At 42.5% G+C, this 57,671-nt stretch carries 50 protein-coding genes, 11 tRNA genes, 1 rRNA gene and 1 pseudogene (1 of these 63 running past the window's edge); 45 read left to right on the forward strand and 18 right to left on the reverse strand.

The genetic code is table 11. The annotated features are described in order from the left end of the window. Window positions 1–287 precede the first annotated feature (287 nt). The 19 genes from rrf (at window position 288) to glmS (ending at window position 12,635) form a co-directional block, all read left to right on the forward strand. Window positions 288–404: ribosomal RNA gene (gene rrf, locus ACFSVM_RS19340) — 5S ribosomal RNA — on the forward strand. 53 nt (window positions 405–457) lie between these two features. Continuing rightward, window positions 458–533: transfer RNA gene (locus ACFSVM_RS19345), tRNA-Asn, on the forward strand. 3 nt (window positions 534–536) lie between these two features. Beyond that, window positions 537–609 (forward strand) — tRNA-Thr (locus ACFSVM_RS19350). Between the two features lie 12 nt (window positions 610–621). Beyond that, a tRNA-Glu gene (locus ACFSVM_RS19355) sits at window positions 622–693 on the forward strand. An 8-nt stretch (window positions 694–701) separates the two neighbouring features. After that, window positions 702–777: transfer RNA gene (locus tag ACFSVM_RS19360), tRNA-Val, on the forward strand. A gap of 63 nt (window positions 778–840) precedes the next feature. Next, a tRNA-Gln gene (locus ACFSVM_RS19365) sits at window positions 841–915 on the forward strand. A 7-nt stretch (window positions 916–922) separates the two neighbouring features. Beyond that, window positions 923–998, forward strand: a tRNA-Lys gene (locus ACFSVM_RS19370). A gap of 11 nt (window positions 999–1,009) precedes the next feature. Then, window positions 1,010–1,090: transfer RNA gene (locus ACFSVM_RS19375), tRNA-Leu, on the forward strand. A 10-nt stretch (window positions 1,091–1,100) separates the two neighbouring features. Next, window positions 1,101–1,175, forward strand: a tRNA-Gly gene (locus ACFSVM_RS19380). A gap of 6 nt (window positions 1,176–1,181) precedes the next feature. Further along, window positions 1,182–1,258 (forward strand) — tRNA-Arg (locus tag ACFSVM_RS19385). Window positions 1,259–1,266: 8 nt separating this feature from the next. Then, window positions 1,267–1,340, forward strand: a tRNA-Pro gene (locus ACFSVM_RS19390). Between the two features lie 8 nt (window positions 1,341–1,348). Further along, a tRNA-Gly gene (locus ACFSVM_RS19395) sits at window positions 1,349–1,419 on the forward strand. Between the two features lie 340 nt (window positions 1,420–1,759). Next, window positions 1,760–4,549, forward strand: a complete 2,790-nt coding sequence (gene ppc, locus ACFSVM_RS19400; protein WP_076315783.1) for a phosphoenolpyruvate carboxylase — start codon at window positions 1,760–1,762, stop codon at window positions 4,547–4,549. 199 nt (window positions 4,550–4,748) lie between these two features. Continuing rightward, window positions 4,749–5,315: an RNA polymerase sigma factor SigW gene (gene sigW / locus ACFSVM_RS19405; RefSeq protein ID WP_170862593.1), complete on the forward strand. Its 567-nt coding sequence runs from the start codon at window positions 4,749–4,751 to the stop codon at window positions 5,313–5,315. Window positions 5,316–5,477: 162 nt separating this feature from the next. After that, window positions 5,478–6,092 carry a zf-HC2 domain-containing protein gene (locus tag ACFSVM_RS19410; protein ID WP_090727497.1) on the forward strand — a complete coding sequence of 205 codons (615 nt, stop codon included), beginning with the start codon at window positions 5,478–5,480 and terminating at the stop codon, window positions 6,090–6,092. A 311-nt stretch (window positions 6,093–6,403) separates the two neighbouring features. Next, window positions 6,404–7,234 carry a diadenylate cyclase CdaA gene (cdaA, locus tag ACFSVM_RS19415; protein WP_076315786.1) on the forward strand — a complete coding sequence of 277 codons (831 nt, stop codon included), beginning with the start codon at window positions 6,404–6,406 and terminating at the stop codon, window positions 7,232–7,234. After that, a complete protein-coding gene (locus ACFSVM_RS19420) occupies window positions 7,227–8,657 on the forward strand; it encodes a CdaR family protein (RefSeq protein WP_090727496.1) in 1,431 nt (476 codons plus the stop codon). Before cdaA ends, ACFSVM_RS19420 begins: the two co-directional genes overlap by 8 nt. A 148-nt stretch (window positions 8,658–8,805) precedes the next feature. After that, window positions 8,806–10,149, forward strand: a complete 1,344-nt coding sequence (glmM, locus tag ACFSVM_RS19425) for a phosphoglucosamine mutase (RefSeq protein ID WP_379263970.1) — start codon at window positions 8,806–8,808, stop codon at window positions 10,147–10,149. Window positions 10,150–10,802: 653 nt separating this feature from the next. Then, entirely contained in the window at window positions 10,803–12,635 is a 1,833-nt protein-coding gene (gene glmS, locus ACFSVM_RS19430) for a glutamine--fructose-6-phosphate transaminase (isomerizing) (RefSeq protein WP_379263972.1), read from the forward strand. Window positions 12,636–13,261: 626 nt separating this feature from the next. Here the strand turns inward: glmS and ACFSVM_RS19435 are convergent. Beyond that, window positions 13,262–15,457 carry a tetratricopeptide repeat protein gene (locus ACFSVM_RS19435; RefSeq protein ID WP_379263974.1) on the reverse strand — a complete coding sequence of 732 codons (2,196 nt, stop codon included), beginning with the start codon at window positions 15,455–15,457 and terminating at the stop codon, window positions 13,262–13,264. Between the two features lie 614 nt (window positions 15,458–16,071). Here ACFSVM_RS19435 and ACFSVM_RS19440 point away from each other — a divergent pair. The 3 genes from ACFSVM_RS19440 to ACFSVM_RS19450 all read left to right on the forward strand — a co-directional run bounded on the left by ACFSVM_RS19440 (window position 16,072) and on the right by ACFSVM_RS19450 (window position 18,089). Continuing rightward, the gene (locus ACFSVM_RS19440) at window positions 16,072–17,052 is read left to right on the forward strand and encodes a hypothetical protein (RefSeq protein WP_379263976.1); all 981 of its coding nucleotides are present in this window, start codon (window positions 16,072–16,074) and stop codon (window positions 17,050–17,052) included. A gap of 504 nt (window positions 17,053–17,556) precedes the next feature. After that, on the forward strand, window positions 17,557–17,841 hold the full coding sequence (locus ACFSVM_RS19445; protein ID WP_379263978.1) for a hypothetical protein: 285 nt from the start codon (window positions 17,557–17,559) through the stop codon (window positions 17,839–17,841). Window positions 17,842–17,888: 47 nt separating this feature from the next. Beyond that, on the forward strand, window positions 17,889–18,089 hold the full coding sequence (locus ACFSVM_RS19450) for a hypothetical protein (RefSeq protein WP_379263980.1): 201 nt from the start codon (window positions 17,889–17,891) through the stop codon (window positions 18,087–18,089). Window positions 18,090–19,111: 1,022 nt separating this feature from the next. Here ACFSVM_RS19450 and ACFSVM_RS19455 read toward each other — a convergent pair. After that, on the reverse strand, window positions 19,112–19,801 hold the full coding sequence (locus tag ACFSVM_RS19455) for a hypothetical protein (RefSeq protein ID WP_379263982.1): 690 nt from the start codon (window positions 19,799–19,801) through the stop codon (window positions 19,112–19,114). Between the two features lie 126 nt (window positions 19,802–19,927). Beyond that, window positions 19,928–20,524, reverse strand: coding sequence for a hypothetical protein (locus ACFSVM_RS19460; protein ID WP_379263984.1), 597 nt, complete (start codon window positions 20,522–20,524; stop codon window positions 19,928–19,930). Between the two features lie 956 nt (window positions 20,525–21,480). On the opposite strand from ACFSVM_RS19460, the gene ACFSVM_RS19465 reads away from it, so the two are divergent. Further along, window positions 21,481–21,654: a GrpB family protein gene (locus ACFSVM_RS19465; RefSeq protein WP_379263986.1), complete on the forward strand. Its 174-nt coding sequence runs from the start codon at window positions 21,481–21,483 to the stop codon at window positions 21,652–21,654. A 1,100-nt stretch (window positions 21,655–22,754) separates the two neighbouring features. Then, a complete protein-coding gene (locus tag ACFSVM_RS19470) occupies window positions 22,755–23,105 on the forward strand; it encodes a hypothetical protein (RefSeq protein WP_083656215.1) in 351 nt (116 codons plus the stop codon). 93 nt (window positions 23,106–23,198) lie between these two features. Here the strand turns inward: ACFSVM_RS19470 and ACFSVM_RS19475 are convergent, their stop codons facing one another. The 3 genes from ACFSVM_RS19475 to ACFSVM_RS19485 form a co-directional block, all read right to left on the reverse strand. Next, window positions 23,199–23,423 carry a non-oxidative hydroxyarylic acid decarboxylases subunit D gene (locus ACFSVM_RS19475; RefSeq protein ID WP_076315306.1) on the reverse strand — a complete coding sequence of 75 codons (225 nt, stop codon included), beginning with the start codon at window positions 23,421–23,423 and terminating at the stop codon, window positions 23,199–23,201. A gap of 53 nt (window positions 23,424–23,476) precedes the next feature. Further along, the gene (locus tag ACFSVM_RS19480) at window positions 23,477–24,901 is read right to left on the reverse strand and encodes a non-oxidative hydroxyarylic acid decarboxylases subunit C (protein ID WP_076315307.1); all 1,425 of its coding nucleotides are present in this window, start codon (window positions 24,899–24,901) and stop codon (window positions 23,477–23,479) included. Between the two features lie 201 nt (window positions 24,902–25,102). Beyond that, the gene (locus tag ACFSVM_RS19485; protein WP_090727490.1) at window positions 25,103–25,672 is read right to left on the reverse strand and encodes a non-oxidative hydroxyarylic acid decarboxylases subunit B; all 570 of its coding nucleotides are present in this window, start codon (window positions 25,670–25,672) and stop codon (window positions 25,103–25,105) included. 131 nt (window positions 25,673–25,803) lie between these two features. Between ACFSVM_RS19485 and ACFSVM_RS19490 the strand changes: the two genes are divergently transcribed. The 3 genes and pseudogenes from ACFSVM_RS19490 to ACFSVM_RS19500 form a co-directional block, all read left to right on the forward strand. Next, entirely contained in the window at window positions 25,804–26,691 is an 888-nt protein-coding gene (locus tag ACFSVM_RS19490) for a LysR family transcriptional regulator (RefSeq protein ID WP_076315308.1), read from the forward strand. Between the two features lie 218 nt (window positions 26,692–26,909). Next, window positions 26,910–27,356: an aminoacyl-tRNA deacylase gene (locus tag ACFSVM_RS19495; RefSeq protein ID WP_076315309.1), complete on the forward strand. Its 447-nt coding sequence runs from the start codon at window positions 26,910–26,912 to the stop codon at window positions 27,354–27,356. A gap of 200 nt (window positions 27,357–27,556) precedes the next feature. Continuing rightward, window positions 27,557–27,673: pseudogene (locus tag ACFSVM_RS19500) on the forward strand (IS30 family transposase); the annotation flags it as partial. A gap of 336 nt (window positions 27,674–28,009) precedes the next feature. Here the strand turns inward: ACFSVM_RS19500 and ACFSVM_RS19505 are convergent. From ACFSVM_RS19505 to ACFSVM_RS19515, 3 genes are read right to left on the reverse strand one after another with little or no spacing between them, the layout of a single operon-like run. After that, window positions 28,010–28,474, reverse strand: a complete 465-nt coding sequence (locus ACFSVM_RS19505) for a VOC family protein (RefSeq protein ID WP_379263990.1) — start codon at window positions 28,472–28,474, stop codon at window positions 28,010–28,012. A 23-nt stretch (window positions 28,475–28,497) separates the two neighbouring features. Continuing rightward, window positions 28,498–29,130 carry a nitroreductase family protein gene (locus ACFSVM_RS19510; protein ID WP_379263992.1) on the reverse strand — a complete coding sequence of 211 codons (633 nt, stop codon included), beginning with the start codon at window positions 29,128–29,130 and terminating at the stop codon, window positions 28,498–28,500. Window positions 29,131–29,190: 60 nt separating this feature from the next. Beyond that, window positions 29,191–29,772: an NAD(P)H oxidoreductase gene (locus tag ACFSVM_RS19515; protein WP_379263994.1), complete on the reverse strand. Its 582-nt coding sequence runs from the start codon at window positions 29,770–29,772 to the stop codon at window positions 29,191–29,193. A gap of 217 nt (window positions 29,773–29,989) precedes the next feature. Between ACFSVM_RS19515 and ACFSVM_RS19520 the strand changes: the two genes are divergently transcribed. The 4 genes from ACFSVM_RS19520 (at window position 29,990) to ACFSVM_RS19535 (ending at window position 32,964) form a co-directional block, all read left to right on the forward strand. Then, complete coding sequence (locus ACFSVM_RS19520) at window positions 29,990–30,583, forward strand: TetR/AcrR family transcriptional regulator (protein ID WP_379263996.1); 594 nt, start codon at window positions 29,990–29,992, stop codon at window positions 30,581–30,583. Window positions 30,584–30,920: 337 nt separating this feature from the next. Further along, complete coding sequence (locus ACFSVM_RS19525) at window positions 30,921–31,595, forward strand: hypothetical protein (protein ID WP_379263998.1); 675 nt, start codon at window positions 30,921–30,923, stop codon at window positions 31,593–31,595. Window positions 31,596–31,751: 156 nt separating this feature from the next. Next, window positions 31,752–32,081 carry a PadR family transcriptional regulator gene (locus tag ACFSVM_RS19530; protein WP_047913666.1) on the forward strand — a complete coding sequence of 110 codons (330 nt, stop codon included), beginning with the start codon at window positions 31,752–31,754 and terminating at the stop codon, window positions 32,079–32,081. Window positions 32,082–32,097: 16 nt separating this feature from the next. Beyond that, window positions 32,098–32,964: a pentapeptide repeat-containing protein gene (locus ACFSVM_RS19535; protein ID WP_379264001.1), complete on the forward strand. Its 867-nt coding sequence runs from the start codon at window positions 32,098–32,100 to the stop codon at window positions 32,962–32,964. 160 nt (window positions 32,965–33,124) lie between these two features. Here the strand turns inward: ACFSVM_RS19535 and ACFSVM_RS19540 are convergent, their stop codons facing one another. Next, entirely contained in the window at window positions 33,125–34,165 is a 1,041-nt protein-coding gene (locus ACFSVM_RS19540) for an NAD(P)-dependent alcohol dehydrogenase (protein WP_379264003.1), read from the reverse strand. Window positions 34,166–34,466: 301 nt separating this feature from the next. Between ACFSVM_RS19540 and ACFSVM_RS19545 the strand changes: the two genes are divergently transcribed. The 5 genes from ACFSVM_RS19545 to ACFSVM_RS19565 all read left to right on the forward strand — a co-directional run bounded on the left by ACFSVM_RS19545 (window position 34,467) and on the right by ACFSVM_RS19565 (window position 38,501). After that, window positions 34,467–34,877, forward strand: coding sequence for a MerR family transcriptional regulator (locus ACFSVM_RS19545; RefSeq protein ID WP_379264005.1), 411 nt, complete (start codon window positions 34,467–34,469; stop codon window positions 34,875–34,877). 190 nt (window positions 34,878–35,067) lie between these two features. After that, window positions 35,068–35,763 carry a response regulator transcription factor gene (locus ACFSVM_RS19550; protein ID WP_076315318.1) on the forward strand — a complete coding sequence of 232 codons (696 nt, stop codon included), beginning with the start codon at window positions 35,068–35,070 and terminating at the stop codon, window positions 35,761–35,763. Window positions 35,764–35,765: 2 nt separating this feature from the next. Next, entirely contained in the window at window positions 35,766–36,701 is a 936-nt protein-coding gene (locus tag ACFSVM_RS19555; protein WP_379264008.1) for a sensor histidine kinase, read from the forward strand. 200 nt (window positions 36,702–36,901) lie between these two features. Continuing rightward, window positions 36,902–37,825 (forward strand): ATP-binding cassette domain-containing protein, encoded by a 924-nt coding sequence (locus tag ACFSVM_RS19560; RefSeq protein ID WP_379264010.1) that lies wholly within the window; start codon window positions 36,902–36,904, stop codon window positions 37,823–37,825. Continuing rightward, window positions 37,809–38,501 (forward strand): ABC transporter permease, encoded by a 693-nt coding sequence (locus ACFSVM_RS19565; protein WP_379264121.1) that lies wholly within the window; start codon window positions 37,809–37,811, stop codon window positions 38,499–38,501. Before ACFSVM_RS19560 ends, ACFSVM_RS19565 begins: the two co-directional genes overlap by 17 nt. A 58-nt stretch (window positions 38,502–38,559) precedes the next feature. Here ACFSVM_RS19565 and ACFSVM_RS19570 read toward each other — a convergent pair whose 3' ends face one another. Then, window positions 38,560–39,447, reverse strand: a complete 888-nt coding sequence (locus tag ACFSVM_RS19570; protein ID WP_379264012.1) for a spermine/spermidine synthase domain-containing protein — start codon at window positions 39,445–39,447, stop codon at window positions 38,560–38,562. 82 nt (window positions 39,448–39,529) lie between these two features. Beyond that, on the reverse strand, window positions 39,530–40,339 hold the full coding sequence (locus tag ACFSVM_RS19575; protein ID WP_076315323.1) for a helix-turn-helix domain-containing protein: 810 nt from the start codon (window positions 40,337–40,339) through the stop codon (window positions 39,530–39,532). Window positions 40,340–40,590: 251 nt separating this feature from the next. Between ACFSVM_RS19575 and ACFSVM_RS19580 the strand changes: the two genes are divergently transcribed. Then, a complete protein-coding gene (locus ACFSVM_RS19580; RefSeq protein WP_379264015.1) occupies window positions 40,591–41,370 on the forward strand; it encodes a sugar phosphate isomerase/epimerase family protein in 780 nt (259 codons plus the stop codon). Between the two features lie 63 nt (window positions 41,371–41,433). Beyond that, window positions 41,434–42,453 (forward strand): Gfo/Idh/MocA family protein, encoded by a 1,020-nt coding sequence (locus ACFSVM_RS19585; protein WP_076315325.1) that lies wholly within the window; start codon window positions 41,434–41,436, stop codon window positions 42,451–42,453. Between the two features lie 65 nt (window positions 42,454–42,518). Here ACFSVM_RS19585 and ACFSVM_RS19590 read toward each other — a convergent pair whose 3' ends face one another. The 3 genes from ACFSVM_RS19590 to ACFSVM_RS19600 form a co-directional block, all read right to left on the reverse strand. Then, a complete protein-coding gene (locus ACFSVM_RS19590) occupies window positions 42,519–43,961 on the reverse strand; it encodes an SLC13 family permease (protein WP_379264018.1) in 1,443 nt (480 codons plus the stop codon). Then, on the reverse strand, window positions 43,961–45,139 hold the full coding sequence (locus ACFSVM_RS19595; RefSeq protein WP_379264020.1) for a glycerate kinase family protein: 1,179 nt from the start codon (window positions 45,137–45,139) through the stop codon (window positions 43,961–43,963). The genes ACFSVM_RS19590 and ACFSVM_RS19595 overlap by 1 nt, the downstream gene beginning before the upstream one ends. A gap of 267 nt (window positions 45,140–45,406) precedes the next feature. Next, the gene (locus ACFSVM_RS19600; protein ID WP_076315328.1) at window positions 45,407–46,177 is read right to left on the reverse strand and encodes an SDR family NAD(P)-dependent oxidoreductase; all 771 of its coding nucleotides are present in this window, start codon (window positions 46,175–46,177) and stop codon (window positions 45,407–45,409) included. A 171-nt stretch (window positions 46,178–46,348) separates the two neighbouring features. On the opposite strand from ACFSVM_RS19600, the gene ACFSVM_RS19605 reads away from it, so the two are divergent. Further along, window positions 46,349–46,936: a TetR/AcrR family transcriptional regulator gene (locus ACFSVM_RS19605; RefSeq protein WP_379264022.1), complete on the forward strand. Its 588-nt coding sequence runs from the start codon at window positions 46,349–46,351 to the stop codon at window positions 46,934–46,936. Window positions 46,937–47,057: 121 nt separating this feature from the next. Here the strand turns inward: ACFSVM_RS19605 and ACFSVM_RS19610 are convergent, their stop codons facing one another. Further along, entirely contained in the window at window positions 47,058–47,981 is a 924-nt protein-coding gene (locus tag ACFSVM_RS19610) for an ArsR/SmtB family transcription factor (RefSeq protein ID WP_076315330.1), read from the reverse strand. A 404-nt stretch (window positions 47,982–48,385) separates the two neighbouring features. Here ACFSVM_RS19610 and ACFSVM_RS19615 point away from each other — a divergent pair, with 404 nt between their 5' ends. From ACFSVM_RS19615 to ACFSVM_RS19630, 4 genes are all read left to right on the forward strand, one after another. Beyond that, window positions 48,386–49,360, forward strand: coding sequence for a glycoside hydrolase family 43 protein (locus tag ACFSVM_RS19615; RefSeq protein ID WP_076315331.1), 975 nt, complete (start codon window positions 48,386–48,388; stop codon window positions 49,358–49,360). A gap of 268 nt (window positions 49,361–49,628) precedes the next feature. Further along, window positions 49,629–50,870 (forward strand): extracellular solute-binding protein, encoded by a 1,242-nt coding sequence (locus ACFSVM_RS19620; RefSeq protein ID WP_379264025.1) that lies wholly within the window; start codon window positions 49,629–49,631, stop codon window positions 50,868–50,870. Between the two features lie 138 nt (window positions 50,871–51,008). Beyond that, complete coding sequence (locus ACFSVM_RS19625) at window positions 51,009–51,884, forward strand: carbohydrate ABC transporter permease (RefSeq protein WP_076315333.1); 876 nt, start codon at window positions 51,009–51,011, stop codon at window positions 51,882–51,884. A 32-nt stretch (window positions 51,885–51,916) separates the two neighbouring features. Further along, window positions 51,917–52,762 carry a carbohydrate ABC transporter permease gene (locus ACFSVM_RS19630; RefSeq protein ID WP_076315334.1) on the forward strand — a complete coding sequence of 282 codons (846 nt, stop codon included), beginning with the start codon at window positions 51,917–51,919 and terminating at the stop codon, window positions 52,760–52,762. Between the two features lie 104 nt (window positions 52,763–52,866). On the opposite strand, the gene ACFSVM_RS19635 is transcribed toward ACFSVM_RS19630, so the two are convergent. Together ACFSVM_RS19635 and ACFSVM_RS19640 are read right to left on the reverse strand one after the other, a co-directional pair. Beyond that, the gene (locus ACFSVM_RS19635) at window positions 52,867–53,226 is read right to left on the reverse strand and encodes a hypothetical protein (protein ID WP_076315335.1); all 360 of its coding nucleotides are present in this window, start codon (window positions 53,224–53,226) and stop codon (window positions 52,867–52,869) included. Window positions 53,227–53,437: 211 nt separating this feature from the next. Next, window positions 53,438–55,147 carry a glycoside hydrolase family 13 protein gene (locus ACFSVM_RS19640; RefSeq protein WP_379264029.1) on the reverse strand — a complete coding sequence of 570 codons (1,710 nt, stop codon included), beginning with the start codon at window positions 55,145–55,147 and terminating at the stop codon, window positions 53,438–53,440. A gap of 213 nt (window positions 55,148–55,360) precedes the next feature. Here ACFSVM_RS19640 and ACFSVM_RS19645 point away from each other — a divergent pair, with 213 nt between their 5' ends. Both ACFSVM_RS19645 and ACFSVM_RS19650 read left to right on the forward strand, forming a co-directional pair. Next, window positions 55,361–57,076 (forward strand): spore germination protein, encoded by a 1,716-nt coding sequence (locus ACFSVM_RS19645; RefSeq protein ID WP_379264031.1) that lies wholly within the window; start codon window positions 55,361–55,363, stop codon window positions 57,074–57,076. A gap of 33 nt (window positions 57,077–57,109) precedes the next feature. Next, on the forward strand, window positions 57,110–57,671 hold the start of the coding sequence (locus tag ACFSVM_RS19650) for a GerAB/ArcD/ProY family transporter (protein WP_379264033.1). The gene runs 563 nt beyond the window's last position; only the first 562 of its 1,125 coding nucleotides appear in the window; it begins with the start codon at window positions 57,110–57,112; its stop codon lies off the right edge, out of view.

Genomic DNA, 57,671 nt, shown 5'->3' on the forward strand with positions numbered 1-57,671 from the left:
GATAGGCTGGGGGTGGAAGTGCAGCAATGCATGGAGCTGACCAGTACTAATCGGTCGAGGGCTTATCCAAAAGATACCCCACAAAGTGAAGCAAATGCTTCCGGAGTGAATTCCGAATACTTTGCGGGGACCCCGAGAACACCGGGGAAGCAGTAAATCGCACATTGTTTCGTATCTAGTTTTCAGGGAGTAAATTCCTTGTAAAGATTTGAAGCTGCATGTCCTTTTTATGGATTGATATTTTGCTGGTGATGATTCGCCGAAGATATCACAGCGCAAAAATCATGTTTGGTGGCGATAGCGGAGGGGTTCCACACGTACCCATCCCGAACACGACCGTTAAGCCCTCCAGCGCCGATGGTACTTGGACCGCAGGGTCCTGGGAGAGTAGGACGCCGCCAAGCAAACATCCTTACTCAGTATTATACTGAGAGATGTGTTGACTACTAGTTAATATTCCCTGATAGCTCAGTTGGTAGAGCACTCGACTGTTAATCGAGTTGTCACAGGTTCGAGTCCTGTTCGGGGAGCCATATGCTCTCATAGCTCAGTAGGTAGAGTGCATCCATGGTAAGGATGAGGTCACCGGTTCGATCCCGGTTGAGAGCTTAGATATTGCAAGGCCCGTTGGTCAAGGGGTTAAGACACCTCCCTTTCACGGAGGTAACAGGGGTTCGAATCCCCTACGGGTCACTTTATATGGAGACTTAGCTCAGCTGGGAGAGCATCTGCCTTACAAGCAGAGGGTCGGGGGTTCGATCCCCTCAGTCTCCACCATTATTTATTTTGTAAATATTGGATACACTATATATGAAGATAATACTCATCATATAAAAATGTTGGGGATTAGCCAAGCGGTAAGGCAACGGACTTTGACTCCGTCACGCATAGGTTCGAATCCTATATCCCCAGCCATTTATATGAGCCATTAGCTCAGTTGGTAGAGCACCTGACTTTTAATCAGGGTGTCGAAGGTTCGAGTCCTTCATGGCTCACCAGTTAATCATATGCGCGTGTGGCGGAATTGGCAGACGCACTAGACTTAGGATCTAGCGTCCTTGACGTGGGGGTTCGAGTCCCTTCACGCGCATTGATTTTTTGCGGACGTGGCTCAGCGGTAGAGCATCGCCTTGCCAAGGCGAGGGTCGCGGGTTCGATTCCCGTCGTCCGCTCCATATTTTGCGCCCTTAGCTCAGCTGGATAGAGCGTTTGACTACGAATCAAAAGGTCGGGAGTTCGAATCTCTCAGGGCGCGCCATTTACTGTCGGGATGTAGCTCAGCTTGGTAGAGCACCTGGTTTGGGACCAGGGGGTCGCATGTTCAAATCGTGTCATCCCGATCGTATTTGCGGGTGTAGTTCAATGGTAGAACTCCAGCCTTCCAAGCTGGTAGCGTGGGTTCGATTCCCATCACCCGCTTCATTATACTTATTGTAAAGCCTGATCTTATGGATGGGCTTTTTTTTGTATATTTACTCCCCGTCGGGTCACGCACGAGGTCTATTTTTCATATGCACTTGTTGTAAAAATTATCTATAATTAGAATCGGAATGGATCTCTTCTCAAGGCGCGTTGATGTGATGACAAAGGTGTAGAAATACGAAGTATAACTGAATATTTTATTCGAAAATTGTCAAAAAACCTGTATTTTCTATCACAAAACTAAAGATTTTACCTGATTTTTATTGTATCATGTTATGAAGGTGTCAATTATGACGGACGATTAACTTTGTATTCAGCTGGAGATAGGAGGATATGCATGACAGAACTTATGGCAACCGCAAACAAAAACAATTCAAATAATTTGTTGCGTCGGGATGTGAGGTTTCTAGGTAATATACTTGGTGAGGTTCTGGTACATCAAGGAGGGAACGAACTCCTGAACGTTGTTGAGAAGATTCGCGAGACGAGCAAGGCTTTACGTGCTGAGAATACACCTGAATTGTTCCAGGAGTTTATGAGCATGATTCAGGGGCTTGATTCGGATCGACGTCATCAAGTTATTCGTGCTTTTGCGATTTACTTTCAATTGGTGAACATCGCAGAGCAGAATCATCGGATCCGCCGTAAGAGAGATTACGAGCGTTCTGCGGGTGAGGCTGTACAACCGGGTTCTATTGAAAAGGCTGTACAAACATTGAAGGATAAAGGCTTTGGCTACACCGAGGTACAGAGCATCTTGGAAACTATGTCCCTGGAGCTAGTCATGACCGCGCATCCAACCGAAGCATCTCGTCGAGTTATTCTTGATATACATAAACGTATATCTGAGGATGTTATGCTCTTGGATAATCCAACGCTTACGCATCGTGAACGTGAACAGCTGCGTGAGAAGCTGCTGAACGAGGTCATAACGCTCTGGCAAACAGACGAACTGCGTGATCGCAAGCCTACCGTGCTTGATGAGGTAAGAAATGGAATGTACTATTTCCATGAAACGCTGTTCCATGTATTGCCGGATGTTTATGAAGAGCTGGAGCGCTGCTTAGAAAAGTATTATCCAGAACATCGCTGGCATGTGCCTACTTATTTACGTTTTGGCTCCTGGATTGGTGGAGACCGGGATGGGAATCCATCAGTAACGGCTGACGTGACCTGGGAGACCCTTAAAATGCAGCGTAAGCTTGCTCTGCGTGAATATCAGCGTATCTTGATTGAATTAATGGGTAAACTGAGTTTCAGCACAAATATCGTTACAGTTTCTGAAGAGCTCATGTCTTCTATTGAAGAGGATCGTCAGAAGGTTGTTCTGAAGAAAGCGGATATTTGGCGGAATGAGAAGGAACCTTATCGCATTAAAATCGCCTACATGCTTTCCAAGCTGAATAATGTGCTTGATGACAACAAAGTCGGCCAGTCAGACCGTTACGCTTCACCGGAGGAATTGATTAACGACCTGAAGCTAATTGACCGCAGCTTGAGATATCATTATGCGGATTATGTCGCAGACACTTATGTTAAAAAGATTATTCGCCAAGTGGAGCTGTTCGGCTTCCATACCGCGACTTTAGATGTTCGTCAGCACAGCCAAGAGCATGAGAATGCTATGAAGGAAATCTTGGCTCATATGAACATTGTAGATGATTATTCTGCTCTGTCTGAGGAAGAGAAGATCGATTTGCTAGCCGGCTTGTTGAGCGATCCACGACCATTAACTTCTTCGCATTTCAGCTACAGCGAGAGCACACAGGAATGTCTTGAAGTATATCGTACGATCTACAGAGCTCAGAAGGAATACGGCAGAAACTGCATTAACAGCTATCTGATCAGTATGACCCGAGGTGCTAGTGATCTGCTCGAAGTAATGGTCTTTGCCAAAGAAGTAGGTCTCTACCGCAGAGAACCAGATGGTAATGTGATTTGTACCATTCAATCTGTGCCACTATTCGAGACCATTGAAGATTTGCATGCAGCACCAGCGATCATGAAACGCTTATTCGAATTACCGGTATATCGCAATTGTGTATCTGCGATGGAGGATCTGCAGGAGATCATGCTGGGTTACTCGGATAGCAACAAAGACGGTGGAGTTGTTACAGCAAACTGGGAGCTGCTCGTAGCCATGAATGAAATTACGGCAGTAAGCCAGAAGTACAATATAAAACTCAAGTTCTTCCACGGACGTGGAGGAGCGCTTGGTCGCGGCGGTATGCCGCTAAACCGCAGTATTATGGCACAGCCGCCTCATACGATTGGTGGAGGCATCAAGATTACGGAACAAGGAGAAGTACTCTCCTCCCGTTATTCCCTGCAAGGGATCGCTTATCGAAGTCTTGAACAGGCAACATCGGCTCTTCTGACGAGTGCTATGGTTGCGAGTGTGGAGACACCGGTTGAAGAAGAGGCTTGGAAGAAAATTATCGTATCCATCTCAGAGGCTTCTCTGAAGAAGTACCAAGATCTAGTATTTAATGATCCTGACTTCTTCAATTTCTTCAAAGAATCTACGCCGCTGCCTGAGGTTGGTGAGCTGAATATTGGATCCCGACCTTCTAAGCGGAAGAACAGCAATCGTTTTGAGGACTTACGTGCCATTCCTTGGGTGTTTGCTTGGACACAGAGCCGTTATCTCTTCCCTGCATGGTACGCGGCTGGTACAGGCCTACAGAGCTTCTATCAGGGCAAAGAGGAGAATCTGAAGGTGCTTCAGGATATGTATAAGAACTACCCGTTCTTCCGTACATTGATTGATACTGTACAGATGGCGGTAGGCAAGGCAGACATGAACATCTCGAAGCAGTACACTTCTATGGTACAGGACGATGAGATTCGTGCTCGTGTCAAAGGAAAAATTTTAGAAGAATATGAACTAACAAAGGATCTGCTTCTAAAAATTACAGGGCAGCAGGATATTCTGGATAATGTTCCTGTAATTCAAGAATCCATTCGATTACGTAATCCGTATGTTGATCCGCTAAGTTACTTGCAAGTGCAGTTGCTGACTGAGCTTCGTGCATTGCGTGAACAAAACGGAGACGACTCTGAATTGCTTCGGGAAGTGCTGCTTACGATTAACGGCATTGCTTCAGGGATGCGGAACACAGGTTGATTATAACCATTTAAATATTGAACTGGGTTCGATCTTCGGGAGCTCTCTTATCTTAAGTAGGAGAGTTCCCGATTTTTTTTTGACAATTGATAGTGTAAATGATTGATTTTTAACTGCACATGAATTACGATTTGAATGATGTATTTTTTGGGATACGAGCGGTACGAAAGACCCATCAGCCAGTCTGGGGGAATATATGGTGGATAATTTGGAGAATAGGTTGGTCAATCTAATACTTAAGGGTGATCAACGGGCTTTCGCTGAGCTTGTGGAATTGTATAAAGATAAATTGTTTCATTTGGCTTATCGGATGCTGAACAATAGACATGAGGCAGAAGATATTGTGCAGGAAACTTTTTTGAGAGTATACCGGAATATGGAGAAATATGATCCAGAGCAGAAATTTTCAACTTGGATCTATCGAATTGCAACGAATTTATGTATCGATAGACTCCGGAGAAAGAAGCCTTCCTACTCGCTCGATGCCGAGCTTGGAGATCAGGAGGGGACTGATGGGTATGCCATGATTCCAAGCGATAACCGGACCCCTGAGAGTGAAGCGCTGTTGTCTGAGACGCAGCGAATTATTCGTGATGCAATTGAAACGCTGCCTGCAAAGTACAAGTCGATCATGGTGCTTCGTTATTTACAGGATCTATCTCTACAGGAGATCAGTGATGTATTAGGGATGCCTGTCACAACCATTAAGACAAGAGTACATAGAGGCCGTGAATTTTTGCGTAAAAAGCTAGAATTTAAATTGTAGCGGTTCAAGCGTGAAATTGATCCGGCTCCTTTTTTAAAAATGCTGCATAAATTATTGAAACGTTCTTAGATGTGCTTCGTATTTAATGGAAGCAAGTCTTATGTCTGTATAAATCATACGGCAAATAAGACTTCAAAGATCTAGAGGAAAGGATATGCTCATATGGACTGCAAGGAAAGCACCTCTTTAATGCATGAATATTTAGATGATGAACTATCGTTGTCCCAAAAGAGCGGGCTCGAGAGTCACCTGTCGATATGTCCCGACTGCCGCATGCGGTTTAAAGAGTTGGAACAGACGGATATGCTGCTATACGCAATGAGACATTATTCACCGTCTGCTTCAGATGAGCTGACTGATCGGATCATGAGTGCTGTACCAGAACCAAAGAAACAGCAGCCATGGCTGAAGTGGGTCAAAAGACACCCGGCCCTAACTGCTGCAGCCATTTTTGTAATCGTGATGTTTTCCAGTACGATCAGCTTTTGGGACCAGAGTAACCAGTTGATTGTCAGTGGAGATGATCTAGATCAGATAGTGATCGAAGGGAACGATGTCATTGTACCTGAGGGCAAGTCGATTACAGGGAATTTGACGGTCGAGAATGGGACTGCAAAAGTATACGGTAATGTGGAGGGTAACCTCACGATTATTGATGGTCATTATATGACGGCCTCTACAGCTCATATCTCAGGACAAATCAAGAGTATAGATCAAGCGCTGGACTGGATTTGGTATAAGATAACAGATGTGATGAATGTCGTAGCTTACCGCTAATAAATGCTAACAATAGTAGAACATTCCTTTATAAGACCAGAGAGCCTCTGTTATGAGGGCTCTTTTTTTAATATTTTCAGGGTATAATGATAATAATTGGGAAAGGAATAACGAGCTCGCTTGCAACTTGCACTTTATCGTTATAACCTAGATATGATGAAGAACATACTATAACTAACTCTTAAGAATGAACGATGATCATGCCAGAGCCCTTATAAACCATAAAGGATCATGAAGAGCTTAGTTCGATCTATCTTACAGATATATGAATGTGGACATTTACTCAACTAGGGAATATCGGGGGCAATCGCATGAACTATTTTGCGGATTTGACATGGCAAGAAGCCATTAAGGATATTATAGATATTTTAATTGTAGGTTATATCATATACCACATTATGCTGCTTGTTCGCGGGACCCGCGCTGTACAGCTGTTGAAGGGCATACTTCTGCTCGTTGTCGTGTGGGTAGTCAGTACCTGGTTTAATCTCTACACACTGAAGTGGCTCATGAATCAGTTATTTACATTCGGGGTGCTGGCACTCTTTATCATCTTCCAACCGGAGCTTCGTCGTGCGCTCGAGCAATTGGGCCGTGGCAAATGGTTTAACCGGATTACGGCGGATGATGAGGAGTTCAGTCGTTTTACGAATGAAATTATTAAGGCTGTGAATTATTGCTCTCGTCGCAAGATTGGCGCACTCATTGTGTTCGAACGGGAAACAGGACTGAATGAATATACGGAATCAGGGATCAAGATGAATTCAGTTCTGAGCTCTGAGCTGCTGATTAACATCTTTATTCCGAACACACCGCTTCATGATGGGGCTGTTATTTTACAAGGAAAACAGATTGCAGCTGCTGCTTGCTATTTGCCTTTGTCAGAGAACCCTTTTATCAGCAAGGAGCTGGGAACGAGGCACCGTGCAGCGATAGGAGTAAGTGAAGTAGCAGATGCAGTAGCGATTGTTGTGTCTGAGGAAACAGGACAGGTATCCTTAGCGATTAACGGACAAGTGGTGAGGGATATTAAGGAGGAATCCTTGATCTCTAAACTGCATGAAGAGCTTCGTCCTTCTTCAACACTGAAAGAAAAGAGGCACTCGATCTGGAAACGGAAGGGGGGCCAGGGTAATGGATAAATGGTTCAACAATAACAATTTTACCAAAATATTGGCGCTGGCTATCAGTTTGCTGCTATGGGCTATGGTTCATTCGAACGATGTTACACCTACACCGACGACAACTGCATCTGTTGAGCCTCGGGTAATTGATAATATCACCATTGAGCCTTATGGCATCGATTCATCGAAGTATGTCCTTACGTCTGTCGATGCAACAGAAGTCGAGATGCAGGTCAGAGGACAACGCTCGGTACTGACTTCTGTTTTTACAGATGAATATAAAGTTCGGCTGGATCTCAGCAATGTGGGTCCAGGAACGAGCACCTTACCGCTAAGTCATGTGGTGCCAAACGGGGTCGAGTTCGTTAAGATGGAGCCTTCTACGGTGACGGTAACTGTTGAAGAGCTGGGGACAAATACATTTGATGTTAGTATCGTACCTACGGGTGAGCCAGCCGCAGGATATTTGGCAGGAGATCCGGTAGTTACACCTGCGGAGCCGGTTAAGGTCACTCTTCCTGAGAGCCAGCTGGCAGCCGTAGGCAAAGTCGAAGGAACGATCGATATTGAAGGAGCAACGGATACAGTAAGTGAGAAGAGAGTGCGTCTCAAAGCCTTCGATCTCGATGGGAATGAAATTGAAGGAGCTGTCATAGAGCCTGAGTCGGTGGCTGTAGAAGTGCCGATTACGGAGCAGTTTACCAAAGTCCCATTTAAGGTGCATTACACCGGACGTCTTCCGGATGGTCTGACCTTATCTCAAGTGGAACCGAATGTAAATGAAGTAACTTTATATGGAAGTCAGGAGCTGCTGGCAGGCGTCGAGAACTATAATGGAGTGACTTTGGACCTTAGCCAGATTTCGGAGGCGGGGACACATACAGTTAACGTGGACTTGACGCCGCCCTCCGGTTTTGAGAAAATCGAGCCGAGCTCCGTGCAATTAGAAGTGACGGTTGCATTATCCGATGAAGTGCAGGATACGGAAAAGGTGATACGGGATGTCCCCATCGTAGTTAAGGAGCCGGGCGGCAGTCTGGAAGCAAGTGTTACGAGGCCAAGGGACGGCTTGAAGGATATCACCATTTCCGGACCCAGTAATATGCTGGATAACATAGATGCGACGGATCTAGAGCTAATTGCAGATGCGAGTGATTTGGCAGAAGGCTCACATGAAGTGACCTTGCAAGTCAATGCACCGGATTACGTAACGGTCAAGAATTCATCGGCTGACCTCACTATCGAGGTTCAGGTGAAAGACACCTCTACCGAAACGACTGCTCCGCCAACTGAACCCGATGCAGGATCGGGAGAGGAAGAGGAGAACAGTGGTACAACGAATGGGGAGGACAAGGAAGAAGAGTCAGATCCGAGCCAGGAAGGGAACGGTGACCCGGGTGATTCCGGTGAAGATACTGATGCAGCCAATCCAGCACCTTAACATGAGCTTACTGCCATTTTTACAGTAACAATGTATCAGCCATTATTAATTAATATTATGAAATGCACGAAATTGAATTAGATCGATATCATTCTAAAGCAAGCTTGCTAATTGACTATTCACATATGACAAAAAGGAGTTCAGGAGAATGGGGAAATATTTTGGTACTGATGGAGTTAGAGGGGTTGCTAATAAAGAATTAACGGCTGAGATGGCCTATAGCATTGGACGTTGCGGAGGATATGTACTCGCTGGAGGAGTAGACCGTCCGAAAGTGGTTATCGGGATGGATACACGTATTTCAGGGCTTATGCTGGAATCAGCGCTCGTTGCAGGTCTCTTGTCCATTGGTGCGGATGTTATTCGTCTTGGTGTCGTTTCGACTCCAGGCGTAGCGTATCTGACACGCACGCTTAAAGCAGACGCAGGAGTCATGATCTCTGCATCTCATAATCCGGTGGAGGACAATGGAATCAAATTCTTTGGCGGTGACGGCTTCAAGCTGTCTGATGAGACAGAGAATAAGATTGAGGAATTGATGGATGCATATGAAGACACCCTTCCTCGTCCGATTGGCAGCGGTCTGGGCACGGTTACGGTCGACGAAGAAGCGAAGTTTACTTATCTGGAGTATCTAAAAACAACGGTATCTTCCCGTTTTGACGGATTAAAAATTGTACTGGATTGCGCTAACGGTGCTGCGTATGAGCTGGCTCCAAAACTTTTCGCTGATCTCGGAGCAGAAGTCATTACGATTGGTGCTGAGCCTGACGGACTTAACATCAACGAGCAGTGTGGCTCGACACACCCTGAGAAGCTCAAGGAAGAAGTGATTCTCCATGGTGCGGATGCAGGTCTTGCATTTGACGGCGACGCAGACCGGTTGATTGCAATTGATGAGACCGGAGCCGAAGTGGATGGCGACTTTATTCTGTGCATTTGCGGCGATGCGATGAACCGTGCAGGCAAGCTTCATGATGGAACGATTGTGTCCACCGTAATGAGTAATATCGGTTTCTACAAAGCGACTGAAAAATTAGGACTCAAAACAGCGAAGACTGCGGTTGGTGACCGTTATGTGATGGAAGAAATGCGCCGCGGGGGCTATAATCTTGGCGGTGAACAGTCGGGCCATGTTATTTTCCTGGACTACAATACGACGGGAGACGGGATGCTGACTGCGATTCAATTGATTAATACGCTTAAAGAATCGGGCAAGAAGCTGAGTGAGCTGAAAGGTCTAATGAAGCAATATCCGCAAGTGCTGGTCAATGTTCGTGTCGAAGACAAGAGCAAGTATGAAGGCAATTCGGTTATTGAGGAAGCAATCGCTATGATCGAGAGCAAGCTGGGTGACAATGGACGTGTACTGGTGAGACCATCCGGGACAGAATCTCTAATTCGTGTTATGGCAGAAGGACCGGACCGTATAGAGCTTGAGCAGTTCGTTGAGCATATCGCGGGTGTAGTTAAGAAGGAACTGGCAGGGTAACCTGGTTGTCCTGCTCTTAAAATAAGCCCGTGTGACTAGAGTCTAGTTTCACGGGGTTGTTTTTTGGGTATTTATGATGAAATTTGCTTGGAGGTATATTGCTCCATTGCAAAACTGACATCAGATGCATATAATGAGTTGTGTGATTCAGACATAGAAAGTGAGGGTTGAGGTTACAACAGCATTACAAGCGCCAGAACTTGTTCCAGTGTACGGAACCATTGTTATGTAAAACAATGGACAATGGTCAAGTTGACGAGGTGGGGGTGTTCGGATTGTTCGGCGGGGACCTCCCGGTAATCCACCATACCGTAAATCGAGAACGGAAAAGAAACAGGTGACTGTTTTTACAACGAATCGATAGGTGATACAAAATTAGAATGTGCACGAGGAGAGCATACTTCAGCATTACATGAGTGATGATATGCGTCATCGTGACATCGACATAGGATAAGACGGAAGTCATTCATACGATATCAAGGCCACCTATTGGCTGGCCAGTTGTATAATAACACACTGGTTCGTGCTATGTAGCTTGCCGTAAAGGGTTTGTCACCCGCATATCAGACTATTGTTTACTCATGTCTATTTACATGCTGATGGTGCATTTCTCCCGGTCATGTTCAAACATTCGAATCGGAGGAATTTTACCTATGTGTGGAATCGTTGGATATATTGGAACAAAGAATACGCAAAATGTGTTGATCGAAGGACTGAAGAAACTGGAATACCGTGGTTATGACTCTGCGGGTATCGCCGTTTTCACTCCAGAAGGTCTGCAAATTACGAAATCTATCGGTCGTCTTGCGAACCTTGAAGCTAAGCTGGAAACGGCTCCGCTGCAAGGAAGCGCAGGAATTGGACATACACGTTGGGCAACTCACGGTAAACCATCAGATGAGAACTCTCACCCGCATACAGACAACAGCCTCAAATTCTCTGTAGTTCATAACGGGATTGTAGAGAACTATCTGGAGCTGAAGGATGAGCTGATCAGCCAAGGCTGTGTATTTACTTCGGAGACAGATACTGAAGTGATCTCTCACCTGGTTGCTCGTGAGTACGATGGTGATATCGTGAAAGCTGTTCAAAAAGCGATCACATACATGCGTGGTGCGTTTGCACTCGGCGTTTTGACAGAATATGAGCCAGATAAATTGGTTGCTGTTCGTCAAGCAAGTCCGCTGATTATCGGTCTTGGTGAAGGAGAGAACTTTATTGGCTCCGATATTCCGGCTATTCTCGAATACACTCGTAACGTGTACATCCTGAATGACGGTGAAATGGCAGTCCTGACACAGGATTCTGTCGAACTGATGACAATTGAGGGGAATTTTATTTCTCGGGAAATGATTCGTGTCGATTGGGATGCGGTTACAGCTGAAAAAGGCGGATTCGATCATTTCATGCTGAAAGAAATCTACGAACAGCCTAAAGCTTATCGTGAAACGATGCTGGGCCGGATTTCTGCAGATCACAAACAAGTATTGCTTCCTGATCTGAACATGACGGAAGAGCAAATTAAAAATATTAAGAACATCCAAATTATTGCTTGTGGTACGGCTTACCATGCAGGTCTCGTTGGCCGCAGCATGATTGAGCATCTGGCTCGCATTCCAGTAGAGACGGACGTTGCTTCCGAGTATCGTTACCGTTCACCAATCGTGAACTCTGATACACTCGTTATCGTAGTCAGCCAGTCAGGTGAAACAGCAGATACCCTTGCAGCGCTTCGTGAAGCACAAGCTAATGGTGCGCATGTACTTGCGATCACTAACGTGGTGGGCAGCTCCATCGCTCGTGATGCAAACGACGTGCTTGCAACACTGGCAGGTCCTGAGATTGCTGTTGCTTCTACGAAAGCTTATACTTCTCAGCTGATTGCATTTGCACTGTTCAGCTTGTACCTCGCTCAAGTGCGTGGCACACAAACAGAAGAGACGGTAGCAGGCATTATCGCTGCTATGCAATCTCTGCCTGAGCAAGTGGAGAAAATGCTGGATCAAGCGGAGACCATTAAGGATTATGCTGAGCAAATCTCTAGCCATAAGAACCTGTTCTTCATCGGCCGCGGCGTAGATTATGCTGTTGCTCAAGAAGGCTCCCTTAAGCTGAAAGAGATCTCTTACATCCACTCTGAGGCGTATGCAGCAGGTGAACTGAAGCATGGTACGCTTGCATTGATCGAAGACGGTATTCCGGTGATTGCCCTGGCAACACAGGAGGATGTACTTGAGAAAACAGTAAGTAACATCAAGGAAGTAAAAGCACGCGGTGCAGACGTTATGGTGATTACGCATGAAGAGCATGTTGCGAACCTGCTTAAATCCGTAGACCAAGCATATGCAATTCCGAAAACATTGCCGATCCTGACACCAGCACTTTCCGTAGTGCCGCTCCAGCTTCTGGCATACTACGCATCTCTTGCCCTCGGTCTTGATGTGGATAAACCACGTAACCTGGCGAAGAGTGTAACAGTAGAATAATTTATTTTAAGAAAAATTAAAACTATGATATTTCGTATTAAAGTTGTGTCCTATATAGTATTATAGTTGTGACTTAAAGAATAAGTTGTGTCCAATAGGTACTATATGAATTAAAGTTGTGTTCTATTGTTAATTATAGTTGTTAATGATTAATGTACTGGACAAAAAATTATGGAACGATTCATGATTGTTTCATTATACAATTTGAGGGTAGCCTGATAGACTTATATTCAGGCTACCCTGTTTTTCTTTTATAGGAAGGAATATTTAGTTCCTGAATAGGTTTGAAAGGAGTGGATTAGGTTGGTTTTGAATCATTTAAAAGTTCTTTACGGAGCCTCATGATTTGCAAATATTCTATAAAATATCAAGTGAGAGTATATAAAAAGCAAGGCACCACACGATGTGAGTGCTTGCCTTTTTTATACTCTTTATAACGGATGAGACAGGGAAATAAAGTAGCGCTCTACCTCCTATATAAGGAGGTAATTCTTCGAAAACATTACTACTTGCTTAGCTAGGCGTTTTTTCAGCCATCTCAGAAGAAAGAACCTACATGTCAAACCAACTCTACTTGTAATCAGTCCCAGCTAATCCCCTTATTTATTGGGGAATGAGCCTTTGATCTATTGAGTTTTCTGTATAGGGCGTTCAGGTAATAGTTCAAATAATTTTAGGTATGTCATTCCTGCTTCGTCCAACATTTTGTTTAATGTAGAAGTGTAAGTAGCACTTTCACTTCCTTTATAGGCATCAAACAATAAAGAAGAAATTCGATGAGCTAGTGCTGAAATCTCTGATGGTGTCCAAATGTGCATTTGTTCTCCAGGACTAGCTGTTGGATGGGCCGGTATAATAGGACCGACGATCATTAATTTGAATTTTCGGCCAGAGTTCGGGAATTCTTCTTTATACCATTCACTGTGATTTAAAGCTTGTCCTACATCTCTTTTGGAGTAAAAGGAAGTATCTTTTTTCTCTTCTTTACTCTCAATTAATATATCAATTTCTGGAGAGGTCCAAAATATATCCGGGCCGCGTCCTCCTGTTTCTGAATCAGGTCTGTTTGATGCAAAACCCAAGTATTTCCCAAGCCATGATAAAGCTTCTTCATATTGATTGGTTGTGTTTTTTTCAGTGAAAAGAGGAGAGAGACGATCCTGCATTTCACTAAATGATCCATAATTGAAGTCGCCGCGCGCACTGAGAACACTTGCGATTCTTTCTCCTTGTGAATCGCCAAATATTACAGGAGGGGCGTAGATAGTGACTGATTCAGGATTAATTCGGCCTAGGACTCGGTAAGCATTAGAAGATCTACTGAAGTATCTCTCGGCTGCAGAGGTATTGCCACCTAATAAGTAAGCATAACCTATCCAGTGTGCATGCCATGCAGCAAGTGCTTTGTCTTGATTAAAAATAGAATCTAAATGTTGTTCCAAGGCTCGTGCTGCTTGTTGATATTCCCGATCCCATAGATGTCCTATAAACTTTCGTTCGGCAAATGCAACTTGTACACTATGCTCTTCAAATTCACCCACAGTATCTTCGAAAGGCTTTTCGTTTGCAACAGAATGAGGTTGTATTCTTGCTGTGTGTACAGAAGTCCATCCAGGATCTCGTGGTACAGATACTACGGACATAACTAACTTGTGCAAATTTTGATAGTCAGAGATACTCTTTGTGAGTTGCTCTCCAAGTTCTAATTGAGCACGAGTATATGGAGGAATCACTTTGCGATTGCTTCCTCTTGTGATCCAATCGCCAACGTCATCTCCAAGTAGAAAAACGACACCAAAATCATCATTTCCTCTTGAAATCCTACCCATTGCTTGAATCAACCTAGAAGCAACAGTTCCTTGAAGAAATTTGTTTTCCCCTAAATTGTTCCAAAGGAATTTTTCCATATTACCAGTACCAGAAGGAAGACCATCAATAACGAGAAATCTACATGTGTCTCCAGGGAAATCCATCCCTTCGAATCTAGCAGGGGCTACTAATATACCAGTCTGTGCTTTTTTAAATTCTTCTACTTTCAACGTAAAATCATCTGAAGAAAAAGTTGTTTCATGCTCACGCCAACGTTTAGCTCTGGGCTCGCTTTTAGGAATAATAAGTATCTTGAAGTATTGTGATAAAAAAATGATGTATTCAAACATTTTATTTTTTAGTTCAGGATTAACATATGGGGTTACTATAAGCCGCTCTGATTCTCCTGCGCTTGTTTTAGGTTCGATATATGCATCGGGCAAGAAGCCAAAAGTACGAACAAATTCCGGTTTGTTTTGCATGGTTGCGGATAAGAACACTTTCGTCACTGATGAAGACATAAAAGGTAAAGTATTAACTGGTGGTAAGAAAGGCGATATCTCAATTCCATCTGAACTTAGAAATGCTACACATAGATCTAAATTATTTCGTAAGTGTTCCCAAGCGAACATTGATACTCTTTTAGTTGTAACACTCTCACTAGTTAGAGACTCAATAACGCGGTTTACGACTTGCCTCCAAACAAAAAGAGGGATAAAGAGTACACTTGGATCATCTTTAAAGGTAACTACCTGATCGAATTCAGGTCCTCTATGAATTGATTCAAAATACTGTCTGACCTGCCCGACTAACGTTGCGTAAGTTGTAGGAAATTCAGATTCAGGAATTTGAAGAGTGAAGTTTTCCCTTACAATGTGAGAGGCGACATGCGCGTCATTAAAAATTATCCCTTCAATATCTCTTCTAAATCGTGTGTTCTTCCCATTGAATAAGGTTTGGTAGTTAGTTAAACATTGAATCTCGCCAGTATTAAATTCAAGCTCATTAACCATGTTCCTATTAAAATATGTGGCAACGGAAAGTCCAAGTCTATCTGCAGCCTGAGCCGTTTGATCAATAAGTTGATTTGATCCACACAAGTAAAAAACTCTGTCTAAAGAACGATTCGTAATTGATTGCCCCTCTAAAAGTCCAATTACCGTTTTTCCGCCTCCAGTATTAAGAAGCACAACAACATTAGCAGAGGTTGTTGCAGAAGAAGGTGTTAAATCTGCTACTTCTAATGCAGTTTGGAGTGAACTGACTCCAACGCAACGAGGTGAGTTTATCGAACAATACCTTGCTGAAACAGATTATGATGATTGGTTCCAAATAGGAAGTTTGAATGGAGGCTACTTTCCAGTTATTGATTTTCAAAAAGGGAAACAGGTCGTGAGCATTAAAACTATAGATCCTCGACTATATTCAGCTTCAGCACTTCAGAATAATCTTATTTCTTATGTGAAAGAACTGCAAAATACTAGAATATACGTAGATAAAAAGCTGGTGTCGAATTCGAACAAATTTTTAGATATTATAGTTCCTAAAGGTTATGTTAGTAGTATTAACCTCCGTGATTTATTGATAGGTACAAATATAATAATAAGAATAAAGGAGTATTAATTGAATGGATAACAACAAGATTTTCTTCAAAATCATTATTGACTCTCAAGAAATGACAGAGGACAATGTGCTTCACTGGTTAGAAGAATTCCTATTTTTCCAGCCTTCAGAAATGTGCGGCTCTGTAATTACAAGAAAGAAGTATGTTAGATATCAATATGATCTTATTGAAGAACACATTTCGAAAGAGCTTATGAAGTCACAATCTTTTATTAGGCTTTGTGATGAAGAAATGAATGATTTAGTTGTTGAAAAATCTTTATTTTACTCATCAATATCTGGTCAATTAAAACAGGGAATCTATGAGGAAGTGAAGGAGAGACTAGAACATCACATAAATCGTTTATTTTCGGTTTATTCTGGTGCTGTAGCGTATGTATGTGCAATAGATGATTATTTTTGGCAAAACAACACAGATCCTAATCAATATGCGATTCTAAACAAATCCCTCGAAGGGATCAGTATAATACCACATCCTACAATTAAAAATACAATGGTAGTGGATACGGAAAAGCTTCCGGGGCATTCCCATTTTTACAATGATTTATGGTTTGGGGCTCACTGGATGATGTGGTTTGGTAAGTCATACTATAAATACATTCCACGGTCAGCCATATTAAGTTTTAAAAATGCCTTTAGATTGTTAGAACTTTCAAATGAAACTATATTTGTTCAGTTAACGCCATCAATTTGGGAATATGACAATTCTGAATATCGAAAACTTCAATGGGACTTTCGGGAACAAACAGGAATCGAAGTTGTGGCACATGAGCTATTACATGATGATGAGAACAGGATAGTTGATGCAGATCCTTCAATAGAAATTTTAACAGAGGCTAATTGTATTCATGGAGGAGTAAGATTATTGCGCTATTACTATAATGAAGGGAGGCAGGTTGTTCCTAGATCTGAAGCAACCACTGTATTAAATTACGAAGTTGATCGTGATGGTAGAGTTGTGTGGGAAGAAGTGTATAAGTTATAGGTTTACCGAACTATCGTCCCTTTCCACAAGTAAAACCGGTCCTGAGGTAATAAACCTCAGGTCTTTGTTTTCCCCATCCATGGGATGATATCTCGATTGCAGATCAATCAGGTACCATTTCAGTGAATCAGCAGCAGCAAACCTATAAATATATTCTTAGCTCCATAGATGGCAGTCTTATGATAAGAAAAATGAACTAATTCGAAAGAGAATATTTAGTGTTTATATAACTTTTATAAGTACAACGAATTTTGAAGATGAAAATGATCCCAAAAATAAGAGTTTACATGCTCAACTGTTGAAGGAATTGAATGAGCTAGAATCAATAATCAGTAAGTAGTAACAATAAAAGACGAATTATCAGCCCCTTCTAGTAGAAAAGATTAAAGACATCTTTAAGGATGAATTTCTCTTAATGAACGAGGGGGATTGATATTTTGGGTGAATATTTGTTCTGATTTAGTAGTACATATGCTATAAAAATCATTTTAGGGGCATATAATAATGAGTGGATTTACTAATAGTTTTCATCTACAAACTTTTTATCGAGAAAAGGCATTGAATCTTCTTCGTGAAACTGAATTACCAGGATACGTATACGGCGAAAATAATGGTTGGGTTACATTTGTAGTTGATTATAGAGTGAAACATTTGGACGATAAGATAAGTGAGTTTAATCCCGGTATATTATTACATAACGTCTTTCTAGAAGATCATATGTGGGAGTTTAAAATATACAATAAAGATGAACTTGTATTTGATTATGCTGCAGACTTGGAGATGCCCTAGTTATTGAAAAGAGACTGTTTGATCTCGAATTATTAAAGGAATTAATTATGCAGCAAAGTAATTCTATTGATGACATTGAAGGAATCTTTGATTTTAAAGATAATAAAATAAACCTTGCGAACCCACCAGCATATCTAATTGCTCAAAAAATTGGTTTAACCAACTACGAATTAGTATCATCGGATTACTTAAGTAATTTTGATGATAATCAGTTAAAAGAGATGGATATCATACAAGTGGAAAATTAACCAAGGTTGGTGCCTTGTATTGAAACAAATAATGATGAACATATGGTTCAAAAGGTAAAGTAGTAATTGACATCTAGGCTATAAACTAGATTCTATTAAGAACTCCTAAAAAATATAAAAGCTCCTCGATCGATGGGAATATAACAATATTATCGAGGAATAACCATGGACTCACCATAGGGCAGAATTGTCATTTGGATCCTCCTTCTTGCGGCAAAAATCCGTAATCGTGACAGGAGTTGAGTTATTGACTACTTGAAGTAATATGTGAAGCCTATGCTATCAATATATTTGAAATATGTATTATTATGGTGAGAGCACGTCGTAGTAATACAGTAACTACGAAGAACCTTAAATAATGGACAAAGTGGAAGATTTTTTTGTCGCTGATTATTATCCTGATGGGATACTGCCTTTAGCTAAAAAGAAAAAAGGAGTCTTAGAATAGGAACACGTTATAGTGGAGGCGTTTCATGAATATTACTAAGTGTATCGGAGAAATTTTAGTTAATAGAGTTTCTAAACTTGGGTTTGAATATGAGAACTGGGATGCTAATTGGGGTAAAGGAATACATTGAAATTGAGATTATTGGGGAGCTAAGGCTTCCATTTTAGATTCAACTCCACTTGTTATGCGATATCTATTCGTCAAAATCAGCTTAAATTTCGAGTGATTGGGTATGTAATTGCTTTTGTAGCAACTGCTACAACACACGTGCCAAGGTACGCGAACTGAATTTCACTTCAGAGGCCATAGTACGGGGGGGCGCCGAAAACCGATGCGTTTGAGTGAGGAGTAGCGACAGCAGAATCTCTCAACAGAGAACTTCCGGTAAAGGAATGTGGTGAAGCCAGACGTTAGTGTTTACCTGATATCTATAATATTGGTTCAGCTAGCGAAGACCTTTAATTAGACAGCAGGTTCATTTCCTTATTAAAAAAGAGAATAATTGAAATATTAACGAACTCGCATTGGTACTTATAAGGAAGTGGAGTAACAGCAGTGGTATTTAGGATTTATCTCAACGTACAGCTACAGTGATTATTCTATTTGTAGCTGTATCTATATTAACCCATATTTTGTTGCAAACGCTAGCAAGATTCTTTATAGTTAAGCGATCCTTCAAGTTTTCACCACCATCCCAGTTATTAGGAGTAAACATAAAGTAAGGTTCTTCTGCCAGATACGTAGAAGAAATATACCTCCAGATATGAAGAAACTCTTCATCGGGAGATTTCTCTACTTGGCCTAAATCAATCTCATATTTTTTTGTAGTAATTGGATGATAGTTAGTGAACTTTTTCTCTTCATAATCTTCTCCATAAATATCAGTTATAAATTTAGGGACCTCATTATTTAACATAGATTTTATAAATAATTCTCTTGAAGAAACTCTCAATTTTTTGATATTTATATTAATAATTTTAGAATCAGTCTTTGTCAATTTATTTACTATATTAAAATGCCCTGATATTTCATTGACCATACTTTCATAATCAATTTGTGTTCTAATAGGGATACTTATAACTGAATTACTATAGGAAAGAACGAACGGAGCAATAAAAAAAAGGCCCAACAAAGACAGAGTTTTGGAAGGTTCATTTTCTAAATTTACAATTTCAGAACGAGTTCTACTTTCTTTTTTAATCTTATTTTTATTCCATGCTTCTAAGTAATCTCTATCAGAAAATTCTTTATATAAACTCAACATAATCCCCTCATTTACTAATTTGTGTGAAAAGACAAATCCCTTCATTTTCGTACTTATTTTAGATGGCAAGCTTAAAGTAATAACGGCAACAACTCTCTTAAGAGCTAGGTTGCCGTTACAAATTTGTTAGATACTAAATTTGAAGTATACGGTTCTGTTTGGAGAAACGACCATAGAAGGGCCTTCACTTGTAGCAACTGTACCCGTAAGTGTAGCAGAAAATGAGCCTGCTTGAGTATAAATATTACCCAAACCTTGACCCTCATATGTTCGCCTTAATATAGGAATAGGTCCTGAAAGATCTTCCCAATAATCTCCTCCATTAAACTCATTTCCACTGTAATAAACCTCAAAATCATAACCTAAAAGAAAAGCATCGTCAGGTTCATCTAATCCTATTTCGAAAAAAGGAACAACTAATCTTCCACTATATGTCTGGACCCAGAAATCAACGTATCCAGAAATTTCATCAACAGCTTTAGTATCAGCGTTTTTAGTTGCATCGTTCAAATGAGTTGTTGCAGTAAAAGGAATTCTAACTTTCTCGGAAGTTGAAAGCAATTCTCTTCCTTCAAGTGAAGCTTTTTCTTTAGATATGGATACATCATTATTAGGTGATGTAATACCTTGAGATGAATTTGCTGATACGAAATTTGGAAAGAATAACAATAATGTGAACGAAAGAGTTAATATCATAGCTGTTGTCTTTTTAAAACAATGCAATATAGTAACCCTCCATCTTATGTAATACTGAATAGTTTTAACTAAATCTCCCTTCTATAAATTTTCTTACGCAACTAAAAATACAAAAAATGGAAGGTTTTGTATATGGATCTTAAGTGGCAACTTAAATACTCCAAGTATTTCTTTAGTACCATGAATGATTATTTTTATTTCTACAAATATCGACTCCCCATTCTAATTGGTAAATCGACCTCGACAATATTTTATGTTTCTATTTGGAGCCCGGCTTCGTGTTCGCATGATAATCTTAAAAAAATATAGTTGAACTCATACGGTCAATTATTATCTCCAAGAAAGTCTATTGCATAGATGAAAGAATCAATCTACCTCACCTATATAAATGCACCAACCTCAATTTTAGCACACAGTAACTCGTATATGTTTCCTAATGAAGAGAAATTCTTCACTGATCTCCTCACTGACTACTAGAAGAAAAGCTAGTGAAATGCGGCATGTAAAATATGGGTAATCGGTCATTCTTATCTTTTACCAATTTCGAGCAGTACGATGTCAAGCGTACGGCGGTTGAAATAAGATGAAATCCTATTGTTGGTGTAAATAATATATATTGAATATGCAAATTACTGTGTATACGATTCTTCAGAGGTAACTGTAGAGGAAATAAACGGCTGCATATAAAGTTTTCCCTTAGTCTTAGTTTGAAGTGTTCTAAAAAATCTAAAACACAACTTTCTTACTGTTTTGACGGATTTTATTATAAATTCAGAAAGTTCAATGCAAATAGAACACAACTTTAATATAAGAGAACAAAACTACTACTGTAACTGATAAAAGAAGTATGTAACTGGGGAATATTGTTTGCAGCTTCTTAACCAACATACAAATGAGCTCAGATTAGTCTGAGCTCATTTGTTGTTTAATCAAGAAAATCAAGGATCTTAATAAGATCAGAAACAATTTCCGTGTTGGAGAGGATGTTGAAGTCTTTATTGAACCCCTTGCTAAGAACTCATCCAGAAATACTTAAGCAGTACAATCAATTGAGAAAAGAACTTGCAAAAAAGTATCATCATGACAGAGTTACTTATACCAATGCCAAGCATCCATTTATTTTTGATGTAATTCAAAAGGCAAAATTGAGTGAGTAACCAAACCATTGATTACGTTAACGGGAAACGTTAGATCAAATTGCATGGGGCAATTTGCCGATTGGCAGCTGCTCCTTGCTCATTAAGCTAAGCTAGCTACGGGCAGGCTAATAAAATAAAAAAACCTCTTATGAGGTCTTTATTCCTTAATGTTGCTGTTATAATGTTGGTATCGACTAATTCCTAAAAATACTGAAGCAATAATAAACATCCAAGATTGAAACATATCTTGCCTTCTGATTATGTCTTGAATTAATGAAGAAGCGGCAAGAAGTATTAGAGTTAATATAACTACATCGGCAAACAAAGGTGTTCTTTTGAAGTACCATCTTAGAACTAGCCAACTTAAAGTTCCTAGGCCTAACAACCAATAAAGAAACATTGTTGCACCTCACAAAAATAAGGATGTATTTTAAGGAAAACAAATAGCACCTTGTTGTTAGAAGGTCTGGCTTTGTAGATTGATTTAACAATGATTTTCTTTATTTCATTATAACGACGGAATACAAGTATAAGTGAAGTGATAATAGTCATGAGAGCAACAAAAGGGTCTGATTGGTATTTAAATAAAACCTCAAAGAGATATCCAACTCCAAGTAAAAATAGGGTTAGGATCATGGTATCCGTAAATGTTGGTTTTATATTCAAAAATTTTTTGAATGACCAATTTAGAATTAAGGAACTGATAACCCCTAAGCCAATAACCCAATATATGAACATGTCACACCTCCAGATTAAACTTAACACAATATACAGTATATGATATGTAAATTAAAACGAAAGACGACTTTTGTCGAGGGACAATAACTTGTACCGTTTACTGGAATGGACATGAACATAGTCCGATTTCCGATTAGATAGATATCTAATTAAACTTTACAGATTTTTCATTAACTTAACGGGCAGGTTAGTTTAATTATGTTGGTGTATAATTATGTTTAGAATTTTGAAGGACGGAGGTGGAAATTATTAAAATCCATATCATTGGAGGAGCAGGAAGTGGTAAGTCCTACATAGCAGAGTTGTTGAGTCAAAGACTCAATATCCCACATTATGATTTAGATGATAAATTTTAGGACAATGAAGCGGGAGTTTATGGGGTGAAAGCTTCGGAGAAACAACGAGATCAGAAACTTGAAGAATATGTAAGCCAAGAGGCATGGATTATAGAAGGTGTATACAGAGCATGGATAGAACCAAGTCTTTCTGCTGCTGATAAGATTGTTGTCTTGAAGCCTCCTTTGTCTCTCCAAGAAACGAGAATATGGAAACGTTATGAAGACCGTGCTTCAGGAACTGACAAGAGTGGAAAGCGAGAGACTTTAGAGGATATCAGAAACCTATTAGAGTGGAATACGAAATATAATCTTGAAAAACTCCCTCACTTCATAAAGAACTGTGAGTATAAGGATAAGTTTATTACTGTAACTAATAATCTGGATATTATTTAGCTATTTCGTGACTAAGCTATGGAAGCACATTTAATATAAACGAGAAATGGGTAATTCATAGGATGCTGCCACCCTATGAATTATTGTTGTATATTATTTTTTAAGTTCTGGAATCGGTGGAATTTGATCCAACTTCACAATGTTAGCTGGATCAATCTTAAATCTTTTATCATATTTTGCAGGATCAGTTATATTGTCAGGCTCCGTATTTCTCCATGAAAGTGTACATGTACCACAAATGTATATCTCCCAGGCATTATCTAGAGGAGCCTTTTTTAATAGACTAACTGTTTCAGATTCGCATCTTGGGCATTTCATGTCATTTCCTCCTAAGTAAGTATAAATCTAAAGTATGCTATGATTTGTAATATTTAGCTGCGCTGCTGTTTCGCAATTTCTCGAAGTAGTTCTGTCCATTCATCAGTTTTCACTGGAGTGGCTAACAGTTCCGTATCTCGTGCGAAATCTGGGGCAACAGGAGTGGTCGCATCGATAACTAGCTTCGTATGCATTCCAGCTGGTTCAGAGGAAGGGTCTAAAGGCATTCCTGGAGCAAATGGAATTTTAAATACGTCTTTATCGGGACGAACACGAGTTGTCAATGCCCACATCACTTGTTCTAGGTTAAACGGATCAACGAATTCATCTACGACAATTACAATTTTCGAGTACGGCATACCATGTGGTGTAGATAACAATCTCATTGCTACGGCTTTACCATATCCACCGAAACGTGATTTTGTAGAGACAATAACGCCAATTCCGTGAGTATACATGGCATTTACGGCTTGAACTTCCGGGAAATCACGTTTTAATTGCTTGTATATCGGTAAGCTTGTATTTAAAGCTACTAGATAATCCACTTCCGTCCAAGGCATACCCAAATACAAGTTCTCAAAAATAGGATTTTGACGGTGGGTTATTTTAGTGATTTTGACAACGGGTTGTTGACGAGAGCCTGAATAACTACCTGGGAATTCACCAAATGGTCCTTCAATTTCTCTCTCACGTGGAAGCACATACCCTTCTAACACGATTTCACTGCGTGCAGGAATGTCTAATCCACCTAACTCGCTTTTCGTAAGTTCTATCGGTTCGCCTTTTAAAGCACCGGCAAAATCATATTCTGATTGAGCATATTCAATTGGTGTACTTGCCATTAGATTTAAAACAGGGTCATTTCCAAGGCAAATAGCAATAGGCAGCGGCTCATTATTTTCCTCAGCATGTCTTAGGTGAACGGCCATGTCATGGAATGGAAGAGGCTGTATGCCAAGTTTGTCCTTACCTTTTACTTGAACGCGGTATGTGCCTGCGTTCTGTTCTTCATAACTATCCGGTTTATTAGGGTCCTTACTAACGATGAGTGCTTTTGACAGGTAAAAGCCAGCATCGAATTCGTTAATGCGGTATAAAGGCAACACTTCAAATAGATCAATATCATCTTCAATAATCACTTCTTTGACCGGAGCGTCTTTTCGATCAACCCAGACTGGCTTGATTGGGTATCGATCCCATGTTTTTTCCAGTTCAAAAAACTGTTCTTTAACAGGAGTATCTTTTGGCAGATTAAGCATTAAAGCGTGGTTTTGCCAAGAACCGTGCACATTAAGTACTACTGGAGTTTTATAACCTTTAACGTTCTCAACAATAACTGCCGGTGCACTTTCCAAACTAGTTGCAGAGCGGCCAATTGCGCTCAAGTCAGGTTCAGGCATCACCGGTTCTTTAATTCGGATAAGCTGATTTTCCGATTCTAGCAAACTAAGAAATTCCCTTAAATCTTTGTACGCCATAGAGCGTTCCTCCTAATACTGAATTTTCTTGATGCAAGAACAACTATACAACTGATTTTTATATATTGAAAATATCTATTAAATATTTATTACATACTTTTAAAATATTAAATTTTGATTTTGTAAATAGCAGATCAATATAAAAGCCGCTACTTCTATTGGAAAGCGGCCTAAAAATAACCATTTTCTAATTATTTCAAACTATTGTTTTTTGGTTAATCCATTCCAACGTTTGGCTGCTGGTAGATGAATACCGAATTGATCCAAGGTACGATATACAATGTGATCAACAATATCTTCAAGGGTTTCTGGATGATTATAGAAGGCAGGCATAGGAGGAAAAATGATGACGCCCATTTGAGATAAATAAAGCATGTTTTCCAGATGAATGTTATTTAAAGGAGTTTCTCGAGTCATAAGAAGCAGTTTTTTACGTTCTTTAAGAATGACATCGGCAGATCGAGTCACAAGATTATCTGCTAACCCCATGCGAATGGAGGCGAGTGATTTCATGCTGCATGGGGCTATAATCATGCCGTCGACTTGAAATGAACCACTTGAAATTTTTGCGCCCAAATCCTTGTTTGAATATACATAATCGGCTAAAGCTTCTACATCCTTCAACGTATAAGATGTTTCTGTCTGAAGGGTAGCCCCAGCCCAAGTGGAGATGACGAGGTGAGTTTCTATTCCAGCTTGCTTCAACACTTGCAGTAAGCGTATTCCATAAATGGATCCAGTTGCACCGGTCATGCCTACGATAATTTTCAAAATGATCTACTCCTTAAAGGGTCATATTTCTAATACTTCTTCTAGTAAGGGATTATACGCCCACATTTTTAATATTGAAAATATCTATAAAATATTTATATAATACTTTTATCGTATAAGGGAGGGGACATATGGATATCCGACAACTTCGCTATCTAATTGCAATTGCAGAAGAAGGAAGTATAACAAAAGCTGCTCAGGCCCTGCACATGGCACAACCTCCATTAAGCAAGCAACTACAGTTGATGGAGGAAGAGCTAGGCGTCACTTTATTTGAGCGCAACAAGAAGAGAAAAGTAACATTAACGCCCCAAGGTGAGTTGTTTCTCAAGAAAGCTAAAAATGTCGTACAAACAATGGAAGAAGCAGTTGTTGAAGTTAAAGAGTATGGGGAAGAAGTTAGCGGAACACTATCAATAGGTTTAACTATCTATGATGCAGCATTGATGATGTCTATATTGAAGCAATTCCGTAATGAATACCCTCAAGTCAGATTCAGTATCTGGGAAGGAAATGCTACATTTTTGATCGATTGTTTGGATAATCGCCAAATTGATATAGCGATAGCGTATGGTCATTTTGCAAAGGAACAATATCAAACAAGATACATTGATAGAAACGAATGTGTTTTTATTGTTCCAAAAGATTTTAAATTTAAAGCTGATACTGTAGATGTTGCGCTTATTTCCACCATACCATTGATTCTTTTTGGTCCAGTAGAAGGGAACAGCTTATATCAACAAATCATTCAAGAATTTAAGCAATTAAAGTTGCAACCCAATATACTATGCGAATGCCATGATTCCTCAATGCTACTAAGTTTAGTTAAGTCCGGATTTGGGGCTACGATCTTGCCACTATCCATGGTCCAAACTCAGTTGACAGGGGATTTTGACATTATTAAGATTGAAAACAATCCTTGGGCTACTGAACCTAGCTTAATTTGGAGGACAAACGGCTATTTGTCTGCTGCAGCTAGAAGATTTATAGACTACTTTGAAGAAACAATTCTACAATGACAATTCAAGGACAAGAACTTAGTTCGATGTCGAGGGACAAGAACATAGTCCGATTACCTATTAAATAAATATCTAACTGAATTTACAGCTATTTCATTAAGCTAACGGGCAGGTTAACGGAATAAATAGTAATTGCAGAAAAAAGGCAAAAAAGTCTTTCTGACGAATTTATACGTAGACCAGCTAGATTAAATATAGAGAAGGAGACGGAAAGAAGTATGGATAAATTAATATCGCTATTAAAGAATCAGCACGTTGATTATGAAGTCGTTGAACATAATATTCCGATTAACACAGCACAGCAAGGTGCTAATTATTTTGGTATTGATATTGGCCAAACTGCCCCGACACTAATATTCAAAACAGATAAAGGCTACTATGCTCTGATCATTTCTGGTGATTACGGACGAATCGATCTTATTGCTTTGCAGGAGAAATTTCAACTTCAAGAGATCAAATTTGCGAAGCCTAATGAAGTAGAACAAGTAACTGGAAGTAAGATTGGAAGTGTATCGTTAATAAACCCGGATATCCCAACATTCATGGATAGAGAGTTATTTCGATTTAATTATGTTTATGGAGGTACAGGGGTTCCACAAACGACATTGAAGATCAATCCGAAGGATATTGAGAAATTAAATCATATCGCTGGATACATAAGATAGGGCAAACTTCTTAACTCTTTCGTTGCGCTAAAACCAGCTAATAGCTTGTCAAGATTACCAGTAAAGTGAACTTAAGTCATGTGATATAGTAAAAATAAGCATGACAATTAACCCTCCAATTCCTTTTTGGAAGGTTATACCTATATGAAATAGTTAGACAGTGCGGAAAGATTTTTTACTTTTCAGGATGACATAAAGCCATATCTGAAAAAGAACTAGAACATGCTCTCCATCTCATTAACAACTGACCAAGAAAATGTTTAGGATGGAAGACGGCTGACGAATCTTTTGAGAATGAAGTGTCGCACTTGGATTGACAACATCTATAAAAAGCATTTATTAATGGCAATGAGTGATATTAAAGGAAGATATGGAGGCGTGCTTGAGATGGAGGCGGTGAAATCCAGTTGCAATTTTTATTTTCCTGCTGAAAAATAATGGTTACAAACTTTACTTCCGCGTTGATTATAAAAAAATGTATTCTCTCCCGAATATCAAGCTTGTGGTCTAACTGACATGCCTAAGCCATTGACGGTCGACATATCTCCACTTATGAATATTAGAAACCATTGTTTTTGTGGGACCGATTTAAGGAATAAAAAGAAACCTTAGCGATATAACCGTCGGCTAAGGTTTTGGCAGCTAATTACCTCTTACTCTTTCTGATGTTCGAGAAGTTCAATGAGCAGCTTCAGCTTGGAGGACGTATCCATATAAGCATAGATGTATTGTCCAGCGGCATCTTCCCCTTTTTGCAGAACAGGCATGTGCTCACGCTCCATCAGGAGGATCTTCTCTTGCATTCCTTCAACGAAAAAGGCGATATGATGAAAGCCTTCGCCATGACGGTCCAAGGATTCACGCCAAGTGGACGGATGATCGTCCGGCTCGATGAGCTCCAACTGAATCGATCCCATATCCAAGAACGCAAGCTTGGCACGTCCCTCGGTCGGCTTCCCTCTGAACTCCGTAAGTGTAATTCCAAACTCATCTGACCAGAACCAACCGCGATTATCGATGCCGAAGAAATCGGCATACGCTTGACTCGCTGATTCAATATCATTGACGAGCAACGCTATTTGCGCAACGGCAGTTGTGCCTAACATGCTTTTAGTCATGCTAAATGTCTCCTTCGTTACCGTCAGAACCTTTCGTTAATCACGATTTGATCCGCTGAAAAACGGTTCGTAGCGTACGCAGGTTGTTCCGCATATCCCATTGCCACCATAACGACAGGAATATAGCGTTCTGGGATATTTAGTTCTTCTCTAAGTGCATCCGCGCTGAAGCCACCCATAGGGCATGTGTCAATCCCGTGAGCTTTTGCTGCCAGCATGAGCTGCATCGCTGCAAAAGAAGCATTTCGTATGGCATCGTGTACGCCGGCGGTTGCGGCATTCTCGTAATAATTGTTGATATCATTCACCATATTGTTCACGACGTCTTCCGTCATAGCCCCCGACCGAACCATTTCGTCATATACAGCTTCCGCATTTTTATTCGCCTCCGTGTCACCCAAGACAATAATGACGGCTGAAGAGTCTGCCACTTGCTGTTGATTGTAGGCTGCGGGCAAGATGCGGTTCTTGTTTTCCTGATTCTGAATCACGACAAATTTCCAGTGCTGAAGATTCCATGCCGATGGTGCTGAACCCGCGGCTTCTATGATGGTTTTTAAGGTAGCTGGTGGAATCTCCACACCCGGTTGATACTTTCTTACGCTCCCGCGTTCTTTCATCACTTGAATAACACTATGCTCCACAGCGTTTACCATAACCGTTACACCTCATCATTTTATTATATTTAAATAGTTTTAATCCGACGAAACATCCCGTTAAGCTGGTTTCAGACAGTATTCCAAGCCTAACCGGTAAGCTTGCTGCAGCAAACCTTGACGATACTCTGAATTCTCATTCAAGGTATCGTACAGGATTTCGACTCTGGAGTCCGGAATGCCCGAATAGCTGGCGATCCCTACATTCAGATGCTGGCTGAGCATCTTGTCGTACTGTCTTTTCTCAAAATGTTCCGGCGGAGCTCCTGCAAGACCGAGCCATAAAACTTGCCGATGATGCAACTGATTCGCTCCGTATGCAAAACCGTTATTCCAAACCCGATCGATATACCCCTTGAGCATGGCCGGCATGCTATACCACCAGATCGGAAAGATATACGCGAGCGCATCATGCTTCCTCATTCGTTCCATTTCCGCTTCCACTTCGGGCGAATAGATTTTGCGGCTGTCCGACCAAACTGGTTCGTCGGCTTCCCCTAATACCGGGTCAAACCCGTGCCGGTGCAGATCTAGCACCTCCGATTCATGCCCGGCGTCCTTCAATCCTTGAACGAAGCGCTCCGCGACAGCAAAAGTCAAAGAACTTGTTCTCGGGTGGCATACAACCGATAAGATCCTCATCGTGAAATGAACCTCCTTTCTTAGGATGTGTGCAGAGATGCTAACCCGTAACAAGCTAGTTATACTCATTACTTTACCTATGGTAAGTTATAATTTTACAAAGGTCAAGTTAAAATTACCAAATAATCAATTCAACTTGACTAATTGTTCATTTAAACCTTATGATCATGGAGATTATGACTCACACATTTATAAAAATACTGGAGGTATTGAGCGTATGGGGGAGATTCGTAATGCCGAACGTACGCGAAACAATATATTCGCTGCGGCACGTAAAGAATTTTTCGAAAAAGGATATACAGGAGCTCGTTTGGAGGCCATAGCGGCGGGCGCCGGCGTGAAAAAGCAATTGCTTTATCACTACTTCAAAGGTAAAGAAGACCTGTTTGAGGCCATGTTAGAACAAATTCCGGATAAAGAACCGGAGTGGGCTTCCATGAATCCTACCGATCCTGTTCATATTGCGGAACACCGGTTTAAAGTCAATACCCAGCTTAGGATGGATTTTTTAAGATTTACCACCTGGGAAGCTCTCGAGAAACAGCCCGAACAGCCTAACCGCAAGAAAAAGAGAGAGGCCGCGCTTCAATCCTATGTGGACGATATGAAAGCCAAGAAGGAGGCCGGTCTGGTTCCCAAAGATCTGGATCCCGTCATGCTGACGCTAGCTCTTATTTCTCTATCCAACTATCCTCTGATCTTAGGCGATGTTACTAGAATGGTTACCGGGACCGAATCTACCGACCCGCAATTTCAAGAGGATTGGGCGAACTTCCTTACGCAGCTTAGCGCACGAATTTTTAGGGAATAGATCCGTTTTTAACGTCTCACTGACACAAACGAATGTGAACAAGCCTTGATGACGACCGCTGTTCAAAATATGAGAAAGATTGCCCTACACTTGGCCAAGCAGGCTATTTGAGGGCGATCTTTACGATTTAGTCTATCAATTCAATCATTCTCCATCACTTGAAGGAGTATTTAACTAAAAACTCTCACAAGAAGCTTTTTTCTCTTCAGTCTGGGACACAACCTTAAGGTTGTGTCTTTTATATGCTTAGCGTGTCCAGAGGCACGCATCTCCAAGGTGGTGAAAGTCCGGTCGCGGGAGGGGGCATGGTGTTCATTCAGAATGAAAGGGGTATTTCATGAATATTACGAAGTATATTGAAGAAATTCTAGTTGATAGATTTGCTCAATTTGGATTTAAATATGAGAAATCGGATTTTAATTGGACTTTTATAAGAGAGATTGGTGGGGTAAAGGAATACATCGAAATTGAAAAAAGTGAGTGGTACAAAAATGCAATAAGATGTGAGTACCGAAAGGGCACTTCTTCTAGAAATACGATTGCCTTTCTGAGAGATCGGATAGAACAAGTCCATGTTTATTCAGATGAAACGACTCTAAGAGAAGAATTAGAATCTATAGTAGAGGTAACAGAAAAATTTGCTATGGATTGGTTTGAAACCATAAAGGTTGGGGTTAAAAGTTCTCCAGATAATTTTCTAGGAAGTGAGTGGAATATTACAATACAGTCTTTTATAAGTGAAAATAATATTGACTTGAACAATCCCCAATCAATATTGACTTTAGACAATTTACTAAAAAAGGAGATATCGAGAGAGGATATATATTCAGCTAGCTACTGTTTTGGGAAGATTATAAGACATCATCTCGGGGGAGAATGGGATGTTCATTCAGAAGATGGACCTTTTATAAAGAATATCGCAGGCTCAAAAGAAATGACTCTCAAACCATATAATCTGGTGATGAAGACAATGGTGGCTCCTAATGAGTTAAGTTTAATGTATTTTTTTTAAATTTTTAAAAATGCAGCTAATGAAATGAATTAAATCAATATAATTGGAGAAATATCTATCTGAACAATTAGAGCAAGCGTCATGTTTATCTTTATATCCCTATTACCTTTACAGTCACAGTAGTTTAAACTATCATGAAATGGTGGGGGTGCTGAGATGAGCAACAATAAAATTACCTCCGACCTGCTGCGCGGACATACCGATACGATGATATTACGCTTATTATCCGAGGCTGATCGTTACGGATACGAAATCGTCAAATTAATTGCAGAACGTTCAGGCGGAGAATATGAACTAAAGGAAGCGACGATGTACTCCAGTGTTAGGCGGCTTGAGGCAGATGGCGATATTGAATGGTACTGGGGTGATGAATCGCAAGGTGGAAGACGGAAATATTTTAGAATCACCGATAAGGGCAGAGAAACGTATCATCGTAATATAGAAAACTGGGAATATGCGAAGCGAGTTCTTAAGGACTTATTATGAGGAGCTGATCGATCCTATGGATGAGAAGTTGGTCAATTATTTAAATGCCGTGTTCGCACCGTATGATGGGGTCAAGAGCGTGGAGGAACTGAAGAATGATCTGCTCCATGATCTGAATGACCGGTATCGGGAACTCCAAGAGCAGGGCAAGGACGAGCAAACGGCCTTCGAGATGACGATCGATAGTATCGGTGACATCGAACAAACGGTACAGGAGGTAGCAAGCCTGTCACGCACGCTGGAGAGGCAGGTGCTCACGAACTTCAGTGCGAGTAATTTATCCAAGAGCGACTTTGCTGACGTTAAGGTACATAAAGGAAAATTTGCGTCGAGTGCACTGCAGGGATCTGACTTCTCCAACGCGGATTTGACGGGAAGCACGTTCTCGAGCAGCGATGTACGGGATGCTAATTTTGATGGAGCGAACCTGACGGACTGTAACTTTTCATCACTTGATCTATCCAATGCGAGCTTTAATCAATCCGTTTTGGTACGGACCAATTTCAGCGTTTCCAGCTTGAATGGTGTGAGGTTTGTCGGGGCAAGATTGACGGACGTTAAGCTCATCACAACCGATCTTAGAAAGACGACATTTGAGAATTGCATCTTCGTTGGGGTGGATTTCAAAAATTCAGATCTCACCGGACTTTGCTTTGACGGACAGAGCTTTACCGGTGTCCGATTTGAGAAGTGTGCTTTAGCGGGTGCTTCATTTAAAGAAGCGATCTTCCGAGATGTTTCCTTCCAGCCCGGATTTACGTTGACTAAGAAATATTACCGTATGATGAAGACGATATGCTTCGACAATGCGGTGATGGATAAATTGACATATGCAGCACTCAAAGGTATGGATGTGGACCTATCCAATGTCATCGTTAGATAAGCCTTATAAAATAAAGCAGGCAAGCAGCCGAATTAAGCAATAGTCGATCAGCTGTACAAAATAAATCAATAAGCCGACCTACTTCATCGTAGGCCGGCCCTTTTTAATTCCGTTCGAGCGACAAAGAGCCCTGATTAGATAAGATGCTCATTCTTGCCACTTACATTGTGCTGGTATCTATAACGAATCTGTACTTCACATCAGAAGCGAGGACCCGCTTGTATGCTTCGTCAATCTGATCAGCCGATATGACCTCAATCTTCGGAGCAATATTATGCTCTGCACAGAAATCGAGCATTTCCTGTGTTTCACGGATGCCGCCAATCATGGAGCCTGCGAAGGAACGGCGATGCCCAATGAGAGACATGACATTAAGGGACAGCGGCTCTCCAGGCGCACCGACGTTCACCAATGTTCCGTCAAGGGTGAGCAGTGAGAAATAAGCATCCATATTCAAGCTAGCGCTTACCGTATTAATAATTAAATCAAAGGTTCCCGCCAGTTTCTTGAATGTCTCCGGATCACTTGTAGCATAGTAGCTGTCTGCGCCAAGCTGCAAACCATCGTCCTTCTTCTTCAGAGATTGGGAAAGGACGGTGACTTCAGCACCCATCGCATGTGCAATTTGAACCGCCATATGACCAAGACCACCCATGCCAACCACAGCGACTTTCTTGCCAGGAGCGGCTTCCCAGCGGCGAAGCGGCGAATAAGTGGTAATCCCAGCACAGAGTAGTGGAGCCGCTGCGTCAAGCTCAATGTTGTCCGGAATCCGGACGACAAATCCTTCCGTAACGACAATATGGGTAGAATATCCTCCTTGTGTAGGTTCACCATACTTGTCCACACCCGCGTAGGTAGGAATATTCCCTTGGAGACAGTATTGCTCTTCTCCTTTACGACAGTTCACACACTCCCCGCAGGAGTCAACCATACAGCCCACGCCTACCCGGTCCCCAACTTTATATTTGGTCACTTCGGAGCCTACATCGGCTACGATGCCTGCAATTTCATGTCCAGGTACAAGAGGGTAGTTCACTTCGCCCCATTCACCGTGTGCAGTATGGATATCAGAATGGCAAATGCCCGCGTATTTAATTTCAATCAGGATATCATGGGTATCGAGATCCCGTCTTTTTATCTCAGCTGCTCGGAAGGATTGGTCTGGACCATCTACTGCTCGTGCTTTAGCCGTTATCATAAATATAACCTCCTAGAGTTTAATTTTTATTTTCAAGAGACAGGCGGTATCCAAGGAGAAGGGAAGCTTGCTTGTTTAATGATATCTTTAATTCATACCCTGCCTTAGAAACCTCTCTTGCATGTCCATGTTAAATGTTATAGTTAACTCTAAGTCAAGCCACAAAGATCAATTGTTCATCTAATTCGTTCCTAAGTCGCAGGACTTGCTTTGACAGCATCTCTATTCCTTGATAGAATTTTATATACTTAGAGTTAACTCGAAGTCTATGTTTAAGAGAATGGGAGAGTAGAGGATTCGCATGAAGACATATACGATTAGTGAAGTTGCCAAAGAATTGAACCTTACCCCCTACACGTTACGTTATTACGACAAGGAGGGGCTTTTGCCTTTTGTAGAACGTACAGCCGGTGGAAAAAGATTGTTTAAGGAATCAGACATGGAATCATTAAAAATTATTGAATGTCTCAAATCTACCGGGATGCCGATTAAAGAAATTAAAAGCTTTATTGATTGGTGCTCGGATGGAGATGCCACATTACAGCAGAGACACGATATGTTTATCGAACGGAAAGCCACGGTAGAAGCACAGATGGAAGAATTGAAGAGGACAATGGAAGTGATTGAACATAAATGCATGTATTACAAGACCGCACTCGCTGCCGGGACAGAAGACATTCATAAGAACAAGAAAATGGTGATTACACAGTAACCCAAGAAACCACCTGAGATGAATTGTGCCCTCAATGTCAGCTTTGTCTAACTTAGGGGATACTTCGATCCAGGTGGTTTTGGTCTCTAAACTCGGAAATAGACAGGAACTAGCGGGGGATGCATAGAAATAAAGCAAGAAACAAGATAACTCCAATAGTGTTCTAGTTCAATGGAATGGATGTGTTCGGATGCAGAAGCGAATCCTGCTGGTAGAGGATGACGTGGAAATCAATCAATTAATCGCAAGTGCGCTTGAACAGGAGAACTATAAAGTAGACACCGCCTTTGATGGAGAAGAGGCGCTGGCACTTTTTCATTCTACAGAACCGGATTTGCTCCTGCTTGATTTAATGCTCCCTAAGCTGAACGGAATGGAGCTGCTTCGAGCGGTAAGAGAGACCAGTACCATCCCTGTGCTGATCATCTCGGCCAAAGGAAGTGATCTGGACAAGGCGCTCGGTCTCGGATTCGGTGCAGATGATTACATTAGCAAGCCATTTTCGATGATCGAATTAACGGCTAGAGTCAATGCCGCAATTCGCAGATCAACGCAGTATCTTCCAACAGACATGAGTTCCCTTCCATCCATGCTCCATTACAAGGAGCTCTCTCTCGATCTTCATTCTTTTACTGTACAGCTGCAGAATAGCACCGTCCAGCTGACCTCCAAGGAATTTCAAATATTGAAGCTGCTGATGAAGAATCAGAGCCGAGTGTTTACGAAGGAGCAGATGTACAATCTGATCTGGGAAGACGAGTATTATGGCAATGAGAATGTCATTAACGTTCATATTAGAAGACTTCGCGAGAAGATTGAAGAGAATCCTTCCGAGCCTAAGTATATTCGTACCATATGGGGCATCGGTTATAAGCTGGGGGAGTAACCATGGTGAACTTCCTACTTGTCATTATTATCCTATTAATTGTTGTCATCGTGATTCAATATATGTCCCGAAAGAGATCGAAGGCAGCTGTGTCCGACATCAGCACAAAAATGGATGAAATTATCCGGCTGGAGACGGCTGAAAAGGTACTGCTTCCTACCGGAGAACAGGAGCTGCAGCAGCTGCTGGTCCAGATCAATCGTCTGCTCGATCATAACCAGAAGTTAAGCGCCGATTATATCAAGGCCAAAGACAGCTTACGCAAGCTGATTGCCAATATGTCCCATGATCTGAAGACACCGCTCACCGTGATATTGGGATATGTAGAGAAATTAAGATATGCGGATCACCTAACAGACGAAGACAGGCACGTCCTGATGGGACGGCTTCATGATAAGGTGTGGAGTCTGACAGGGCTTCTGAATCAATTCTTCGATCTGGTTAAGCTGGAATCTGACGACTACGTGATTCCTCTGAGCAAAATTTCACTCAATGAAATATGTAAGAAGAACATTCTGGATTTTTACGAGCTGCTCCTGGAGAAGAAGCTTCAAGTTGAGGTGGCCATCCCGGAACGTCCATTATATATTTTGGGCAATGAGGATGCTTTGAACCGGGTCATCAGCAATTTAATCTCGAATTCAATCCGGTATGGAAGTGATGGAGGGGTCTTTGGCTTAACACTGCAAGAGCAGGATGGCATAGTGATCCTGGAGGTGTGGGATAAGGGCAAGGGAATCGACGAGCACGATCAGGCCAAGGTGTTTGAACGGCTGTATACGCTCGATGATGCTAGAAATCCACAGTTTCAAGGAAGCGGGCTCGGACTTAGTATATCCAAACGTTTGACCGAAGCGATGAAGGGGACCATTCATTTGAACAGCAGGCCGTATGAGAGAACAAGCTTCACTTGTCACTTTAAACATATTACATATTGATCTGGATCAGAGGAGAGGTGTTCAACGAGGAGCAGCTCTTTTTTGATTGATGTACAAGAGACGTTCACTTTCCTTCATTGAACGACTCGTTTTTTTTTGAAACTTAAGAAACATGTAAGGAATGGGAAAGAAAAAAGCAAATGTGACTGACTATGATAGAAGTAAGAAGAGAAACGCAGAAATAGAGGAGGAAAGAGAAGATGGATTATGTTGTTATGACGGAACAGTTAACGAAACATTCTCGTGGCCGGCAGCTTGTATCAGGTGTGAACCTTCACATCCGAAGAGGTGAAATATACGGCTTTCTCGGACAAAACGGAGCAGGTAAAACAACGATCATGAAGATGCTGACCGGCATTATGCGACCTACCTCAGGTGAGATTATGTTATTTGGCAAAAAACTGACTTCGTCAGAGAAATCTGGACTGAAGCGGGTAGGAAGCATTATCGAGTACCCGATCTTCTTCGAGCACTTGACGGCGATGGACAATTTGCAGCTTCACTGTGAATACTTGGGCTTTTACGACAAAAAAGCAATACTGCAGGCGATCGATATGGTGCATCTAAATGGGCAGGAAGGAAAAATGGTCAGTGAATATTCGCTGGGGATGAAGCAGCGCCTGGGCATTGCAAGAGCAATGATCACCAAGCCGGAGCTCATTATTCTCGATGAGCCTACGAACGGACTTGACCCCATTGGGATTAAGGATATGAGGGATTTGATCCGCATGCTGAATAAGGAATATGGAATATCCTTTCTCCTGTCCAGTCATATTCTAGGGGAGATTGAGCAGGTAGCAGATCGGATTGGCGTTATCAAGGATGGGAAGTTAGTTAATGAGGTGAATCTTGAAGACATTCGAAAGATGCAAACCAATTATATTGAAATTACGACGAAGGATGTGGACACGGCTGCCTTTTTGCTGGAGCATAAGCTCCAAATTAACAACATGAAGATAATGAATGACCGTCAGATCCGAATCTATGATCAGCAGATCGCCCAAAGTGAGATTTCCAAAATGCTGATTCTGCATGACGTGGACATTGAGGCGATTCAGAAGCATCGTCATTCCCTGGAAGACTACTTTTATGGGCAAATTCATGGAGGTGGCAAAGTTGGTTAAGCTCATGGCACTCGAATGGAAGAAGCTGAAGCACAAGATGGTGATCAGTGAGGTAGTCATCTATACGTTAGTGATCATGTTTATGCCGATGATATTTATAAGAACGCTGCCTGAATTTGGGCAGAGCTATGAAACCGTAATTACACTCATGATGTCGATTCAAATGGGGTTTATTCTGTTCGGAGCTTCACTCATTAATCAGGTAGTCATTGAGGAATACAAATATAAGACGATGTCTCTATCCTATGGTTACCCCATAAGCCGGAGAAAGCTAATGCTGGCTAAGGTTCTGTTTATCGCGGCTTTCGTGTTTGTCTGCACATTCGTGTCTTGTATCTTGTCTGGAGCAGCGACCTTCCTGCTCAATCAGAGCTTCCACTTTATTGACGGACAGCTCAGCTTATCGGATATTGCAGCCTATTTCAGTCGAAGTCTGATCCAATCGATTATTATCACCTTGGCTAGTCTCATTCCATTTTTTATCTTCGGTGTTTGGCTGAGAGCCACCATTCCCGCGGTTCTATGCGCCATATTTCTGATGCAATTTCAAAATTTCGGATTCCTGCTGGATATGGATCTTCATACAGATCTAGTGAACATCGTGTTATGTCTGCTCGGCTTGGGAAGTGTATATTTGGCGATTGCAACCGTAGATACCCGTATAGGGGAGATCTAACCGGCATTATAGATCAATAGCGATGATCTTCCAAATTGAAGATGATCGCTATTTTTCATCACAGGTAACATAATATGGATTTTTCAATCCAATAGGAGAACACCGTTTCTGGGCTATGCTGCTCATAACTCTTCATCCGCAAGTAGAGCTCCGCTCCATCGGACACATCATGCCATAAATCCGTAAAGACATAATCATATGCACCGGAGGACAGCTCGCGCTCCGCATACTCGAATGCATCCGCTTGAATGATGTAAATCTTATGTCCTTGAGCAAACTGAGGCAGAATATGCTTCTTGAACAGTCTAATGACATGCTCATTCGCTTCGACGATGGTGACGCTGCTCACGTTATCTTTTATGGATACCATATAAGCGTAATAGCCGAGACCAAGACCGAAGGTCAGCACATGGCCAAAGGCCGCTTCAACCGGCTCCTTCATCGTTTCGATCTCATTCGGCGTAATGGTCATCCAGATCCGGTCATTTTCGAGAACGGCAGGGAACCTGAATTCCTCATCGAAAAAGCCGATCTGCGGCAGCTGCCTTCCCTCCTCCGTACGAATGATGTCATTGCATACAAAGCCTTCATAAGGCTTGTATCGCTCATATTTTAACCGGCTGTTCCCGATCTGGACGTTAGGGATCTCAATATTCTTATAGTAGGGATTATTGTCGTATTCGCTCACATCCAGCTTATGCGTCATGCGCGTAAAATACTGGTCAAACAGCTCTTTATGATAAGCATGCTCGTTAATATCAAGTCCGAACGCTCCTGCCAAAATCACGTTAAAGGCATATACTTCAGTAACACCATACGCCGTAATTTCCTGAATCTCCTCTGTAGTGATAAGATCCGGTGCTTGATTCAGATAATGGCTGAGCAAGGCAAAGACGGTTCGGTTATCCTCTTCAATTTGAGCCCTCGTTTCTTTATCTCGTTTCATATGCGCTCCTCTTCAAATGGAATTCATTAATTTATTTATCGAATGAGTATTTCATCTTCTAAGTCATTCATCTACAGAATAGTTAAAGCGGTGAATCAACGATTTGGTTACGGTACTCTACAGGGGATAGGCCGAAATGGGCGCGGAATACCCGGTGAAAATAAGAATAGCTGGCAAAGCCGCATATTTCGGCAATATGCTCCAGCGTCATCTCGTTGCTGTATTTAATTTGTTCCACGGCTGCCTTCAGCCGGATCTCAATAGCGTATTGAATCATGGTTTTTCCATAATGCGCTTTGAATAAACGAACGGCACTCGATAGACTGAGACCCGCGTAGCTTGCTGCTTCCTCCAGCTTGAAGGTGGTTGTTGCATGCTCCTCGATGAATCGCCTTAGCTTTAGCGTAGAGGTTCCTTTGAGTCCAGTCTGTACATTCTCAGAGATCGCTCTGTCGATGTATAGGCATAAGCCGCGAAGCAGGACATCCTCCAGCTCCGTGTTCTCCTCTAATGAACCCCGTCGTCTTTCTAGGAGCAGATTGCGCCATAGTCCGATAAGCTTCTCATCCAGGCCAACCTGGCTGACCGCAGGACGGGATCTTCTTCTGTGCCACCAGTCATCAATCCAGGGTCCCTGGCAGAACAGATAATAGTCTCCGCTGGATAAACGACCTTCGTTTGCCGGCTCTTCTACGACAAGATGATAGTCATCTCCCGGCTTCAGCAGCAGAAGGTCACCAGTGGTGAGCGTGTGCTCTTGACCCAGTGAATACACTTTGCAGCTTCCTTCCGTTTGCAGCCGAAAGAGATAGTGGGGCAATCCGCTTTTTGTATTTTGAATGAATGGCTTGTAATGGTAGGAATAATCACATAGGAGCAGGGTCGTATCCACTGGAATTCTATGCCTCCTGTCAAAATAATGAGCAAATAGTTCATGTTATGATCATATTGGATATGTTCATTTTAGCCCAATTCGACTTACAATGTAACTAGTTCGATTCAAACGGATGACGGTGACCCGGATTTACGAAAGGGTTTTAGTAAACATCCTTGGTTGGATGCGAACCATTCTAAAACTTAGCGATTTAGTGCATATGCAGATGTTTAAGTTAGTTATCCTACTACAGAAAGAGGTAATAGATCATGAGAAAGATCAATATCGGGCTACAGCTGTACACTCTTCGTGAAGAAACCGCAGCAGATTTCAAAGGAACACTTAAGAAAGTAGCTGACCTTGGATACGAAGGTGTTGAATTTGCCGGTTATGGTGACATTCCTGCAGAAGAAATGAAAGCGCTTTTGGACGATCTCGGTCTTAAGGGCTTCAGCAGTCATGTGTCCCTTCATGCGATGCGTGCTGACCTGCAGAAGGAGATTGATTATCTCAAAACCATCGGTGCTGAGTATATGATATGCCCATTCCTCATGCCGGAGGACCGCCCGGAAACGGCGGAAGGCTGGACAGCATTGTTCACTGAGCTTGAGCAGATTGGTAAAGAGGCTCGTAAGCAAGGCTTGATCTTCGGATATCATAATCATGATTTCGAATTCCATGGCACGGTTGGAGACAGCAATGCCTTTGATGCCATGTTCGCCGAGACTTCCCCTGAGGCGGTTCAAGTTGAGATGGACGTATGCTGGGTACAATTCGCAGGTCAAGATCCAATCGAGTACATTGGTAAATATACAGACCGCCTGCCATTGCTGCATCTGAAGGATTTCTCCAAGGACGAGCAGGGTCAAATGAAGACTCTTGAGCTGGGACAAGGCTCTGTTAATCTGCCAGCTGTTATTGAAGCAGCGGATCAAGCAGGAGTAGAGTGGCTGATTGTAGAACAGGATGTATGTCAGAACCCACCGCTTCAGAGCATTGAGAACAGCTACAATTGGGTAAAAGAGAACTATCTTAGTAAATTGAGCTAATTGCTCCATTCTGTCTTTTCAATCAACTACTAAACTTACTAAATTCACTAAAGGAGATCCAACATGACAAAAATCAAAGTTGCCGTATTCGGCTGTGGTGCTATTGCTGAGCGTAGACATATTCCAGAGTATGCTGCGAATGAACAAGTAGAGCTCGTTGCATTTGCAGATCCGATTATTGAGCGTGCAGAGAAAATGGCAGAGACTTACGGCGGTAAAGGCTATGCGAGCTATGAAGAGCTGCTTGCAAATGAAGAAGTGGATGCGGTAAGCGTCTGCACACCGAACTATCTGCATGCTTCTATGGCGATTGCAGCAGCTAATGCTGGCAAACATGTGCTTGTCGAGAAACCGATGGCTTGCACAGCTGAAGAAGGCGAGCAAATGATTGAAGCGGCGAAGAAGAATGGTGTGTTCCTGATGGTAGGACACAACCAGCGTCTCATGCCGCCTCACGTGAAGGCCAAGGAACTGCTTGAGTCCGGTAAGCTTGGTAAAGTCCTTACTTTCCGTACTTCTTTTGGTCATCCAGGTCCGGAAGCATGGAGTGTAGACGGTGCTGGCAGCTGGTTCTTCCGTAAGGAAGAAGCAATTATGGGCGCGATGGGCGACCTGGGCGTACACAAATCAGACTTTATTCGTTACCTGTTGAACGATGAGGTATCCGAAGTTGCCGGCTTTATCAGCACATTGCATAAGGAAGGCACGGAAGTGGACGACAACGCTACCTGTATCCTGCGTATGAAGAGCGGAGCAGTGGGCACATTGGTAGCCAGCTGGACCCAGTACAAGGGCGGGGACAACAGTACCGTATTGTGGTGCGAGAACGGCGTGATGAAGATCGGAACAGTTAACGGTGATGAGGTTATTGTTGAACTGACCAATGGTACGGTTGAGACGTACAAAGTTGGTGCCATGGCTACGAATGAAAAACAAGTACCAAGTGGTGTTATCGATGCCTTTGTTGAATCCATCGTTACCAATACACCGCCTTCTATCTCTGGAGAAGAAGGACTGAAATCTCTGAATGTCATTCTTGCAGCGTTTGAATCGCAGAAGACAGGTCAGATTATCAAGCTGTAACTGAATTAATGTAGTAATCTAAGACTCCTGCAGTTAAACCTGCAGGAGTTTTTTTTACTGCTATATCAGAGACTCAGTCCAGTCCACTGCCAATACGTAAAGTAAAACAGCATCATGATCAGAATATAGATCGGCATGAGGAACAGACTGATTCTCAAGAGCTGACGAGCATCGTAGGAAGCTTCATTTTCCTCGTAAAATAAGAGGAGTGCCTTCGAGCTTACAGGAAAGGTAACGCAGTAGTTCAGACCAACGAGACTTAGAAAAACCGTCGCTGCCGGATTCAGCCCCATACTCTCACTAAACAGCAGCAAGCTGGGAATGAAGACGATCGCACGTGTCGTATGAGATGTAATGTACAAGTGACTTGTGACAGTGATCAGGAGGATCATAAGAACGATGAGCCACTCTGGAGCTTCTGCAAACAGATGGAGAGAGTTCATCATCCGGTGCTCAAGCCAGGTAATAACTCCGGTATCCATTAGGACATGTCCGAGTGCAGTGGCGCAAGCAACAAACAATATCAAGCTTAAGGAGACGGATTTCATTCCTTCCTTCCAGCCTATAACTCCGTATTTTGGCATCATAACGAACAAGGCGCCAGCCATTGTAACAAAGGCGATATCGAAGCCGTGAATGCTCTCCGTTATCCAGCCGATGATTAAGAGGGGAATGAGGATCAGCATCTTTTTTTCTTGATCATTTAAAGGCGGCACCGCTTTGTCATGAGCCTGAGCCTGCTGACTTGGATTCTCTTCTTGAATGATATCCTTCGGCCACAGAACCCACTCAATAATACACACCGTACAGGCTGTAATGACAAGGGTAAATGGAACTCCCCAGACAAACCACTGAGTGTAGGATATCGACTGACCTGTGGTGCTCTCCAGCAAACCGATTCCAATGAGATGAGAGCCTGCTCCAATCAGCGTAGCGGAGGTGCTCATTAATATAACAACAGGTGCCAGGATAGTGAGTACTTTTTGTTCAATCTTAGAAAAGGGGCCTCCCAGCTGCTGAAGAATCGGCAGGGATAGCGCTGCTCTTCCTGACGTCGAAGGTATGAAGAACGCAGTGGCTGCAAGGAGGGAGCTTAATCCGTACAGAACAGCGGACTTATTTCTGGATCGTTTCAATAAAACGTTAGTCCATCTTGCCGTAATACCTGAGTCCTTCGCTGCTGCGCCAATAATAAAGGAGCCGACCATGAGCCACACGACTTCTTCTGCAAGTGAATGGTACAGTAATTCGGGTTCAGCTGCATTTAATAAAATGATAAACATGGTATGAGACAGGGCGATAAATCCAGCAGGTATCTTGGTCGTGATCCATAGGATCATGGCAGACAAGAAGGTGAATAGAGCAGCCTTTCCTTCGTAACCCAGGTCGTTCATAAACAGGAGGAGAATCAGCATAATCAGGTGTGTAATACAGACGACAAATGACTTAGGTGTTGCTTGGATCAAGGCGATCGTGCTCGTGAGCTTACGCTCTATAATAGAAATCATCACCCGCCTCGTTCACGATATTTTTTGTGGGCAATCCCTAAGCCAATCGTAACCTGTCTTAGTACACACTCTGTGCTGTCCTCGATCCATTTTGGTGCTTTTCTCATGGCCTCTTCCATCGATACAGGTCTTGGAATAATGCTGCTGTAGGCGTCTATTCCCGCCTGATAATTAAGGGACGCTCCCTTGCCGATCGTCCCGGTGAGGGCGATAACGGGAATGTTATTCTTCTTGGCGATTCGGGCTACTTCGGAAGGGATCTTACCATTTGGCGTTTGGAAATCAAGACTGCCTTCTGCCGTCAGCACGACATCTGCATGTGCAATTTTTTCTTCGATCTGGATATAGTCCTTGATAATACTGAATCTGGGGTGAAGTCGTGCACCCGTAAATGCAAGCAGTCCTGCCCCTAATCCTCCTGAGGCGCCTCCACCGGGAATTTGACGAACATCCGTCTCTACAGCTTCTTGAATGAGACAAGCATAATGCTCAAGAGCAGCGGATAGGATATCGATCTGTTCAGGAGTCGCGCCTTTCTGAGGTCCGAACACCCGGGCAACGCCCTGATCTCCGCACAGGATATTATTCCAATTACAGGCGACATCGATTGATACGTCATGAATTCTAGCATCCAGGGCAGAGGTGGATATCGAGCTTACCTTTAACAAGTCTTCTCCGCCATGAACATGGATCACTTCACCCGCTTTATCCAAGAACTGTACACCGAGTGCCTCGGCCATACCCGCTCCTCCATCTGAGGTACCCGAGTCTCCGCAGCCTATGAGGATATGGTCCACGTTCAGATCGAGTGCGCCACGGATTAGCTCACCTACACCATACGTCGTCGTCTTCAAGGGATTGCGCTGTGTACGTGGAACCAGCCGTAACCCGCAGACTGCAGCCATCTCTATGACAGCTGTCCGTTTGCCGTTTTGCTCATATACCCCAAAATAGCTGTCGATCCGCTCACCTACAGGACCGGTTACATTTTGCGTTATTAGTTCCCCTCCTTTCAGATTGACAATTGTTTTTGCAAAACCTTCACCTCCATCAATCATAGGGATTACGTCCATTTGAATCGAAGGGTCGAATCGCTTAACTCCGCGCTTCATGGCGCTCGCGACCTCTTCGGCATCAAGACACTCCTTAAAGCCCGACGGTACAATGACAATTTTCATTTGTAATTCCTCCAATGAAGAACATTTTTGTACTTCAGGATTTATGTAAAATCCTTGTTAAATAATGTACATTTCGTAAATGAGAGAACCATGAGAGGAGCATTAGAAATGAGATAGAAAAGGGAAGTAAGATGAGAAGAGGGTCATTACAACTGCTGATTACCATCATTTTATTTTGCCGAAGATCGGGTTAGAGTTTGGTATACTAAGTATTTGGGAACAAAAAAAGAACCGAAGAAAATCTCTTCGGTCCTCTGTACATGAAGATTAACGGGAGGTATACCCTGCATCCGCGTGAATGGTTGTACCCGTAATATAGGAAGCAGCATCAGATGCCAGCCATAGACTCGCCTGAGCAATTTCACCTGGTTGTCCAAAACGGTTAAGCAAGCTCAGCTGAGGCGCATATTCTTCTTCAGTGAACCCGAATTGTTCTAATGCACCGCGAAGCATAGGAGTATCGATTGCACCGGGGGCTACCGAGTTTACACGGATATTTTGAGCGCCATATTCCAGTGCAGCGACTTTGGTCATGCCGACAACTCCGTGCTTGGCTGCAACGTAAGCAATGTTGTTCGGTTGAGGACGGTAACCGCTTACGGATGAAATGTTGATGATGGAACCGCCATTCCCTTGTTTGACAAGCTGCTGCAGTTCATACTTCATGCATAGAGCAGCGCCTTTAAGATCGACGGCCATTAACCGATCCCAATAAGCTTCATCAAATTCAGCCGCCGGCTTGTCGTCAGGTGTTAGTGCTGCGTTGTTGACTGCAACATCTAGCTTGCCATAAGTATCAACTGTAAACTTGACCATGGCTTGTACTTGCTCCGAATTGGAAACGTCAACTTTGACGAAGGCTGCTTCGCCGCCGTCTGCTATGATGGACTCGGCTACTGCACGTCCTTTTTCTTCGTTAAAATCTGCAATGACGACCTTTGCTTTGGCTTCAGCAAATAGTCTGGCCGTGGCTTCGCCCATGCCCATAGCGGCGCCTGTGACGATGGCTACTTTACCTTCTAATACAGGGAATGTCATATATATGCCTCCTAGTAATCGCTTTATCTTCTCTTCGTCTTCACTATATATGGAGAAATTGTGACTATCAATGAACAGTCATTCCTAGTGTGTTTGTTACTGTACAAATTCTTACTCTTTGTATAGTGTGATTTTCAAATCATGTATTTATAAGAACCGAGGTGCCATACCATGACGGGAATAGATAAGCGTGTCCAGCGCTCGAAGGATGCGATCAAACAAACTTGTCTGGACCTATTGTTCCACAAACCGTTTGACCAGATTACAATTTCTGAAATTGTGCGTATTGCAAATTATAATCGAGGAACCTTTTACGCTAATTTCGAAACGAAGGAAGATCTGCTTGAGGAAATCATTCAGGATGTCCTTGATGAGATGGTTCATCAGATAAGGCACCCTTACAAATCCGATATAAAAGTGAATCTCAATGAAATGCCAACCGAGGATATTACCTTGTTCTCGTACTTCAAAAACAATGCAAAGCTATATAAAATGCTGCTGAGTGACCATATTCGGGTGGATTTTCGTTATCGTATGGCGAAGGCCATCGAGGAGCTGTTTATTATGGAGTATAGTTATGAGCTGGAAGAAGGTGCCCACGTGGATCTGAAGTGGTTATACATTTTCCGAGCACACGGTATAGCTGGTTTTATTATTCGCTGGATCGAAGAGGGGTTCAAGGAATCTCCGGAGTATATGTCTGAGCAGATTGTGGAGCTGATGCTTGTATCGACCAAGACCTTTTATGTAAAAAAGTAAATGAAGGTTATCTGACATCGTGCAGATGGGAGAAGGCATAAAAAAGACATCGAGCTTTGCATGATCATTGCAAAGTCTATCGATGTCTTTCTGCTTGGTAGAGAAGCGGTTCTACAATTTATTATTCCGGTTTCTCGGTATTCGTGGTGTAGTACAGGCGGAAGATGATGTCTTGATTATGATTACCGAAGCCGGAGCCAAACAGTGTCACACCGCCAATATGCTCAGCATCTTCTTTGACAGCAATGCGGAAGGACCAATAGCTGTTGCGGATGCCAATATCATCAATCGTGACATCCGACAACTTGATGCCATCCATGAAAGTGCCTTCTTTTTTAATAATGAGATGCTTCAGTAAACCGTACTGATTGACACTCTCAAACCACCAAGGCGGGTTCAGCTTGCCTTTGCCCCCGAAATCTCCAGGGCTTGTCCACATTCCTACCTCAACACCATTTACAATGAACGTAATATCCGATGGCCAGTGATTATTGGTAAGCGGAGCTTCAGAAGAAATCTCCATTGAGATTTCCAGTTCTTCCGGAACCTCATCACCCATCAGATAGTTTGGAATTTTATACTCGACATAACCTTGTCCGAACCACAATATTTTGGCATTGAGACGATCCGGATCGAGAAAATAGCGTGGATCATCAAAGATTCCGATGACGGAGTCCCGGGTGCAAATTCCACAGGTAGGCTGGATCTGTACATCAGTAAAGTGACCAATGGATACTTCGGTTTTGCGAATCTCTCTTGGAATGACATCCTTGATCGGGAATGCGATTTCAAGATTGTCCATGCTGAGGGAGCATACCTTCTGGGCAGCGCCGCCTTTACCAGGAGCCATCGTTGATTCAATGATTCCGGCCTTCTCCAATTTCTTTACATGCATAGTCATGATCGCACTGCTAAGCCCTAGCGCTTCTGCCAATTCCTTAATGTTCATTGATTTCTGTGACAGGAGATGAACGATTTGAATTCGTACATTACTAGAGATCGCCTCAAATATATGCAAATTCTGTTCAGCTAATTCAATTCTCAATGTTATTCCTCCGAACGGCGATGATTTATTAATGTATATGTAAATCATACATGTAGAACTTTATAATATATGATTCTCCGCACGTTCACAAGGTATTATTCAACTAATGGAGAGAAGATAACCTGCTGTCAATGCGATGAAAGTAAGGATTACTTGCGCTAAAGCAGCTGTTTGTCCAGCAGTTAAATGAAATAAAAAGAATGAGACTGTTTAAAAGCACGGAGATATACAAACTGTTTTCTAAGTAGAAATCAAGAAAAGATTAAGTTATATGTAAATGAATAATGAAAATGTAATTGACAGAAGGAAAAATTCATTCTAATATTTAGGTGAATTAATGAATGTATTTATGAATTGATAAACAATTGTGTAAATCAATACGATGAGACAGGAGATTGACATCCATGGGAAATGAAATTCAATTTGTTAACCCTATTATACCTCAACGGGCTGATCCTTGGGTATACAAACATTCAGATGGCTATTATTATTTTACAGGCTCCGTTCCCGAATATGACAGAATCGAAGTTCGCAGAGCGAAGACGATTCAGGAGCTGGGAGAGGCCGAGCCGGTTGTAGTATGGCGCAAATATGATGAGGGCATGATGAGCGCAAATATATGGGCTCCCGAAATTCACTTCATAGATAATAAGTGGTATATCTACTTTGCTGCAGCCAGAACAACAGAGACAGTAGAAGGTCTGTTCGATCATCGGATGTTTGTCTTGGAGAACGCTTCAGAGAATCCTTTAGAAGGCGAATGGACAGAGAAGGGCCAGATCAAGACCAAGTGGGAATCCTTTGCACTGGATGCTACGTCTTTTGAGCACAAAGGTAAGCGCTATCTCGTGTGGGCTCAGAAGGACCCTGATATTGTCGGCAACTCCAATCTTTATATTGCTCAGATGGAGAATCCATGGACTCTTAAAGGAGAACAGGTTATGATTGCCGAGCCGACTCATGATTGGGAGAAGATCGGATTCCTAGTAAATGAAGGAGCTGCGGTGATACATAGAAATGGAAGAATTATCATCTCCTTCTCAGCGAGTGCTACAGACCATAATTATGCTATGGGATTGATCTATGCAGATGAAGACAGCGATCTTCTGTCTCCAGACAGCTGGACTAAGCTGCCTGATCCTGTGTTTGTTACGAATGAAGAGACAGGACAATACGGACCGGGGCATAACAGCTTCACTGTTTCTCCGGATGGGTCTCAGGATATCATTATTTATCATGCAAGAAACTATAAAGAGGTTGAAGGGGATCCTTTGTACGATCCGAACCGTCATGCACGCGCCCAAGTATTCGGCTGGAACGAAGACGGGCTTCCGGACTTTGGTGTTCCTGTTCCCGATGGTGGAGTAGTAAGCCGCTAAACCAGCGGCTTACAAATAAATTTGCGCGGTTTGGATAAAAGTGGTTGACAATGAAAGCGCTATGAATTATGATATGTTTACAAAAACATTAATGATTAATGTAAATGTTATTAATGTTTTTCATGCCTGTACGGGAGCACTCCTAGGCAAGCTCCTCCACAGCAGATCAGCAAGTCTGAAAGTTAAAGTAAAAGGCAGCCCATGATTTAAATCTTTGAATACGGTTTCATGAAAACATTGATTTTGAAAAGCACTGGGGGGTTCTTAAATGAATCGTAAAAAAGGTCTTTTGACAATTGTTTCTATGCTCCTGTTGGTTATCGTACTTGCTGGCTGCAGCAGTGACGATAAGAACACCATTACTTTTTGGACACCGCTGACTGGTGAAGACGGGGCTTATATGGATCAGCTCGTGAAAGAATATAATGCGACTGAGCCAGAAATGAAAGTGAAGCATGTAATTACCTCTGACATGTATACGAAATTATCCACAGTAATTAACTCCGGTAAAGGGATTCCAGATTTGGCGATTATCCATGCTGACCGCGTACCTGGATATGTGAAGCAGAATGTACTTGAGCCGATGACAGGCATCCTGTCCGCGCAGCCTGAAATTAACGAAAGCAACTACCTGCCTCAAGCATGGTCAACAGGTACGATCGATGGAACACAATACACAGTACCTCTGGATATCCACGCTAACGTAATGTACTACAATAAGGATTTGCTTGCGAAGTACGGTGCTGAATCCTTCCTTGACGATAACAATGTAACAGTCGAAGAAATCCTGTCTCTTCAAGGGAAAATGGAAGAAGGAGATTATGTCGTCAATGATGCACTTCTGGGATGGGCTATGCTTGGACAGCTGCAGAACTTAGGCGGCGATGTACAACAAGATGGTCAGCCAGCAATAAATACACCTGAGATGAAGCAAGCGTATGAATCCGTTAAGCAAATTGCAGATGCAGGTCTGATGACACCATTTGGTGAAGATGGTTACCTAATGTTCCAGTCCGGCAACGTTCTCTTCTCCACAGATGGAACATGGAGCTCGACTGCTCACGCAGGTGTGGAAGGCTTGAACTTCGGTGTGACGAACGTATACTCTGCAAGCCCTGATAAATTTACAAACCGTTCTTCTTCCCACTTGTTCGCGATGCTGACTAACGAAGCTAGAACAGATGAGAAGGAAGCAGGAATCGGCAGCTTCCTGGAGTTCATTCGCCAGAACTCCATTGAGTGGGCCAAAGCAGGACAGATCGTAGCAAGTAAGCAAGTATTTGAAAGTCCTGAATACCAAGATTATATGCAATCCTTCTTTACAACAGATGAGAAGCAAATTGAATCTCTGTACATCTACACCTATGAATATTATCCGTATGTAGCTGAAGTCGTTGATAAGTATTCTAATGATATCATTCGAGGCGCTGCAGATATGGATGAAACCCTACAGACGATGCAAAAAGAAGTTGAAGATAAAATTGCTCAAGGCAGCACCGGGGCTCAGTAAAACAAACGACTAAACAAGAATATATAGATGAACTGAAGATGACTCAGGGTTCAACATTCATCTTTAGTACATCGATTTAGTACAAAGTAATGTGCCATTTATGGCACATTACTTTTCCAAAAGGAGAATTGAAAGGCTATGAAGAAGAGATCCTTTGCCCCTGTTTTCTTTGTTGGGCCCCATCTTATACTATTTCTAATATTTATTCTGATACCGACGATCTACGGTATTTATGCTTCATTTACTCAGTGGAATTTAATCAATGACCCGGTTTGGGTTGGTCTTGATAACTATAAAACGATTCTTTTTGATAGTGAATCTACATTTAATTATCAGTTTTATAATGGTTTGAAGAATACACTGCTGTTTGTTCTTTTAAGTGTTCCAATCTTGATCGTAATCCCTCTGATGATTGCTGTGGCACTGGAGCATAAAAAAGTGAAATTGAAGGGAACTATTCAATCGATCATTTATATTCCAGGCCTCATTTCTATTTCTGCAGCTGCGCTGATCTGGTCTCTAATATTCAATAAGCAGTTAGGGGTTACAGGTAATGTATTCGGATCGGAGACGGTCTGGGCCACAACTCAGCCATACGCTTGGATTATTATCATCGTCATTACGGTTTGGGGCGGAGTTGGAGGTAACATGATTATCTACCGTGCCTCTATTAATGGTGTTTCCAAGGATTTGTACGAAGCTGCTGAGATGGACGGGGCAGGTTCTATTCGTAGATTTTTCAGCATAACGTTGCCGTCTATTCGTTTCCCGCTCATTTATACCTTTGTTATGACAACTGCCGGCTCCTTTAACGTATTTGGTCAGCCGCTCATGATGACTGACGGCGGACCGCAGCAGAGCACACACGTACTTATGATGTATATCAGACAACTCGCATTCGGTTCAGGTGAATCCTTGGCTGGTATGGCATCTGCTATGGCAGTGCTGCTGGGTCTCGTTATTTTGGTTATTTCGGCATTGCAATATTATGTAATGAACCGAAATGCGAACTAGGAAGTGGATACGGAAGGGGCAGATGGTTCAAAATGAAAAAGAAAATCAATATTTCGAAATATATATCGTACCTATTTCTTATAGCGATTTGTGTCATTTGGGCGATTCCTGTTCTATTTGGGATTACGACATCGTTTCGTTCCCAGACGGAAGTGGTTTCGACCGGCTTCAGATTGCTGCCGGTTGACTGGGACTTCAATAACTATGTGACCATATTGGAGAATACGTCTACTGCTCCGATCTTGCGCTGGTTAATGAACTCTTTATTTATTGCGATTTCGCACACAGCACTCGTTATTGTCATTATCTCGATCACAGGTTATGGCTATACACGCATGAACTTTAAGGGAAGGGACGCCTTGTTCTTTACCTTGCTCGGGATTTCGTTCTTCCCAGCGGTCGTAAACCTGATTCCTTCTTACAAGATCATTGAAACGCTTGGCTGGGTAAATACCGCATGGGCCATGATTATTCCCGGTCTTGCGGGGATGGGAAATATCTTCCTGGTAAGACAATTTATGAAGGGTATTCCAAATGACCTGGATGAATCCGCACGCGTGGATGGAGCAGGTGATTTTAGAATCTACTTCTCCGTCATTCTGCCATTAGTTAAACCGGTATTGGTCGTTTGCGGCTTGTTCTCATTCATTGGTTCCTGGAATGACTTCCTATGGCCAGTTATCGTATATACGGATGTTGAGAAAATGCCGATTACTGCGGGCTTGCTCTTGCTTCAAGATATTTATGGTAACTATCGCTTGATTGGACAACTCATGGGATCTGCAATGCTTGCGATCATTCCTACACTCATCTTGTTTATCTTTGCACAGAAATACTTTATGCAGTCCATTAACCTGAACTCAGGTATTAAAGGTTGATCGAGAAGACTGCTGTATAGGACACTGTTCAAGTCCGATTCAAAGTCCAAGCGAAAAGAAGCTTTCTCCATAACGGAGAAGGCTTCTTTTCGCTTGATCTATTATTATCCCAGATAGATATCTCTTGGAGCACATTCTTTTATCGTCTTCTGGTTAACCCGGAGCTCCTCGATGTAGGAGTCAATAATATGCCCTAATTTCTTTACAATTTCTTTCTTGGTTTGATGTATGTAATCCTCAGAACAGAACGCCGAGCAGACGATGGTTCCATTCGCATAAGATTTAGTATCCATGGTGATCGTATTTAGTTTCTCCTTATATAATCTTTTGACAGGTCCGTTCTCTTCCCGGATTTCGTAATAACGGTTTGTCTCAATAAGCAGCTTCCAGGGAATCACAAGCAGTTTGAATTGATCTTTTTTTAACTCAGCAGATATTTTATAGATTTGAATAGGTGTGCTCATCGTGGATTAAAACCTCCTTATATCGAAACAAGACCCTTTTTATTTCATTTGCATATTAAGATCTATTAATATGGAAATTATATCATCTTGAAGGATCATATCCCAATGTAATATATGGTAATCTACGGTTTTCTATATGAGCTGTTGAAACGTCGAAAGCAGCCCAATCCGAAAACTAAGAGCTGCTCTCTTATTCATCAAATAGAGGGAATCAGTGAAGTGAAGGTGCCAGCACAATAGCCTCATACGGCTTAAGAACACCACTCTTGAGATCAATCATTTCATTAGGTTCTTTGTAATTCCCTATAAGTAGGCGGGGATCCGCGAGTCGTTCTATATCATTCGAATCAAGGGAGTAAGCGGCTTCTTCCTCTGAGAAGTTAAGCAGAACGAGCCAAGTCTGATCCTCGAATAAACGCAGATACGCAAAAACTTGAGGATGATCGGTTAGAATTGCCTTATACTCTCCGTAGGTGAGTGCAGCATGGTTTTTACGAATATTAATAAGCTGTCGATAATAATTTAATACGGAATAGGGATCTGAGTCCTGTTCCTTGACATTAACCTCCTTGTAATTCGGGTTTACTGGAAGCCAAGGCTCTCCCGTAGTAAATCCAGCATGAATGCTCTCGTCCCACTGCATAGGGGTCCGTGCGTGATCTCTTGCTTTTCTTCGAATTCGCTGCATGATCTTCTCTTCATCTTCTCCTCGTTCATTGACCATGACATCGTAATAGGCAATTGCCTGCTGTTCTTTGATATCATCAATCGAATGAAGCTTAGGATTGTTGGTCATTCCCAGCTCATCACCCTGCAGCATAAAAGGGGTTCCTTTTAACGTATGCAGCATGGTACCAATCATTTTCGCGGATTGAATCCTGTATTTACCGGGATGACCAAAGGAATTAACCAGCCGGGGCTGATCGTGATTGCTGAAGTAAAGACCAAACCATCCGCCTGGGTCGCCCACGTTATTTTGCCATTTCTGCATGACCTCCCGCAGCTCATCAAGCGTCCATTCCTTTTGTTGAAATTCATCCTCCGGAAGATTACCGAGCGTAGTGGCTTCAGGAGAGATCACCATGGACAATTCTCTGCGATCCGGGTGTGTGTAGTCGAGTACATCCTGCTCACTGATATAGGACATTTCACCTGCAGTGAAGATATCGTAATGAGAGAACACTTTTTCATGCATTTCCTGCAAATAATCGTGAATATTTGGTCCATTCTTAATGAAGGGCTCACCGTTCGATTGCAGTCTGGTCAGATCCGAATCAGGGAAAGTCTGATCCTTCGAGATCGCATTCACTGCATCGATACGAAATCCGTCAATGCCTTTATCCAGCCAGAACCGCATCATCTTATACATACTGTGGCGCAGATCAGGATTGTCCCAATTCAGATCCGGCTGAGTCGAGTTATAGAGATGCATATAGTATTCCTCGTTCTCCTCATCAAAGGTCCATGCAGACTTGCCAAGATAAGAAGTCCAGTTGTTAGGGGGGCCGCCGTCTGCTCCGGCAGGTCTCCAAATGTAGTAATTCCGGTAACGACTATGCTTGTCAGCGCGTGATTCTCTGAACCAGGGATGCTGATCGGAAGTATGGTTTAAGACCAGATCCATGAGAAGTCCCATCTCTCTGTTATGAACCTCCTCCAGCAGCAGATCAAAATCACTCATCGTTCCGTATTCAGGCTGGATCGCATAATAGTCGGTAATGTCATAGCCATGATCAATGTCCGGCGATTTATAGATGGGGTTCAGCCAAAGGGCGGTTACTCCTAAACTCTGCAGATAATCCAGCTTGGAGATAATCCCAGGCAGATCTCCGATCCCATCCCCGTTACTGTCTTTAAAGCTGCGCGGATAAATTTCATATATGATGTTTTGCTTCCAGGCTTTTTTGTACTTGATATGCATGTAATACCCCTTTCCAATTCAATTGAGTATTGCATAGAGTTAATACCCGAAAATGAACAGGAAAAATCGTCAATGGTACGGCCGGCAGATTTGAAACGGCTGTCTTTTGGATGCCCAGAGGGTGTCACCTTCCACATAAAGAATGATTATGAGAGATTGGGGTTAAAATACAATCGATCCTTTACAATCCATCACAGCAGGGAGTTTTTTATATTGTGGGAAACCCTATTGTCCTATTTCCCAGACGGGGGAATATGGATTCAGGCGGCTGTCGTATTCGTCCTTCCCGTTGTAATGATGAAGGCTGCTGCTGACCTTAACCGTAAAGTGAAAGCAACGAACCGGAGCAAGAAGGCGAACAACTCCTCCGGGCAAGTAAGCAGCTCTCCCGAACAAGACAACAGTTCTGGTCAGGGCAAAGAAGCTGGTCAGACGCAGGAATTCAATCAGCAGCTTACAGGGGACTATAATTCGGATATTCAGCTTATACAAAAGAGCATCGGTAACAATGCAGACGTGCATATCAGGGAATTTGTCATTAAAGGCTTGAACAATCGTGCTGCCATTATCTATGTAGACGGTCTGACAGATCCTGATCTGATCAACACTCATGTCCTTTCTCCGCTGATGAGGGATGGGATACCCCAAACGGAAGCAGAGAGACTTCATTCGAGTGAGGATTTGGAAAAATATTTGCAGCAAAAGCAGCTTCCGGTCATAGGAATGATGGAATCCAAACAGCTCGGTGTAACCATAGAAAAGATGCTGTCAGGTTATGCGGGATTGCTTGTTGACGGAGCCTGCGGCGTAATGATTGTGGGTTCACCCAAAGGCAAGCAGCGAAGCGCTGAGGAGCCTTTGTCAGAGGCACTGCTTCGAGGTCCGAGAGTCGGCTTTACAGAGAAATTGAATGAGAATACAGCACTCTTGCGGCTGCATGGCCGAAACAGCAGTCTCCAAATTACCCAGCTCGAAGTAGGAAATCGTGTGAAGAAGGATATAGTCATCGCTTATATGAACGATATTGCTGATTCCCAGCTGGTAGAAGAAGTTCAGAAACGAATCGAACAAATCAGCATTGATGACCCGCTCGAATCGGGGTATATTGAGCAGCTGATTGAAGACAACTGGCTCAGCCCCTTTCAACAGACCCAAAATACGGAAAGGCCGGACAGAGTCATTGGTGCCCTATTGGAGGGACGTGTCGCTATTCTTCTGGATGGAACTCCATTTGCCTTAATCGTTCCAGTATCCTTCAGTATGCTGCTGCAGTCGCCGGAGGATTATTATGAACGCTGGGTTTGGGGAACTTTTATCAGGCTCGTTCGCTATTTGGCTGCTCTTATCGCTTTGCTTGGACCTGCGATGTATATCTCTTTTATATCGTTTCATCCGGGGCTTATTCCTACCAAGCTGGCACTCACCATTATTAATACCAGGGCTGGTGTTCCCTTTCCTTCGATCATTGAAGCGCTGATCATGGAGGTCGCTATTGAGATTCTAAGAGAAGCAGGAATACGACTGCCCAAACCGGTCGGACCCGCGATGGGTATCGTAGGCGGTCTTATTATCGGGGAAGCAGCCGTTCAGGCCGGCATTGTCAGTCCGTTTCTGGTCATTGTCGTAGCAGTAACAGCGATATCCTCCTTCTCTATTCCGATGTATAGCGCCGGCATTATCATCCGAGTGCTCCGTTTTGGAGCCATGTTCAGCGCAGCTCTGTTCGGACTATTTGGGGTGATCATGTTCTTTTTGCTGCTGTGCAGTCATCTTGTAAAACTCAAGAGCTTTGGTGTTCCATATACCGCCCCGGTAATCTCCTACAAGCCGACTGACTGGAAGGACTTTATCATTCGAGCCCCCATGTTCATGATGAGCAAGAGGCCCAGCATGACGAGGGGGCGGGACAGGGATCGCATGAAATCATAAACTTTGGCGAATAGAAATGAGTGAAGGCCTACAATGAGCAGCAATCTGAATAAGGCAGAAGATCAAATAACAACGACCCAGGCATCCGTTATTGTAATCAACTACATGCTTGGGGCCGGCATCCTGACGATGCCAAGGACGATGGCCAAGGCGGTCGGAACACCGGATGTCTGGATTTCAGTTCTCTTGTCAAGCGTAATCACCTTTGCTGCAGGCATCATTATAGCGCGTTTATGCATGAGATTTCCCGGGAAGACCGTGTTTCAGTTCACGCGCGAGATCACGGGGAAATGGATTGCCTATATCATCTGTTTTTGCATTATCAGCTACTTTATCACTATTTCTGCCTTTGAAATTCGGGTGATGGCGGAGGTAACACGTCTATATCTGCTGGAAGCAACCCCTGTATGGGCCTATGTAATGATATTTATGTGGGTAGGATTCTACCTGGTGATTGGCGGTATTAATCCGATTGCTCGGCTGTATGAGATCATCCTGCCCATTACACTGGTCATATTTGTCGTCATCATCCTGCTTAGTGTCCACTTGTTCGATATCAACAACCTAAGACCTGTACTTGGAATGGGAATCATGC

The organism is Paenibacillus shunpengii (genome assembly GCF_042684905.1).
Taxonomy (GTDB): Bacteria; Bacillota; Bacilli; order Paenibacillales; family Paenibacillaceae; genus Paenibacillus; species Paenibacillus shunpengii.

Bases quoted from the DNA above. Each gene is read 5' to 3' on its own strand.
- ACFSVM_RS19550 (WP_076315318.1), top strand. From the start codon at position 35,068: ATGCAGAAGCGAATCCTGCTGGTAGAGGATGACGTGGAAATCAATCAA.
- ACFSVM_RS19615 (WP_076315331.1), top strand. From the start codon at position 48,386: ATGGGAAATGAAATTCAATTTGTTAACCCTATTATACCTCAACGGGCT.
- ACFSVM_RS19475 (WP_076315306.1), bottom strand. From the start codon at position 23,423: ATGAAATGCCCAAGATGCGAATCTGAAACAGTTAGTCTATTAAAAAAG.
- ACFSVM_RS19630 (WP_076315334.1), top strand. From the start codon at position 51,917: ATGAAAAAGAAAATCAATATTTCGAAATATATATCGTACCTATTTCTT.
- ACFSVM_RS19625 (WP_076315333.1), top strand. From the start codon at position 51,009: ATGAAGAAGAGATCCTTTGCCCCTGTTTTCTTTGTTGGGCCCCATCTT.
- ACFSVM_RS19455 (WP_379263982.1), bottom strand. From the start codon at position 19,801: ATGTTGAGTTTATATAAAGAATTTTCTGATAGAGATTACTTAGAAGCA.
- ACFSVM_RS19560 (WP_379264010.1), top strand. From the start codon at position 36,902: ATGGATTATGTTGTTATGACGGAACAGTTAACGAAACATTCTCGTGGC.
- ACFSVM_RS19635 (WP_076315335.1), bottom strand. From the start codon at position 53,226: ATGAGCACACCTATTCAAATCTATAAAATATCTGCTGAGTTAAAAAAA.
- glmM (WP_379263970.1), top strand. From the start codon at position 8,806: ATGGGGAAATATTTTGGTACTGATGGAGTTAGAGGGGTTGCTAATAAA.
- ACFSVM_RS19535 (WP_379264001.1), top strand. From the start codon at position 32,098: ATGGATGAGAAGTTGGTCAATTATTTAAATGCCGTGTTCGCACCGTAT.
- ACFSVM_RS19515 (WP_379263994.1), bottom strand. From the start codon at position 29,772: ATGAGGATCTTATCGGTTGTATGCCACCCGAGAACAAGTTCTTTGACT.
- ppc (WP_076315783.1), top strand. From the start codon at position 1,760: ATGACAGAACTTATGGCAACCGCAAACAAAAACAATTCAAATAATTTG.
- ACFSVM_RS19580 (WP_379264015.1), top strand. From the start codon at position 40,591: ATGAGAAAGATCAATATCGGGCTACAGCTGTACACTCTTCGTGAAGAA.
- ACFSVM_RS19435 (WP_379263974.1), bottom strand. From the start codon at position 15,457: ATGGTTAATGAGCTTGAATTTAATACTGGCGAGATTCAATGTTTAACT.
- cdaA (WP_076315786.1), top strand. From the start codon at position 6,404: ATGAACTATTTTGCGGATTTGACATGGCAAGAAGCCATTAAGGATATT.
- ACFSVM_RS19605 (WP_379264022.1), top strand. From the start codon at position 46,349: ATGACGGGAATAGATAAGCGTGTCCAGCGCTCGAAGGATGCGATCAAA.
- ACFSVM_RS19530 (WP_047913666.1), top strand. From the start codon at position 31,752: ATGAGCAACAATAAAATTACCTCCGACCTGCTGCGCGGACATACCGAT.
- ACFSVM_RS19520 (WP_379263996.1), top strand. From the start codon at position 29,990: ATGGGGGAGATTCGTAATGCCGAACGTACGCGAAACAATATATTCGCT.
- ACFSVM_RS19585 (WP_076315325.1), top strand. From the start codon at position 41,434: ATGACAAAAATCAAAGTTGCCGTATTCGGCTGTGGTGCTATTGCTGAG.
- ACFSVM_RS19620 (WP_379264025.1), top strand. From the start codon at position 49,629: ATGAATCGTAAAAAAGGTCTTTTGACAATTGTTTCTATGCTCCTGTTG.
- ACFSVM_RS19420 (WP_090727496.1), top strand. From the start codon at position 7,227: ATGGATAAATGGTTCAACAATAACAATTTTACCAAAATATTGGCGCTG.
- ACFSVM_RS19600 (WP_076315328.1), bottom strand. From the start codon at position 46,177: ATGACATTCCCTGTATTAGAAGGTAAAGTAGCCATCGTCACAGGCGCC.
- ACFSVM_RS19590 (WP_379264018.1), bottom strand. From the start codon at position 43,961: ATGATTTCTATTATAGAGCGTAAGCTCACGAGCACGATCGCCTTGATC.
- ACFSVM_RS19490 (WP_076315308.1), top strand. From the start codon at position 25,804: ATGGATATCCGACAACTTCGCTATCTAATTGCAATTGCAGAAGAAGGA.
- ACFSVM_RS19510 (WP_379263992.1), bottom strand. From the start codon at position 29,130: ATGGTAAACGCTGTGGAGCATAGTGTTATTCAAGTGATGAAAGAACGC.
- ACFSVM_RS19480 (WP_076315307.1), bottom strand. From the start codon at position 24,901: ATGGCGTACAAAGATTTAAGGGAATTTCTTAGTTTGCTAGAATCGGAA.
- ACFSVM_RS19525 (WP_379263998.1), top strand. From the start codon at position 30,921: ATGAATATTACGAAGTATATTGAAGAAATTCTAGTTGATAGATTTGCT.
- ACFSVM_RS19545 (WP_379264005.1), top strand. From the start codon at position 34,467: ATGAAGACATATACGATTAGTGAAGTTGCCAAAGAATTGAACCTTACC.
- ACFSVM_RS19595 (WP_379264020.1), bottom strand. From the start codon at position 45,139: ATGAAAATTGTCATTGTACCGTCGGGCTTTAAGGAGTGTCTTGATGCC.
- glmS (WP_379263972.1), top strand. From the start codon at position 10,803: ATGTGTGGAATCGTTGGATATATTGGAACAAAGAATACGCAAAATGTG.
- ACFSVM_RS19450 (WP_379263980.1), top strand. From the start codon at position 17,889: ATGCAGCAAAGTAATTCTATTGATGACATTGAAGGAATCTTTGATTTT.
- ACFSVM_RS19505 (WP_379263990.1), bottom strand. From the start codon at position 28,474: ATGACTAAAAGCATGTTAGGCACAACTGCCGTTGCGCAAATAGCGTTG.
- ACFSVM_RS19410 (WP_090727497.1), top strand. From the start codon at position 5,478: ATGGACTGCAAGGAAAGCACCTCTTTAATGCATGAATATTTAGATGAT.
- ACFSVM_RS19570 (WP_379264012.1), bottom strand. From the start codon at position 39,447: ATGAAACGAGATAAAGAAACGAGGGCTCAAATTGAAGAGGATAACCGA.
- ACFSVM_RS19440 (WP_379263976.1), top strand. From the start codon at position 16,072: ATGGATAACAACAAGATTTTCTTCAAAATCATTATTGACTCTCAAGAA.
- ACFSVM_RS19495 (WP_076315309.1), top strand. From the start codon at position 26,910: ATGGATAAATTAATATCGCTATTAAAGAATCAGCACGTTGATTATGAA.
- ACFSVM_RS19465 (WP_379263986.1), top strand. From the start codon at position 21,481: ATGTTGAAGTCTTTATTGAACCCCTTGCTAAGAACTCATCCAGAAATA.
- ACFSVM_RS19640 (WP_379264029.1), bottom strand. From the start codon at position 55,147: ATGCATATCAAGTACAAAAAAGCCTGGAAGCAAAACATCATATATGAA.
- ACFSVM_RS19555 (WP_379264008.1), top strand. From the start codon at position 35,766: ATGGTGAACTTCCTACTTGTCATTATTATCCTATTAATTGTTGTCATC.
- ACFSVM_RS19540 (WP_379264003.1), bottom strand. From the start codon at position 34,165: ATGATAACGGCTAAAGCACGAGCAGTAGATGGTCCAGACCAATCCTTC.
- ACFSVM_RS19445 (WP_379263978.1), top strand. From the start codon at position 17,557: ATGAGTGGATTTACTAATAGTTTTCATCTACAAACTTTTTATCGAGAA.